This window comes from Streptomyces sp. NPDC101118 (assembly GCF_044759445.1).
In the GTDB taxonomy this organism is placed as follows: domain Bacteria; phylum Actinomycetota; class Actinomycetes; order Streptomycetales; family Streptomycetaceae; genus Streptomyces.
Genome location: NZ_JBIVZG010000009.1, coordinates 228,301 through 269,127 on the forward strand (window position 1 = coordinate 228,301; position 40,827 = coordinate 269,127).

At 73.9% G+C, this 40,827-nt stretch carries 33 protein-coding genes and 1 tRNA gene (1 of these 34 only partly in view); 14 read left to right on the forward strand and 20 right to left on the reverse strand.

Going from position 1 to position 40,827, the window contains the following annotated elements; genetic code table 11:
* Both ACIQUQ_RS17600 and ACIQUQ_RS17605 read right to left on the reverse strand, forming a co-directional pair.
* Nucleotides 1-631 carry the 5' portion of a DUF4097 family beta strand repeat-containing protein gene (locus ACIQUQ_RS17600; protein WP_403976580.1) on the reverse strand. Its footprint begins 80 nt before the window's first position, so the window shows 631 of its 711 coding nt (coding positions 1-631); the start codon lies at nt 629-631; its stop codon lies off the left edge, out of view.
* Nucleotides 632-739: 108 nt separating this feature from the next.
* The gene (locus ACIQUQ_RS17605; RefSeq protein ID WP_403976582.1) at nt 740-2,563 is read right to left on the reverse strand and encodes a BTAD domain-containing putative transcriptional regulator; all 1,824 of its coding nucleotides are present in this window, start codon (nt 2,561-2,563) and stop codon (nt 740-742) included.
* A gap of 240 nt (nt 2,564-2,803) precedes the next feature.
* Between ACIQUQ_RS17605 and ACIQUQ_RS17610 the strand changes: the two genes are divergently transcribed.
* Together ACIQUQ_RS17610 and ACIQUQ_RS17615 are read left to right on the forward strand one after the other, a co-directional pair.
* Complete coding sequence (locus ACIQUQ_RS17610; RefSeq protein ID WP_403976584.1) at nt 2,804-3,586, forward strand: ABC transporter ATP-binding protein; 783 nt, start codon at nt 2,804-2,806, stop codon at nt 3,584-3,586.
* A gap of 168 nt (nt 3,587-3,754) precedes the next feature.
* Nucleotides 3,755-3,982: a hypothetical protein gene (locus ACIQUQ_RS17615; protein ID WP_403976586.1), complete on the forward strand. Its 228-nt coding sequence runs from the start codon at nt 3,755-3,757 to the stop codon at nt 3,980-3,982.
* A gap of 98 nt (nt 3,983-4,080) precedes the next feature.
* Here ACIQUQ_RS17615 and ACIQUQ_RS17620 read toward each other — a convergent pair whose 3' ends face one another.
* On the reverse strand, nt 4,081-7,128 hold the full coding sequence (locus ACIQUQ_RS17620) for a BTAD domain-containing putative transcriptional regulator (protein ID WP_403976649.1): 3,048 nt from the start codon (nt 7,126-7,128) through the stop codon (nt 4,081-4,083).
* 208 nt (nt 7,129-7,336) lie between these two features.
* On the opposite strand from ACIQUQ_RS17620, the gene ACIQUQ_RS17625 reads away from it, so the two are divergent.
* Together ACIQUQ_RS17625 and ACIQUQ_RS17630 are read left to right on the forward strand one after the other, a co-directional pair.
* The gene (locus tag ACIQUQ_RS17625) at nt 7,337-7,816 is read left to right on the forward strand and encodes a phospholipase (RefSeq protein ID WP_403976588.1); all 480 of its coding nucleotides are present in this window, start codon (nt 7,337-7,339) and stop codon (nt 7,814-7,816) included.
* Nucleotides 7,817-7,878: 62 nt separating this feature from the next.
* Nucleotides 7,879-8,199 (forward strand): hypothetical protein, encoded by a 321-nt coding sequence (locus tag ACIQUQ_RS17630; protein ID WP_403976590.1) that lies wholly within the window; start codon nt 7,879-7,881, stop codon nt 8,197-8,199.
* 43 nt (nt 8,200-8,242) lie between these two features.
* Here ACIQUQ_RS17630 and ACIQUQ_RS17635 read toward each other — a convergent pair.
* Nucleotides 8,243-8,315, reverse strand: a tRNA-Arg gene (locus ACIQUQ_RS17635).
* Between the two features lie 332 nt (nt 8,316-8,647).
* On the opposite strand from ACIQUQ_RS17635, the gene ACIQUQ_RS17640 reads away from it, so the two are divergent.
* The 7 genes from ACIQUQ_RS17640 to ACIQUQ_RS17670 all read left to right on the forward strand — a co-directional run bounded on the left by ACIQUQ_RS17640 (nt 8,648) and on the right by ACIQUQ_RS17670 (nt 16,897).
* Nucleotides 8,648-10,267, forward strand: a complete 1,620-nt coding sequence (locus tag ACIQUQ_RS17640; protein ID WP_403976592.1) for a dynamin family protein — start codon at nt 8,648-8,650, stop codon at nt 10,265-10,267.
* A 13-nt stretch (nt 10,268-10,280) separates the two neighbouring features.
* Nucleotides 10,281-12,068, forward strand: a complete 1,788-nt coding sequence (locus tag ACIQUQ_RS17645; protein WP_403976652.1) for a GTPase — start codon at nt 10,281-10,283, stop codon at nt 12,066-12,068.
* A gap of 118 nt (nt 12,069-12,186) precedes the next feature.
* Nucleotides 12,187-12,591 (forward strand): single-stranded DNA-binding protein, encoded by a 405-nt coding sequence (locus ACIQUQ_RS17650; protein WP_403976594.1) that lies wholly within the window; start codon nt 12,187-12,189, stop codon nt 12,589-12,591.
* A 200-nt stretch (nt 12,592-12,791) separates the two neighbouring features.
* The gene (locus ACIQUQ_RS17655; RefSeq protein WP_403976654.1) at nt 12,792-13,982 is read left to right on the forward strand and encodes a TQXA domain-containing protein; all 1,191 of its coding nucleotides are present in this window, start codon (nt 12,792-12,794) and stop codon (nt 13,980-13,982) included.
* Nucleotides 13,983-14,103: 121 nt separating this feature from the next.
* Nucleotides 14,104-15,768, forward strand: coding sequence for an energy-dependent translational throttle protein EttA (ettA, locus tag ACIQUQ_RS17660; protein WP_403976596.1), 1,665 nt, complete (start codon nt 14,104-14,106; stop codon nt 15,766-15,768).
* A 2-nt stretch (nt 15,769-15,770) separates the two neighbouring features.
* Nucleotides 15,771-16,202 (forward strand): acyl-CoA thioesterase, encoded by a 432-nt coding sequence (locus ACIQUQ_RS17665; RefSeq protein ID WP_399950550.1) that lies wholly within the window; start codon nt 15,771-15,773, stop codon nt 16,200-16,202.
* Nucleotides 16,199-16,897, forward strand: coding sequence for a hypothetical protein (locus ACIQUQ_RS17670; RefSeq protein ID WP_403976598.1), 699 nt, complete (start codon nt 16,199-16,201; stop codon nt 16,895-16,897). Before ACIQUQ_RS17665 ends, ACIQUQ_RS17670 begins: the two co-directional genes overlap by 4 nt.
* 39 nt (nt 16,898-16,936) lie before the next feature.
* On the opposite strand, the gene ACIQUQ_RS17675 is transcribed toward ACIQUQ_RS17670, so the two are convergent.
* Nucleotides 16,937-17,338: a globin gene (locus ACIQUQ_RS17675; RefSeq protein WP_399950555.1), complete on the reverse strand. Its 402-nt coding sequence runs from the start codon at nt 17,336-17,338 to the stop codon at nt 16,937-16,939.
* A 90-nt stretch (nt 17,339-17,428) separates the two neighbouring features.
* Here ACIQUQ_RS17675 and ACIQUQ_RS17680 point away from each other — a divergent pair, with 90 nt between their 5' ends.
* On the forward strand, nt 17,429-18,448 hold the full coding sequence (locus ACIQUQ_RS17680) for a methyltransferase domain-containing protein (RefSeq protein WP_403976600.1): 1,020 nt from the start codon (nt 17,429-17,431) through the stop codon (nt 18,446-18,448).
* A 153-nt stretch (nt 18,449-18,601) separates the two neighbouring features.
* Nucleotides 18,602-19,366 (forward strand): cytochrome c biogenesis CcdA family protein, encoded by a 765-nt coding sequence (locus ACIQUQ_RS17685; RefSeq protein ID WP_403976656.1) that lies wholly within the window; start codon nt 18,602-18,604, stop codon nt 19,364-19,366.
* 81 nt (nt 19,367-19,447) lie between these two features.
* Here the strand turns inward: ACIQUQ_RS17685 and ACIQUQ_RS17690 are convergent, their stop codons facing one another.
* The 15 genes from ACIQUQ_RS17690 to ACIQUQ_RS17760 form a co-directional block, all read right to left on the reverse strand.
* A complete protein-coding gene (locus tag ACIQUQ_RS17690; protein ID WP_403976602.1) occupies nt 19,448-19,900 on the reverse strand; it encodes an RICIN domain-containing protein in 453 nt (150 codons plus the stop codon).
* Between the two features lie 251 nt (nt 19,901-20,151).
* The gene (locus ACIQUQ_RS17695; protein ID WP_403976604.1) at nt 20,152-21,420 is read right to left on the reverse strand and encodes an FHA domain-containing protein; all 1,269 of its coding nucleotides are present in this window, start codon (nt 21,418-21,420) and stop codon (nt 20,152-20,154) included.
* A 47-nt stretch (nt 21,421-21,467) separates the two neighbouring features.
* Nucleotides 21,468-22,832 (reverse strand): VWA domain-containing protein, encoded by a 1,365-nt coding sequence (locus ACIQUQ_RS17700; RefSeq protein ID WP_403976606.1) that lies wholly within the window; start codon nt 22,830-22,832, stop codon nt 21,468-21,470.
* 12 nt (nt 22,833-22,844) lie between these two features.
* Nucleotides 22,845-24,614, reverse strand: a complete 1,770-nt coding sequence (locus tag ACIQUQ_RS17705) for a protein phosphatase 2C domain-containing protein (protein WP_403976608.1) — start codon at nt 24,612-24,614, stop codon at nt 22,845-22,847.
* Between the two features lie 3 nt (nt 24,615-24,617).
* The gene (locus ACIQUQ_RS17710; RefSeq protein ID WP_403976610.1) at nt 24,618-27,653 is read right to left on the reverse strand and encodes a tetratricopeptide repeat protein; all 3,036 of its coding nucleotides are present in this window, start codon (nt 27,651-27,653) and stop codon (nt 24,618-24,620) included.
* Nucleotides 27,650-28,954: a hypothetical protein gene (locus ACIQUQ_RS17715; RefSeq protein ID WP_403976612.1), complete on the reverse strand. Its 1,305-nt coding sequence runs from the start codon at nt 28,952-28,954 to the stop codon at nt 27,650-27,652. Before ACIQUQ_RS17715 ends, ACIQUQ_RS17710 begins: the two co-directional genes overlap by 4 nt.
* 51 nt (nt 28,955-29,005) lie before the next feature.
* On the reverse strand, nt 29,006-30,031 hold the full coding sequence (locus tag ACIQUQ_RS17720) for a glutamate ABC transporter substrate-binding protein (protein WP_403976614.1): 1,026 nt from the start codon (nt 30,029-30,031) through the stop codon (nt 29,006-29,008).
* 7 nt (nt 30,032-30,038) lie between these two features.
* Entirely contained in the window at nt 30,039-31,409 is a 1,371-nt protein-coding gene (locus tag ACIQUQ_RS17725) for a hypothetical protein (protein ID WP_403976616.1), read from the reverse strand.
* A 199-nt stretch (nt 31,410-31,608) separates the two neighbouring features.
* Entirely contained in the window at nt 31,609-32,595 is a 987-nt protein-coding gene (locus ACIQUQ_RS17730; RefSeq protein WP_403976618.1) for an N-acetylglucosamine kinase, read from the reverse strand.
* Nucleotides 32,586-33,851, reverse strand: coding sequence for a 6-phospho-beta-glucosidase (locus tag ACIQUQ_RS17735; RefSeq protein ID WP_403976620.1), 1,266 nt, complete (start codon nt 33,849-33,851; stop codon nt 32,586-32,588). Before ACIQUQ_RS17735 ends, ACIQUQ_RS17730 begins: the two co-directional genes overlap by 10 nt.
* Nucleotides 33,852-33,858: 7 nt before the next feature.
* Entirely contained in the window at nt 33,859-34,761 is a 903-nt protein-coding gene (locus ACIQUQ_RS17740; RefSeq protein WP_403976622.1) for a carbohydrate ABC transporter permease, read from the reverse strand.
* 2 nt (nt 34,762-34,763) lie between these two features.
* Complete coding sequence (locus tag ACIQUQ_RS17745; protein WP_403976624.1) at nt 34,764-35,705, reverse strand: carbohydrate ABC transporter permease; 942 nt, start codon at nt 35,703-35,705, stop codon at nt 34,764-34,766.
* A gap of 5 nt (nt 35,706-35,710) precedes the next feature.
* On the reverse strand, nt 35,711-37,045 hold the full coding sequence (locus tag ACIQUQ_RS17750) for an ABC transporter substrate-binding protein (RefSeq protein WP_403976626.1): 1,335 nt from the start codon (nt 37,043-37,045) through the stop codon (nt 35,711-35,713).
* A 141-nt stretch (nt 37,046-37,186) separates the two neighbouring features.
* Nucleotides 37,187-38,419, reverse strand: a complete 1,233-nt coding sequence (locus ACIQUQ_RS17755; protein ID WP_403976628.1) for an ROK family protein — start codon at nt 38,417-38,419, stop codon at nt 37,187-37,189.
* 169 nt (nt 38,420-38,588) lie between these two features.
* Nucleotides 38,589-39,659, reverse strand: a complete 1,071-nt coding sequence (locus ACIQUQ_RS17760) for a mechanosensitive ion channel family protein (RefSeq protein ID WP_403976630.1) — start codon at nt 39,657-39,659, stop codon at nt 38,589-38,591.
* Between the two features lie 258 nt (nt 39,660-39,917).
* Between ACIQUQ_RS17760 and ACIQUQ_RS17765 the strand changes: the two genes are divergently transcribed.
* Nucleotides 39,918-40,448 (forward strand): HNH endonuclease, encoded by a 531-nt coding sequence (locus ACIQUQ_RS17765; protein ID WP_399950604.1) that lies wholly within the window; start codon nt 39,918-39,920, stop codon nt 40,446-40,448.
* Nucleotides 40,449-40,827 lie beyond the last annotated feature (379 nt).

The window sequence follows — 40,827 nt, forward strand, 5'->3', positions numbered from 1 at the left end:
CCTTCTCGCTGCCGCCGATGGCACTGGCGTCCACCGCGTAGGCGGCGCTGTTCGGCACCTTCACCGTCACGTCGCCGCCGTCGGTGCCGGCCTCCACGCTCTTCGGGGCCGACGCGAACGTGGCGGACACGTCCCCGCCGCTGACCTTGGCCAGCAGCTTGGTGCCGGCCAGGCCCTCGGCGTGGACCGAGCCGCCGGTGGTGCGGGCCTCGACGTCACCGGTGAGCTTGCGCACGGTGATGTCGCCGGCGAAGCCGACCAGCTTCACCGAAAGGCCGCTGGGCACCTCGACCTTGTAGCTGATGACGCAGTCCGAATCGTCCTCGGGTCCGCAGTCCGGGCCCGCGTTCAGGCTCAGCTCGCCGCCCGAGACGGTCTGGCCGGTGCGCGGGCGCTTGCCGCTGTAGGTGACGGTCTCGGTCACCTTGACCACGCTGCCGGAGCCGCCGGTCACCTCGATGTCGCCGCCGGGCGACTCCACCGAGAGCGCGGTCACCTTGTCGGTCACCGTGTACGAGCGGGTGGCGGTCTCGTCGCCGAGGCCCACGGAGGAACAGGCGGTCAGTAAAGAGCCGCAGAGGGCGGCCGCCACGACGGCGGCGCAGGCGGTGGCGGTGCGGGTGAGCTTCACGGGTACTCCTTGGTTCGGTGCGAGGGGTGTGATCGGTCGGGTCGTCGGGGTCGGGGTCGGGGTCGGAGACGGGCGGCGGCAGGCGGAGGCCGGGCCGCGCCGCGCCGGTCAGAGGGCGTGCACCGGCGCGGTGTCCAGGGCGCCGGACTCCGTGGCGGCGAACAGCCAGACCAGCTCGTGGCAGCGGTACTGCGGCCGGCCCTCCCGGTCGACGCCGCTGATGTCCAGCAGCGCGGCGTCCACCAGGCTCTCCAGGCCGCGTTCCGCCAGGTCCTCGGGTACGCCCAGCACCTCGGCCATGGCCTGCGCGGAGAACGGCTCGGGACCCAGGTCGGCCAGGCCGGCCAGCGCCGTCTGCGCGCGCGGGTCCAGCAGCCGTACGGAGGGCAGCAGCGCGTCCCGGACGCGCAGGTCCCCGTACCCCAGCTCGGCCAGCCGGGTCTCCGGGTCGGCGAGCCGCCGGGCCAGCCGGGCCGTCGGCCAGTGGGGCCGGGCGGCGAGCCGGGCGCCGGTGATCCGCAGCGCGAGCGGCAGCCCCGCGCAGTAGGCGACCAGGTCGTCCGAGGCGTCCGGGTCGGCGGTGATCCGCGAGCGGCCGGCGGCGGACGCCAGCAGCTCCAGCGCGGAGTCGTCGTCCAGCGGGCCCAGCGCCACCGTGTACGCGCCGGCCACCCGGGCCAGCTGGGTGCGGCAGGTGACCAGCACGGTGATGTCCGGGTTGCCCGGCAGGAGGGGGCCCAGCTGGAGGTCCCCGACCGCGTTGTCGAGCAGGATCAGCAGCCGCCGGCCCGCGGTGCGGGTGCGGTAGCGGCGTACCAGCTCCTCCAGGTCGTCCTGGTCGCCCGGCTCGTCGAGGTCGTCCTCGCCCAGTGCGCGCAGCAGCCGTACCAGCACGGCGCAGGGGTCGCGGGGGGTGCCGTCGGGCTCGCACAGGTCGGCGTACAGCTGGCCGTCCGGGAAGAGGGCCGAGGAGACGTGGGCGGCGCGGACCGCGAGCGCCGTCTTGCCGATGCCGGCCATGCCGGTGATCAGGAACCGCCGGGGACGCCAGGTGCCGTCCTCCGGGACGGGGCCGATCATCGTGGTGAGCGTGGCGAGTTCCGCGTCCCGGCCGGTGAAGTCGTCCGTGTCGGGCGGCAGCATCGCCGGCGTCACCACCGGGCGCCGGGCGCCCGTGGTGATGGGCGCGGGGGACTCGAGCCCCAGCTCGCCGGTGAGCACCGCCTTGTACGTGTCCCCGAGCGCCGTGCCCGGGTCGACGCCGAGCTGCTCCGCCAGCACCTTGCGCCCCTCGTGGTAGGCGTGCAGGGCGTCCGCCTGGCGGCCGCAGCGGTAGAGGGCCGTCATGAGCTGGGCCCGCAGCCGCTCCCGGGTGGGGAACCGGGCCACCAGGCCGGTGAGTTCACCGGTGATCCGCTCGTGCCGGCCCAGGGCCAGATCGGCCTCGATCCGGCACTCCAGGGCCCGGTTGCGGGCTTCCTCCAGCGGCTCGCGCTCCACCTCCAGCATGTACTCGGTGACGTTGGCGAGTGCCGGCCCGCGCCACAGCTCCAGGGCCCGGCACAGCAGCTCACCGGCCTTCTCGTACTCGCCCCGCTCCAGGCAGGACCGGCCCTCGCGCTCCAGCCGCTCGAAGCGGTCGAGGTCGATGCGGCTGCCGTGGGCGGCGAAGAGGTAGCCCGGCGGCTGCCGGATGATCTCCACGTCCTCGCCGAGGTGCTTGCGCAGCCGTGACATGTACGTGTAGATCTGCGCGCCGGCCGTGGCGGGAGGGTCCCAGCCCCACAGCAGGGTGCTCAGCCGTGCGTCGGAGACCACGCGGCCGCGGGCCAGGAGCAGCGCCGCGAGCACGGTGTGCACCTTGGAACCGGACAGCGCGATCCGGGTGTTGCCGCGTCGTGCCTCGACCGGGCCGAGGATTCGGAAGTCCATACGTCACCCCGTTGATCTGGTTAATGTGCTGCGAGCTCAGTCAACGAAGCTAGAAGTCGAGGCTATTGGCGGGATTTCGCTTCGATTTCGGCCCAGGCCGGGGGTGATCCGGCCGAACTGCGGCCCGGGGGGCGGCGCGGAATAGCTCCAGCAGAGTCGTGGAAGGCACTCTGGGGAGGCCGTTCCGGCTGCGGGCGGAACCGGCAGTTCACGCCCCCACAGTGAGAGGACCCCTCGCCGATGAGGACCGAGACCAGCGGCCGAGCGCCCCAGACAGGCGAAGAGACGAGGGGGCACGCGCTGCGCCTGGACGCGGTGACCAAGGTGTACGGCAAGGGCGGCAGCGAGGTGCGGGCCCTGGACGGGGTCTCCCTGGCGGTGGACCGCGGCTCGTTCACCGCGGTGATGGGACCGTCCGGCTCCGGCAAGTCCACCTTCCTGCACTGCGCCGCCGGCCTCGACATGCCGACCACCGGGTCCGCGTACATCGGCGGCACCGAGCTGAACGGCCTCAACGAGACGCAGCTGACCAAGCTGCGCCGCAAGCGCATCGGCTTCGTCTTCCAGGCCTTCAACCTGGTGGCCTCGCTGACCGTGCGGCAGAACATCGAGCTGCCGATGCGGCTGGCGAAGGAGAAGCTGGACCCGGCGTGGCTGGACGAGGTGCTCACCCGGGTCGGGCTGGCGGGCCGCGCCTCGCACCGGCCGGGCGAGCTGTCCGGCGGCCAGCAGCAGCGCGTGGCCATCGCGCGGGCGCTGATCACCCGCCCGGACGTGATCTTCGGCGACGAGCCGACCGGCGCGCTGGACACCGTCACGGCCAAGGAGATCCTCGCGCTGCTGCGCACCAGCGTGGACGAGACCGGGCAGACGGTGGTGATGGTGACCCACGACCCCGTGGCCGCCTCGTACGCCGACACCGTGGTCTTCCTGGCGGACGGGCGGATCGCCGACCGGATGGAGGCTCCGACTCCGGACCGGGTCGCGGAGCGGATGACGCACCTGGGCGCCTGGGGGAGCTGAGGAGACCCCTGCTGACCTGCGGTTTCACTGGGGAACATGACACACGCACCTGCCAAAACTTGACAGAAATCGAAGCAACATCGCCTCAATAGCGCTCCTTCCTAACGTTCTTCTCGTCGCAGAACGACGGCGGCAGTCACGCAGACCGGAATCGACGAGGAGTTCACGATGCGCAGCACCCGCACCGCTTTCGCAGCCGCTCTTGCCACCGTTGTCGCGGGCTTCGCCCTGACGGTGGGCACGGCGGGTCAGGCGGCGGCGAGCGAGCGCCCGTCCACCGCCGTGGTGTCGGCCACGCAGGACGAGGTGCCCTGGACGGGCCCGATCCACGGGGTGATCGGCGAGGCCGTCGGCGTGATCGACGCGATCACCGACGGCGAGGTCCCCTGGACCTGATCGCACCGAGCACGACCTGCCTCACACGACGCGAAGGGATCCCGGCCCCCCAGGGGGCGCCGGGATCCCTTCGCGTTGCGGGCAGGTGGGAGCCGGGCCTACCGGCTCTCGAGGATCTCCACCAGCACGGCGGGGGCTAAGGCACGGCCCTGCCCGGCGGCCACGGAATCCTGCGCCCGCTGCGCGCGGTCGAGCCACACCTTCGCCCCCAGCTCCCGGAAGGCGTCCCCGGCGGCCGAGAGGGGCGCCTCCGCGCCGGCGGAGCCGCGTACGGCCGCCGCGCAGCCGAGGTCCAGCTCGATCCGCGCGTACAGGAAGCGGTCCCCGACCTCCTTCGCCGCCTCCAGCGCCTGCTCCAGCACGATGTCGGCCTCCGCCCACTCGCCCTGCCGCCAGCGCGCCTCGCCGATGCCGCGCAGCGCGTGCGCCTCCCCGAGCCGGTCGCCGTCCTCGCGGGTCAGCTCCAGCACCGTGAAACAGGCCTCCTCCGCCCCCGCGGGATCGCCCCGCCGCAGCAGCGCCTCGGCCAGCCGGTAGGTGTTCTGGGTCTCGCCCCGCACGGATCCGGCCTCGCGGCTCTTCGCTATGGCCTCCGTGCACAGGGCGATCCCCGCCGAGATGTCGCCGCGCTCGAGCTCCAGCTGGGCGAGCAGCCCCAGTACGTGCGACTCGCCCGCGACGTCCTCGGCCGTGCGGAAGCCCTCCAGCGCCTCCCGGGCCATCCGCAGGGCCAGCTCCAGCTCCCCGGAGAAGCGCGCGCACAGGGCCAGGTTCCGCAGGGTGACCGCCCGGCCGTGCACCTCGCCCGAGCCGTCGAAGAGCGTCAGGGCGCGGTCGAGCCAGCCCTGTGCCTCCTCGTACTGGCGCTGGTAGATGGCGAGCGTGCCGAGGGAGCGGAGCATCGTGGCCTCGCCGAGCCGGTCGCCCACCCGCTGCGCGGCGGCCAGGGCGTGCTCGGCACAGGAGCGCCAGTCCTCCAGGTAGTTGTGCGCCTCGAAGAGGGTGGTGCTGTTGACGGTCAGGCCCCAGGCGTACGCGGAGTCGTCCGCCGCGGCCGCCTGGTCGATCACGTCGGCCAGCGCCGTCCGCTCGGACTCGAACCACTCCATCGGGTCGGCCAGCAGCTCCTCCACCAGCTCGTCCGGCAGGGTCAGGCGCTCGACGCCCTCGCCGTAACCGACCGCGTGGGAGCCGCCGTACGTACGCCTGCGCGCGCAGTCGGCGAGGGTGAGCCAGCCGCTGTACGCGCGCTTGAGCGCCGTACCGCGCGCCTCGGGACTCTCCTCCGCCTGCGCGCACTCCCACGCGAAGAGCCGCAGCAGGTCCTGGAAGCGGTAGCGGGTGACCGGTCCCGAGCCCGGGGCGACCTCCAGCAGCTGCGCGTCGACCAGCTGCTCGATGAGGTTCTCGGCGTCCAGGATGTCGGTGCCGACCAGCGCCGCCCCCACCCAGGCCGCGAAGTCCGGCACGGTCAGCAGCCCGAGGCGCCGGTACAGCTCGCGGGCGCCGGACGACAGGTCGCGGTAGCTGAGCCGGAAGCCGGCCCGCACCCCGCCCTCGCCCGGGCTCAGCTCGTCGAGCCGGCGGCGCTGGTCCTCCAGCCGGGACACCAGGTTGCGCACCGACCAGTGCGGCTTCGCGGCCAGCCGGGCGCCCGCGATGCGCAGGGCCAGCGGCAGACGGTCGCACAGCATGCCGAGGCGCTCGGTGGCGATCGGGTTGGCGCCGATGCGGTCCGCACCGGCGATCTCGGCGAGCAGGGCGGTGGCCTCCTCCGGGGCCATGGTGTTGAGGCCGATCTGGAGCACGGCGTAGTCGCCGATCAGGTCGTCCATCAGGTCGCGGCCGGTGATGACCACGCAGCAGCGGCCGTTGCCCGGCAGCAGGGGCCGGATCTGCTGGAAGGACCGGGCGTTGTCCAGCACGATCAGCACCCGCTTGCCGCCCAGCACGCTGCGGTAGAGCGCGGCCCGCTCGTGCGGGTCGGACGGGATCTGCGGGGCCGGCACGCCGAGGGCGCGCAGGAAGCGGTCGAGGGTGGTCGCCGGCGTGACCGGCTCGTCCTTCTCGTCGTACCCGCGCAGGTCGGCGAAGAGCTGGCCGTCCGGGAAGCGCGCGGCGATCTGGTTGGCCCAGTGGACCGCCAGCGCCGTCTTGCCCACGCCGCCGATGCCGCTGATCGCGGCCATGGCCAGCGGTGACTGGCCCAGGCGCTCGTCCAGCATCCGGTCGAGCTGTCTGAGCTCCTTGTGCCGGCCGGTGAAGGAGGCCGACTCGACCGGGAGTTGGGCCGGCACGTTGGTGGCGGGCGCCGGCGCCGGGTCGCTGGGCGGCTGGGACAGCTCGGGCGAGTCGCGCAGCACGAGGTCGTGCAGGCCCTGGAGCACCGGGCCCGGCTCGATGCCGAGTTCGTCGACGAGCAGGTTGCGGCCCTCCCGGAAGACGGCGAGCGCGTCCGCGCGGCGGCCGGACCGGTACTGCGCCAGGATCAGGTGCGCCCGGGCCTGTTCGCGCAGCGGGTGCTGGGCGACGAGCGCGGTGAGCTCCGGGATCAGCGCCTGGTGGCGGCCGAGCTGGAGGCGCAGCCCGGCGCTCTCCTCGTGCACGTCGAGCCGGAGTTCGTCCAGCCGCGCGGCCTCCTGTTCCACGGGCGGTCCGGTGACCCCGTCGAGCGCGCGCCCCCGCCAGAGGGAGAGCGCCTCGGAGAAGACGGCGCAGGCCTCGGCGGTCTGCCCGCCGCGGGCCACCTCCCGGGCCCGGCCGACGAGTTCGTCGAACTCCACGATGTCGATGCGGTGTTCGCCGGGGTGCAGGGTGTAGCCCGGGTGGGAGGTGACGATCAGGTCACTCACCCCGGCCTCGTCCTTGAAGACCTTCCTGAGTCCGGCGACGCAGATGGCGATCTGGTTGCGGGCCGTGGTCGGCGCTCCGCCGGGCCACACCGCGTGGATCAACGTGTCCACCGAGACCACCCGGCCCGGTGACAGAAGAAGCATGGTCAGAACGGTGCGCTGCCTGGCTCCCCCCAGTTTGCGCAGGCTGTTCCCGCCAATCTGGACGTCCAGCGGCCCCAATAGTCTGAATACGACCTGATGCATTCGGCTCCATCCCCCTGTTGCAGCCAGCACCTCACGGTGCGCGTACATTCTGATCACTTACTGATGGGTAGATCCACCGCCGTCCAGCCGCGAACCCTGCTGAAATTCGGTCAAAGAGGCTCATAGCCTTTTCCGTTGAGCGGTCCCTCGTGGTATAGACCCAGGCAAGCGCGGCGATAGTTCCTCCGAGAAACCTGGAGTCCGCCGCCGGGAAGTCCGGCCGGCTCGACCGGATCCACTTCCCGGAGGTACTCCGATGCGCACCCGTCTCGCCACCGTGCTCGCCGCCGCAGCCATGACCGGCATCGTCGCCTTCGCGGGTCCCGCCGCGGCGGCGCCCGCCGACAAGCCGCAGGTGCTGAGCAGCTGGACCCAGACGAGCGCCGCCAGCTACAACGCCTGGGTGTCCGCCCGTGGCAACCAGGGCGCCTGGTCCGCGTACGGCTTCGACTGGTCGACGGACTACTGCACCACCTCGCCGGACAACCCGTTCGGCTTCCCGTTCCAGACCGCCTGCGCGCGCCACGACTTCGGCTACCGCAACTACAAGGCGGCCGGCAGCTTCGACGCCAACAAGCCCCGCCTGGACGACGCCTTCTACGCCGACCTGAAGCGCGTCTGCGCCCAGTACGGCACCGTCAAGAAGGCGTCCTGCGACTCCACCGCCTGGACCTACTACCAGGCCGTCAAGGCCTTCGGCTTCTCCGCCGCGGTCGACGGCACGGCCGTGGCCTGAACCCGCCCGGTCCCGCGCGCCGCCGGGGCGCGCGGGACGGACCGGTACCTAGGCTCGACCCCATGACCGAGAACGAGATCAAGCTCAAGGCCATCGCGGCGCTGACGGCGCTGCGCGGCGGCGTGGACGAGGGCCTCGTCTCCGAACTGCTGGGCGAGGTGATCCCGACGCAGTTCACCGTCCCGGCCGAAGCGGGCGCGGAAGCGGTCGGCATGGCGGTCCTGGAGCAGCTGTCCGGCCCCCTCAGCGCCCTGGTGACCGGCTTCATCCTGGCCTTCGAGTCCCTGGCGGAGGCGCACGACGCCTCGGGCGCCGAACCGGGCACCGACCAGATCCTCCAGGAAGTGGCCCTCACCCTGGCCCGCGACAACCCGGAGGAATGACGAAAGCCCCCCACGAGCAGCGCTCGCAAAGGGCAGAGAAGAGCGCCCCCGGCAGGACTCGAACCTGCGGCCAAGCGCTTAGAAGGCGCCTGCTCTATCCACTGAGCTACGGGGGCCGGAAAGGTGGCCTTGGTGGCCAGGAGCCCCGGGGTGGGGGTGGGACCGCGTCCGGGCCGGGTCAAGGATAGGGCTCCGGTTGCCTTGTCCCGGTTGCTTCACTCGCGTGCCACGATGTGGAGGTTCGGTGAAGCGGTCCCGATAATCGCAGGCAGGTGCGATTCTCGCACCGCTTTTGCGCGGTCGCGCCCCGGGTGTTGTGCACTCGTTATGCCTGCGCCCCAGTCATCCCATCTGTCCATCGTGTCCGCCCGGAGTCGCGATCGGCGCGCGCAGGGCGTATAAGCTTCAAAAAGACATCAAAAACGGGCATTCTTCGCATGTGGTGACCTTGGATGTTCGGCCTCAGCTGCTCGATGCCCTCTCCGCCCTGCGCGACCGGGTCGCCTCCGTGCGTCTGCCGCTGCCCCTCCCCGGCGCCCCCCGCGCCCGCCAGACCAGAGCCGAGCTGCTCGCGCAGCTCGACGACTACCTCGTACCGCGGCTGAAGGCCCCGGAGGCCCCGCTGCTCGCGGTCGTCGGCGGCTCGACCGGCGCCGGGAAGTCCACCCTCGTCAACTCCCTGGTCGGCCGCCAGGTCAGCGAGGCCGGCGTGCTGCGCCCCACCACCCGCACCCCCGTGCTGGTCTGCCACCCCGACGACCACCACTGGTTCGCCGGCATGCGCGTGCTGCCCGACCTCATGCGCGTCTGGCAGCCGCAGGACGAGGTGGAACTCGTCCCCCTCTCCGAGAAGCCCAAGGCCCTCCGGGCCCCCAAGCCCGCCCCGCGGACCGGCCGCGAACTGCGCATCGAGACCGTCAGCAGCCTGCCCCGCGGCCTGGCCCTCCTCGACGCGCCCGACATCGACTCCCTCGTCGTCGAGAACCGCACCCTCGCGGCCGAACTCATCTGCGCCGCCGACGTCTGGGTCATGGTCACCACCGCCTCCCGGTACGCCGACGCCATCCCCTGGTACCTGCTGCGCACCGCCAAGGAGTACCGCGCGACCCTGATCACCGTCCTCGACCGGGTACCCCACCAGGTCCTCGCCGAGGTCTCCCGCCAGTACGGCGCCCTGCTCACCCGCGCCGGCCTCGGCGACGTGCCCCGCTTCACCGTCCCCGAACTGCCCGAGTCCGCGGGCGGCGGCGGACTCCTGCCCGCCAGCGCCGTCGCCCCCCTGTACGACTGGCTCAGCCACCGCGCCCTGGACCCCGCCGCCCGCCAGCAGGCCGTGGGCCGCACCGCCATCGGCGTACTCGACTCCCTCGGCCGCCGGATGCCCGAACTCGCCTCCGCCGTCGCCGCCCAGCACGCCGCCGCCGTCCGCCTCACCACCGCCGTCGAGGACGCCTTCCAGCGCGAGGGCAAGCGCGTCCGCGCCCGGCTGCAGAACGGTGCCGTCCTCGCCGGGGACGCCCTGACCCGCTGGCGCGGCTACCCCCTCGACACCACGGCCGACGAACTCCTCGACTCCCTCGCCGAGAGCCTGACCGCCCTCCTCCAGTGCGCCGTCGCCGCCGCCGACGAACGGATCACCGGGGCCTGGCGCCGCGAACCCGCCTCCGGGGCCGTCACCCTGCCCTCCCCGGACCACGAGGCGGGCGAGCGGATCGGCATGGCGGTACGCCGCTGGCGCCGCGTGCTCGAAGAACTCGCCGAGGAGGAGGTGGGCCTCATGGACAAGCAGTCCGCCCCCGCCCCCGACGCCGTGGCCGCCCTCCTCGTGGCCGCGCTGCTCGGCGGCAAGCGGGCCCGGGCCGCCGGCGACCGGCTGGCCGAGCGGATCGGCGTACACGCCGCGGTCCGCCTGCGCGACCGGGGCAACGAACTCGTCAGCAGCCACCTCGACAAGGTCCTGCAGGCCGAACGCGACCGCCGGCTGGCCCTCCTCGACGCCCTCGAAGTGACCCCGGAACCCCAGGCCGAGCTGATCGCGGCGCTGTCCGTACTGCAGAAGGAGAGGTGACGCGTTGACCGCCATGACCGACCGCACCGACGACCGCTGGGACGACGGGCTGATCGCCCGCCGCGCCGCCACGGGCGCGGACGGGAACGCGGACGGCGCCCCCGGCGCGGACCTCGACGGCGACCCCGACGAGACCGGCGCCCTGGCCCGCGCCGTCTCCGGGGCCGGCAGCCCGGCCCCCGCGCCCGTCCCCGCCCCCAGCCCCGAGAACCAGGCCCTGCGGGTACGCCTCGACGCCCTCCGGCAGCTCGTCGGCCTCTCCCGCACCCGCCTCGACGGCAAGACCCTCGCCGAGGCCGGCCGGGTCCTCGACGAGGCCGCCGCCCGCCGCGGGCTCTCCCCGCGGCACACCGTCGTCGCCATCGCCGGCGCCACCGGCAGCGGCAAGTCCACCCTCTTCAACGCCCTCGCCGGCGTGCAGATCTCCGAGACCGGGCTGCGCCGCCCCACCACCTCCGCGCCCATCGCGTGCAGCTGGACCGACGGCGCGGCCGGGCTGCTCGACCGCCTGGAGATCCCCGGCCGGCTCCGCCGCAGGCCGCGCGACGGCGGCGACCGCGACGACGCCATGAACGGCCTGGTCCTCATCGACCTCCCGGACCACGACTCGGCCCTCACCACCCACCGCGAGCACGTCGAGCGGGTCCTCGCCCTGGTCGACGCGGTCATCTGGGTGGTCGACCCCGAGAAGTACGCCGACGCCGTGCTCCACGAGCGCTACCTGCGGCCCCTGTCGGGCCACGCCGAGATCACCTTCGTCGTCCTCAACCAGATCGACCGGCTGCCCGGCGAGGCCGCCGACCTGGTGCTCGACGACCTGCGCCGGCTCCTCGACGAGGACGGCATGGCGCTCGGCGAGCACGGCGAGCCCGGCGCCACCGTCCTCGGCCTGTCCGCCCTCACCGGCGAGGGCGTGCCCGAGCTGCGGGAACTGCTGGGCCAGTTCACCCAGGAGCGCGGCGCCGCCACCCGCCGGATCTCCGCCGACGTCGACCGCGCCGCCCTCCGCCTGCGGCCGCTGTACGTGGCCGACGGGCACCCCGAGATCAGCGAGCGCAGCCGCGCCGAGTTCGAGGACCGGCTCGCCGAGGCCGTCGGCGCGCACGCCGCCGGCCTCGCCGCCGAGCGCGCCTGGCGGCGCAACGCCGGCCGCGCCTGCGGCACGCCCTGGCTGCGGCTGTGGCGCTGGTACGACGACAAGCGCACCCCGCAGCTGCTGCGCCGCTCCGCCCCCGAACCGGAACAGCCCGCGGAGGACGAGGTCACCGCCCGGCAGCGGGTGGAACAGGCCGTCCGCACCGTCGCGGACGACGCGGCGTCCGGACTGCCCGAGCCGTGGGCGCTGGCGGTGCGCGAGACCGCGGTGCGCGGCGCCGAGCAGCTGCCCGAGGCCCTGGACGAGCTGGCGGTCACCGCAGGGGTGCCCGCGGGCAAGCCGCCGCGGCCCGCCTGGTGGCCGGCGGCCGTCCTCGCCCAGGCGTCCATGACGCTGCTGCAGATCTACGGCGGGCTCTGGCTGGTGGGGCAGATCGCCGGCGTGCTCGAACCCCGGCTGATGCCGCCCGTCCTGCTGATGGTCGCCGGCATCGTCGGGGGTCCCCTGGTCGAGTGGATGTGCACCGTCGCCGCGCGCGGCCCCGCGCGCCGGTACGGGCAGGAGGCCGAGCGGCGGCTGCGGCAGGCGGCCGCCGGCTGCGGCCGGGCCCGGGTGCTGGAGCCCGTCGCGGCGGAGCTGCTGCGGTACCAGGAGGTGCGCGAGCAGTTCGCGACGGTGGCGCGGTTGTCCACAACCGGCCGGTAGTCCACAGGCTCCGGCGGGTTCCCGGGCGCCGGTCCAGCATGGGACCGGACGAGGGAACCGGCCGGAGTGCCGGACGGACTTCCGGACGGAGAGCCGGACCAGGAAGGGGGCGGCCGGGATGAACGACACCCTGGTGACGCTGGTGGGCAACGTGGCGACGCGGATCGACTACCGCGAGGCGCCGACCGGCGCCGTGGCGCGGTTCCGCTTCGCGGTGACCTCGCGGTTCTGGGACCGGCAGAAAGAACTCTGGGCCGACGGGCCCACGAGTTTCTACACGGTGTGGGCGCGCCGGGCGCTCGCCGCGAATCTGGCCGGTTCCGTCTCGGTCGGAGAACCGCTGGTGGTGCACGGAAGACTGCGCGTGAAGGACGAAGAGGAAGAGGACGGCAAGCGCTGGTTCTCGGCGGACGTGGACGCCCTGGCCGTCGGGCACGACCTCAGTCGGGGCACCTCCGCCTTCCGCCGTGTGGTCAAGGGCGAGGGCACGCTGACGGCACCTCAGAAGGCGGCGGTGGTCTGAGTGTTCGAGACCGCTAGGATTCCCCGGTACTCGTGGGCACTTGGGGCTCCGGCCCGAAGGGGAAAACCGTGTCTTTCGCCGTTTCCGCTTCACTTCTTTCAGCATTTACATCTCGTCCGGCAGTTCAGCCTGCTCTGGCGCCTGCGCGGCGGCCGCTCGCCGTGGTGCTGCTCACGGCCGCGCTCGCCGGTTCCGCTTCCATGGCCGGGGCGGGAGCGGCGCACGCCGCCGGAGCGCCCCGCGCCGCGGGTGCCGCGGGTGCCGCCGGCGCCGCGGGTGCGGCCGGCGGGCTGGGTGCGGCCGGCGCGCCGGGAGCGCCCCGGGCCGCGGGTGCCGCCGGCACCCCGCGCCTGGCGCCCACGCCCGCGGCCGGCACGAGCGCCGTGCTGGCCGGGCCCGCAGCCTCCGGCGAGGCCCTCCTGCACACCCCCGACGGGCCGCGCACCGTCCCGGCCGGGCTCAACGAGATGCGGGTCGACGGCGGGGGCACGCTCCAGACGTACGGCGTGGGCATCGCGATCCAGTCCCAGCAGGAGGCGCGGTACGCGGAGACCGCCTGGAGCGGCAGCCCCCTCGACGCCAACAAGGACGCCGGCCGGATCCGCTGGATCCTCCAGCACTCCTATCCCCAGCTGAACGACCTGGCGGGACTCGCCCGGCGGGCCGGGGCCGGCGCGCTGACCGCCGAGACCGCGGCGGCCGGCACCCAGGTCGCCATCTGGCGCCTCTCGGACCACGTGCAGGTGGAGGCGGTGGACCCGGCGGCCGAGAAGCTGGCCGACTACCTCCAGAAGGCCGCCCGCACGCTCGCCGAGCCGCCCGCCTCGCTCAGCCTGACCCCCGTCACCGTCACCGGGACCTCCGGCAGCCGGATCGGGCCCGTCACCGTCCACACAGGCGCCCAGAGCGTCGCCGTCGCCCCGGACGCGGCGGCCCGGGCCGCCGGCGTGCGGATCGTCGGCGCGGACGGCGCCCCGGTCGCCACGGCCGTCCCCGGCGCCCTGCTCTGGTTCGACGTGCCCAAGGGCGCCACGGACGGTGCCGGCGCGGTCACCGTGCAGGGCTCCACCAAGGTCCCGGTCGGCCGGGTGCTGATCAGCGACGGCAGCAGCCAGGCGCAGATCGTGGCCGGCTCCAGCGAATCCGCGGCCACCGCCACGGCCACCGGGGTCTGGGCCCCCACCCGCCTGGCGGCCCGCACCTACGCCGACGCGCTCCCGCTCCCCGCGGCCGAGGAGAGCGCCGACGCCTCCGACACCCGCCTCGCGGCCAGCGGCAGCTCCAGCGCCACCCCCGTGATCGCCTCGCTCGCCGTGGGCCTGGTGGTCCTGGGCGCCGGAGTCGTGTTCCTGCTGCGCAAGCGCCCCACGGACACCGAGTCCCACGAATGATCCACCGGCGCCGGGCACGCCCCGCGGGGGGTGACCGGCGCCATACGGGTTTCCGCCCTGGGATGGACGTACGGCAAGATGGGGTGTATCTGCCCATCATCGATCTGCCGGACGGTTTCTCTTGGCTGAGTTCATCTACACCATGCGCAAGGCGCGCAAGGCGCACGGCGACAAGGTGATCCTCGACGACGTCTTCCTGAACTTCCTGCCGGGAGCGAAGATCGGCGTGGTCGGCCCGAACGGCGCCGGCAAGTCGACCGTCCTGAAGATCATGGCGGGCATCGAGCAGCCGTCCAACGGTGACGCCTTCCTCACGCCCGGTTACAGCGTCGGCATCCTCATGCAGGAGCCCAAGCTCGACGAGTCCAAGACGGTCCTGGAGAACGTCCAGGACGGCGTCGCGGAGATCAAGGGCAAGCTCGACCGGTTCAACGCCATCGCCGAGGAGATGGCCACGAACTACACGGACGAGCTCATGGAGGAGATGGGCAAGCTCCAGGAGGACCTGGACCACGCCAACGCCTGGGACCTCGACGCCCAGCTGGAGCAGGCCATGGACGCGCTGGGCTGCCCGCCCGCCGACTGGCCGGTCACCACCCTCTCCGGTGGTGAGAAGCGCCGCGTCGCCCTCTGCAAGCTGCTGCTCGAGGCCCCCGACCTGCTGCTCCTCGACGAGCCCACCAACCACCTCGACGCCGAGTCGGTGAACTGGCTGGAGCAGCACCTGGCCCAGTACAAGGGCTGTGTCGTGGCCGTCACCCACGACCGGTACTTCCTGGACAACGTCGCCGAGTGGATCCTCGAGCTCGACCGCGGCCGCGCCCACCCGTACGAGGGCAACTACTCCACGTACCTCGAGAAGAAGGCCGAGCGCCTCAAGGTCGAGGGCAAGAAGGACGAGAAGCGCCAGAAGCGCCTCAAGGAAGAGCTGGAGTGGGTCCGCTCCAACGCCAAGGGCCGCCAGGCCAAGTCCAAGGCCCGCCTCGCCCGGTACGAGGAGATGGCCGCCGAGGCCGAGAAGATGCGGAAGCTGGACTTCGAGGAGATCCAGATCCCGCCGGGCCCGCGCCTGGGCTCGATCGTCGTCGAGGTCAACAACCTCTCCAAGGCCTTCGGTGAGAAGGTCCTGATCGACGACCTGTCCTTCACCCTGCCGCGCAACGGCATCGTCGGCATCATCGGTCCGAACGGCGCGGGCAAGACCACGCTGTTCAAGATGATCCAGGGCCTGGAGACCCCGGACGCCGGCGAGATCAAGGTCGGCGAGACCGTCAAGATCTCGTACGTCGACCAGGGCCGCGCCAACATCGACCCCAAGAAGACGCTGTGGGCCGTCGTCTCCGACGAGCTGGACTACATCAACGTCGGCCAGGTCGAGATGCCGTCCCGCGCCTACGTCTCCGCGTTCGGCTTCAAGGGCCCGGACCAGCAGAAGCCGGCCGGCGTGCTCTCCGGTGGTGAGCGCAACCGCCTGAACCTGGCGCTCACCCTGAAGCAGGGCGGCAACCTGCTGCTCCTCGACGAGCCGACCAACGACCTCGACGTCGAGACCCTGTCGTCCCTGGAGAACGCGCTGCTGGACTTCCCCGGCTGCGCCGTGGTCGTCTCCCACGACCGCTGGTTCCTGGACCGGGTGGCCACGCACATCCTCGCCTACGAGGGCGAGTCGAAGTGGTTCTGGTTCGAGGGCAACTTCGAGTCGTACGAGAAGAACAAGGTCGAGCGGCTCGGCCCGGACGCCACCCGTCCGCACCGCGCCACCTACAAGAAGCTGACCCGAGGCTGAGCATGGCCCGTCACCTCTACAGCTGCCCCCTCCGCTGGTCGGACATGGACGCCTTCGGGCACGTCAACAACGTGGTCTTCCTCCGCTACCTGGAGGAGGCCCGGATCGACTTCATGTTCCGGCTGGCACCGGGGAACGGCTCGCAGTCGTTCCAGGGCGGGTCGGTCGTGGCCCGCCACGAGATCGACTACGTCCGGCCGCTGGTCCACCGGCACGCGCCGGTGACCGTCGAGTCCTGGGTGAAGAAGATAGGCGCGGCCTCGCTGGTCATCGCCTACGAGATCAAGGACCCCGAGCAGGTCTACGTACGGGCCGAGACCGTGGTCGTGCCCTTCGACCTGGAGGCCCAGCGGCCCCGCCGCATCACCGAGGAGGAGCGCTCGTTCCTCCAGGAGTACGTCGACGACAGCGCCGAAGGGCGCGCCGCCGCATGACGCTCCGCCTGCGGCTGGCCGACTCGGGGGAGGCGGCGGACCTCGCCGCCTTCCTCGGCCGCCTCGTGCACTACGACCGCGCCGCCGCCGTCCGCCTCCAGGGCGGCGGCGGGGCGCTGGCCGTGTTCGGCCGCCCGCCGTCCTTCGAGGTCCTCGCGATCCGTACGGCCCGGCTCGCCGAGCCCGTGACGCTGGACCTCACCGTCTCCGCCGGCGAGCTGCTCGAATCGGTCGACGAGGCCGCCGGCACCGCCGTGGTGCCCGCGCCCGTCACCGGTCCGCCGTGGGCCGGCGTGCTGCCGCCGCGCGGCGGCTGGCAGCGCATCGCCGGGCTGCCGACGGCCGACGAGATGCGGACCGCCGTCGGCGTGGCCGTGGCGGAGTTCCGGGCCCGGGACGAGGCCCTGCCGGCCGGGTCCAGGACCCGCGCCGAGCGCGACCGGATCGGCCGCGAGATCTGGTCCCGCACCCTGGGCGGGACCGAACTTCCGCTGCGTGCCGTGCACGCCGCGCAGTCCCTGGGCTTCCTGCGCCCGGTACGGGCGGCCGCGGGCGCCGGCACCGGCTCGCCCGAGCCCGGTCCCGTCGCCCTGCTCGCCTCGGGCGGCTGGCTGCGCCTGAGCACGCCGTACGGCTCCGTGGCCCTGCGCCGCCCCGGCGGCGGCCTGGGCGCCCTCCAGGTCCGCCCGGTCTGACGCCCGCCGCCCCCGTACGCCCCCCGTTGCCCGGCCCCGCTACGCGGTGTTGATCATCGAGGCGGCGGCGTAGGTCAGGTACCGCCAGAGCTGCTCCTCGTGCTCGGGCGCCAGGCCCAGCTCGTCCACCGCGTCCCGCATGTGCCCCAGCCACGCGTCGTGCGCCGCCTTGTCCACGACGAAGGGCGCGTGCCGCATCCGCAGGCGCGGGTGCCCCCGGTGTTGGCTGTACGTCGTGGGGCCGCCCCAGTACTGCATCAGGAACAGCGCGAACCGCTCCTCGGCCGGGCCGAGGTCCTCCTCCGGGTACATGGGACGCAGCAGCGGGTCGCCGGCGACCCCTTCGTAGAACCGGCGCACCAGGCGCCGGAAGGTCTCCTCGCCGCCCACCTGCTCGTAGAACGTCTGCTCCGGAAGCGTGCCCTGGGGATTCTCATTCACCCGACCATCGTCTCAGACGCCCGGACGGAGGACCCCCGTCCCAGGACCGCCCCGTTGGCCGGGAACCGCCGGCGGCAGGACAGTGGAGTCATGGGCGCACGGAGCGCGCACCGGACACACAGGGCGCACGAGGCACCGCACGCGGTGGAACGGGAGACGGCGCACGCGGCGCAGGTCCGCGAGCTGGTCGCGGCCGGGGACCTCCGGGACCCCGCCTGGCGCGCGGCCTTCTCCGCGGTGCCGCGGCACGTGTTCGTCCCGTACTACTACACGGGCCGCGGCGCGGGGTACGAGCGGCTGTGGGGCGAGGACCCGGACCCCGAGCGGCGGGCCCGCTGGCTGCGCGGGGTCTACACGGACACCCCGCTGGCCACTCGGCTGCGCGACGGGGAGCTGGTCTCCTCCAGCAGCCAGCCCTCGCTGATGGCCCGGATGCTGACCGCCCTCGACGTCCGCGAGGGGCAGCGGGTCCTGGAGATCGGCGCCGGCACCGGCTACAACGCGGCCCTGCTCTGCCACCGGCTGGGCGACGAGCACGTGACCACCGTCGACCTCGACGAGGAGATCACCGAGTCGGCCCGCGCGCACCTCGCCCTGCTCGGCTACCACCCCGTGGTGGTGACCGGTGACGGGGCGCGCGGCTGTCCCGCCCGCGCCCCGTACGACCGGATCATCGCGACCTGCACGCTGCCTCTGGTGCCGCACGCCTGGCTGGGCCAGTGCGTGCCCGGGGCGCGGATCCTGGCCCCGCTCTCGACCGGGCTGCTGGCGCTGGCGGTGCTCGGCGCGGGCTTCGCGGAGGGGCGGTTCCTGCACACGCCGGTGTACTTCGTGCCGCTGCGCGGCGGGATACGGGGCGTGGCCGCGCCGGAGGTGTCCAGGCCCCCGTACGACCTCCCGTACGACCTGCACGAGGACGACCGGTTCCGGTTCATGCTCGGGCTGACCGGTGCGGCGCTGCACCCGCGCGAGGCGCTGGACCTGTGGCGCGGCGAGGGGCGCCCGGGGCGCGAGCGCTTCGGCGTGACCGTGAACGCCGAGGGGGAGTGGTCCTGGCTGGACGACCCGCAGGGGCCCTACGTGTGGCCGCTCGGGAGCGGGGCCCGCTGAGCCCCGCGGTGCGCCCCGGGGCCCGCACGAAAGGCCCTGAAAGCCCCGTGCCACACTTGTGGGCGAAATGTGCCTGGGAGCCGTGGCCGGGCAGAACGCGGCGGGAAAGAAGGAGGCCCTGTGGTCCTGGCGGCAACCGCCGACTCGGTGGTGATGAACGGTGCCCTGGTGCTGGCCGTACCCGTCGCCCTGCTGGCAGGTCTCATTTCCTTCTTCTCGCCCTGCGTGCTGCCGCTCGTCCCGGGATACCTCGGCTACGTCACCGGCCTGTCCGCCGCGGAGGCGGGCCCCGGCGGCGGCGCGGCCGGTGGAGCCGGCGGGGACGGTGGGGCCAAGCGCGGACGCATGCTTCTCGGGGCGTTCCTCTTCGTCCTCGGATTCTCGGCCCCGTTCATTTCGCAGGGCGCTTTCTTCGGGTATTTCGGCAACACCCTGTCGCAGTACAAGGGGACCCTGGAAATCGTTCTGGGTTCGCTGACCGTGCTGTTCGGCCTGGCGTTCATGGGATTCCTGCCGGGGCTGATGCAGCGCGACATCAGGATCCACCGGAAGCCGGCCGCGGGCCTGCTGGGCGCCCCGGTCCTCGGCTTCACGTTCGGCCTGGGGTGGACGCCGTGCATGGGTCCGACGCTCGGCGCGGTGATGGGGCTCTCCATGGGGCAGGACAGCCCGGGGCGCGGGGCGCTGCTGATGGTGTTCTTCTGCCTGGGACTCGGGGTGCCGTTCATCCTCACCGCACTCGCCTTCCGCCGGTCGATGGGGGCGTTCGGCTGGGTCAAGAGGCACTACAAGTGGGTGCTGAGGATCGGCGGGGGGTTCCTGGTCGCGGTCGGCGTGATGCTGATCACCGGCGCGTGGAGCCAGCTGGTCCTCCAGCTGCAGTCCTGGCTGCCGACGACGAACGCGGTCGGCATCTGAACCGTCCGAGGCACACGCGCAGGGGCCCCGCCGACCTTCCGGTCGGCGGGGCCCCGCGTTTTCACCCGGCTGCCGGAGGCATCAGTTCCAGCGCTGGTTCGCGCCGCCGTTGTCCGGAAGCGTGTAGACCTGACCGCGGGCGTTGCTGTCCAGAACGCGGCCGGTCGCCTTGTTCTTGATGCGCCAGCCGGTGGGGGTCTTCTCCTCCCACCACTTCTGGTAGTTGTTGCCGTCCTTGCAGGGCAGCAGGTAGACGCGGCCCTCGGCGTTGCTGTCGAGACAGGCGTTGCCGGAGCCCTTGTGCGCCTTGAGCTGCCAGGAGCCGTCGCCCTGCTTCACCTCGCGCCAGGCGGGCTCGCTGTAGGACCCGGTGAGCACCATCCCGAACGTGCCCTGGGCCACCATCAGGTACTTGCCCGTCGCGGCGTTCCGCCAGGAGACGTTGCCGTCGGCGAACGCGCTGGTGGCGACGCCGACGGCCAGGGCGGAGGTGGCCGCACCGATGGTGAGGGCGCGGGCCATGGACCTCTTCATGTTCAATTTTCCATTCCCCTCGTTACCGATTCGGGGCAGGGGTCGCTGCTGAGGGTGGTCAGCCCTCAGGCAGGTTTGCATCGAATCGTCCCGCCCCGAAAATGATCATACAGATCTCAGGGATCTGATTGTCTTATTTACGGGAGATGTAGGGGGAATTGGGCATTCCGGCCGGCCCGGGCGGGCGGTCGTGGTGACCGCCCCAGGTGCGGGCCGACCGGGCGCGAAAGCCGGCGCGGCGGCGGTGCCGGCTAGCCGCGCCGGATGGTGATCGTGGTCCAGGCGCCCACGTGCACGCGGTCGCCGTCGCCCAGCGGCACGGGCACGTACGGCTGGATCGGGTCGTCGCCGCCGTTGACCGTGGTGCCGTTGGTGGAGTTCTGGTCCACCACCGCCCAACTGCCGTCCGGCTGCTGCACCAGCACGGCGTGCTGGTGCGAGACGCCCGGGTCCTCCGGCGGCACCGACAGGTCGATGTCAGGGGACTCGCCCGTGGACTGGCGGCGGCGGCCGATGGTGATCTGGCCGCCGGTCAGCGGCAGGTGCTGCTCGGGGGAGTACGCGGGCAGGTTCAGGCCCGCGGCCTCCGGGCCGCTGCGCTGCATCATCGCCATGAAGTACGAGCGGTCCGGCCCGATGGTCGCCGACCAGGCGCCGCCCTGCGCGGGGAACGGTGCCTGCTGGCCGGGGTGCATGCCCTGACCCGGGTGACCCTGCTGTCCCGGGTGGCCCTGCTGGCCGGGGTGTCCGCCCTGGCCCGGGTGGCCCTGCTGGCCCGGGTGTCCGCCCTGGCCCGGGTGGCCCCCCTGGGGGTGCATGCCGGGGCCGGGCGGGGGCACGGTCGCGCCCGGGTGCTGGTGCTGCTGCGGCGGACCCTGCTGGTACGGGGGCTGCTGCGACTGCTGCTGGCCGGGCGGCGGGAGCATCCAGTCGTCGCCGCCGGTCTGGTGCGGGGCGGGCGCGGGGGCCGGCGGGCCCTGGTGGCGCTGCTGGAACGCCCCCGGCGGCGGGCCGGGCTGCTGGTAGCCGCCGTTGGGGTCGCCGTGCAGCGGCTCGGCCGGCCGGTTCACCTGGGAGGGCCGGGAGCCCTGGTAGTCGAAGTGGTCCTGCTGCGGCTGGTAGCCGGGCGGCAGGTTCATGCCGGGACCCGGGCGTCCGCCGGGACCGGGCGGGGGCACGGGGACCCCCGCGCCCGTGCCGTGCGGCGGTACGGGCGAACCGGGGCCGGGACCGCGGCCGCCACCGGGCTGCTGCGGGCTGTACCCGGTGGGCTGGCGGGTCAGGAAGTTGTAGCGGCACTCCTCGCAGAACGGCGCCATGGCCTCGCGGGGGGTGCGGCACTGCGGGCAGAGCTCGGCCTGCATGGTGGCGTCGCCCCCGGGACCCGGGTAGCCGTAGCCGCCGTAGGAGGGCCCCGGCGCGGGAGCCCCCGCGGGCGCACCCGGTCCGGCCATGCGGTGGCCGCAGACCTCGCACCAGTCTTCGGAGACCGATTGGTGTCCGTTCGGGCAGGTCGGCATGTCGGCCCTTCCCCCTCTCCCTGTCCAGCCCCCGTCAGGGCCGCAATTCAGGACTTCTTCACTCGAACGGTCTGCGTCGAACGCGTTTCGAGAGTCATCTCGTCCGCATCCGTGACCTTCGCCTTCAGCCGCACAGTACCGGTCGCGGCGTCGACGACGTCGACCACCTTCGCAAGCAGTTTCGCAGTGTCCTCGTTCCCGGACGCACTCGCCAGTTGTACGGCCCGTCCCAGCTTGGCCGTCGCACCATCGAAATCTCCCGATTTACGGGCTTCCAGGCCCTGCTGGATGGCCCGGGCCAGCTCCGCCTGGCCTGTGTAATGCGCCACTTGCGGGTTCATCGCGGTCGACGCGGCCAGGTCGTCCGTCCACACCGCCCGTACCAGCCCCTGGGACAGCACGACCGGTCCCGCGCCCTCCCCCGCGGGGGCGGGGGCCACCAACGAGGCCCGCGCCGCGAGCATTTCCTGCCCGATCCCGGCGCCGGGTACGCGTACGCCGACGTGGTAGTCGCGGGATTCGTCGCCCCAGGAACCCGTCGGGTAGTCCCCGGCGCGCGGGCCCGCCTCGGTGCGCCGGTCCGTGAGATCGACCACGCTCGGCGCGACCTGCTTCACGAAGAGGACCTCGGCGCCGACCGGCGTCCACAGCCGGAGGGCGACGTCGCCGACCTCCTTGTCCATGGCCCGCGCCATCATCGCGGTGAAGTCGGCCCGCAGGCCCGCCGGGTCGGCGACGATGTCGGCCCGGCCCAGGAGGGCCTCGGCGATGCCGGTGACCTCCTTGACCTCCCAGTCCGTCCCGACGCCGCGGGCGTCACAGGTGAACCTCCCCGCGCAGTGCTCCAGCGCGGCGGCCAGCGCCTCCGGGGTCTCGTGTTCGTTCCGGCCGTCGGTCAGCAGGATCCCGTGCCGGATCGCCGTCCCGTCCGTACCCGCGAACAGGCTCTCGGCCAGCCGCAGCCAGGTGCCGATGGCGGTGCCGCCGCCCGCGCTCAGCCGGCGCAGGGCCTCCTTGGCCGCGGCGCGGGTCTCCGGGCCGGCCACCGCGAGGCGGCCGCCGCCCGGGTAGACGTCCCTGGCCACGTGCGTACCGGCGACCACGGCGAAGGAGGTGCCGTCCCGGAGGGTGTCGACGGCGGCGGCCGTCGCCTCGCGGGCGTTGCGCATCTTCTCCGGCGGGTAGTCCATGGACCCCGAGCAGTCGACCATGATCACGACGGCCGAACCGCCGGCCGGGCCGGCCGTGCCGGCGGCACCCGCGCCGCCGGCGCCGGTCCGGGTGACGCTGCCGCCGCCGGTCGAGGTCACGGTGACGATGGCGCTGACGTCGCGGCCGCCCTCGGGCAGGTACTCGTTCTGGTACACCTCGACGTCGAAGCGCGGAGCGCTCGGCTTGGCGAAGTTGGCCATCGGTTCTGCTCCTCAGGAATGCGGACGCGGGGCCACGGGGAACGGCACGACGGCCACGGTCACGTTGTCGTGCCCGCCGCCGTCGAGGGCGTGGCCGACGAGCACCTGCGCGCTGTGCAGGGGCCGGGCCGCGGCGTCGGCGGGCAGCACCCGCGCCATCTCCTCGGCGCTCTCCGCGTAGTTCCACAGGCCGTCGGTGCAGACGACGACCACGCCGGGCCGGTCGGGCTTGAAGGCGGCGGTGTGCGGTTCGAGTTCGTACGCGTCGGCGCCGAGCCAGCCGGTGATCGCGTGGGCGCGCACGTCGGCGTACGCCTCGGCCTCGCCCATCAGCCCCGCGGCGACCATCTGGGCGGCCCAGGAGTCGTCCTCGGTGAGCCGGGCGGGCGGGGCGGAGCGGTCGTCGGGCACCCAGTAGGCGCGGGAGTCCCCGACCCAGCCGATCACCAGGATGCCGTGGGTGACCACGGCGCCGACCAGGGTGCAGGCGGGGGCGTTCTGGTGGCCGGGGGCGGCGGCGAGCGCGTTGACGGCGTCCGCCGCCGACACGATCGCCTCGTGCATGGCCTGCTGGGGGTGCGCGCCGCGGGGGAGCGCGGACAGCAGCGACTCGTTGGCGGCCGCGGCGGCCGCGGCGGAGGCGTCGTCCGGCCTGCTGGCCGAGGAGACGCCGTCGCAGACCACGGCGACGGTGGCGGTCGTGCCGTCCGGCAGCGCGGTGGCGGCCACGGCGAAGGAGTCCTCGTTGCGGTGGTGCCGCAGGCCGCGGTCGCTCACGGCCGCGACGCTCTCCAGCGACTCCTCCTGGTGGTCCCGCTCGCGCGGCTGGGCGTGCCCGCAGTTCTCGCAGTACCCGTCGGTGTCCACCTGCCCGCTGCGGCAGGCGACGCAGACCCGTGCCCCGGCGGGGCGCGGGACCGTGGCGGGGGCGGGGGCGGGGGCGGGGGCGGGGGCGGGGACGGGCGGTGCGGGGGGCGCCGAGGGCGGCGCGGGCACCTGCACGGGCTCGTGCCCGGGCCCGTCGTACAGCGTCGGCTCGTGCCCGGGGCCGTCGTACAGCGTCGGCGGGTGGTCGGGTCCGTCGGGCAGCGTCGGCGGGTGGTCGGGGCGCGGGGGCACGCCGGGGCCGCCGGTGGCGGCGAACACCGGCCCGCCGTACTCCCCACCCGTGCCGGGCAGCCCGCCTCCGCCGCCGGGAGCGGCGGCGCCGGCCGGGCGGACACCTGCCCCGGCCCCGTGCTCGCCGAACCGGGGGGCAGGGTCACCGAAGTCGGCCCCGGGGGCCGGGGCGTCGAAGTCGTGCCGCGGCTCGCCGGGCACCGGCACTCCGGCCCCGGGGGTCTGGCCGGCGGGGCCGTCGCGGTACGCCGCCGTGCCCTGGCCGGCGGCCTCCCCGTACGCGGTGGAGCCCGCGCCCGGTGCCGGGTGGGCCGGCCAGGACGGATCGCCGAACCCGTGTGCCGTCGGAGCGGCACCGGGGGCCGGTACGCCGGAGCCCGGCACGGGCGGCACGGGCCTGCCGGGGAAGCCGCCCGCGGCCGGTGCGGGCCCGCCGGGGAAGCCCCCGGCAGCCGGTACGGGCCCGCCCGGGTGGCCGCCCGCGGCCGGCGCCCGGCCGCCGTACGTGCCCGGGGCCGTGCCCGGCGCCAGTGGGACCGTCGGACGGTCGGTCGACGGCGCCGCCGCCGTCACGGCACAGCCGCACCGGCCGCAGAAGCGGTCACCCTCCTCCACCGGCTCCTCGCAGCTGGGGCATCCCGACAGCCATGGCATCCGCGACATCACTCACACCCACGTCCGGGGACGGAAACGGTTTGCCCGCTCCACCAGTTCGATCCTCTCCTCGCCACGCTGCGCGAGCCGCGCGAGGACGCGGAACGAGCGCTCAAGGCCGAACCGCAGCCCCCGCTCGTCCAGTTGACTGCCCAGCAGCGAGGCGTGCCCAGGGGCAGCCCCCTGGCTACCCGACAGTACCCAGTCCAGGGCGGAGCCCAGAACTTCGGTGGTCAGGTGCTCCAGCCGCACCGCGTCCAGCCCGAACTGCCGCAGCACCTCGACCTGTCCGGCCGCGGCCGTCAGGTCGTCCAGCAGCGCCTCCCGCGCCACGCGCTCGCGCAGCCGGGCCCGCACGGCCGCCACCCGGGCCGCCGTGTAGTGGATGGACGCCTCCGGTACGGACTCCAGCGCGCGCACGGCACCGGCCCGGTCGCCGGTCGCCAGCCGCACCCGGGCCAGTCCGAACGCGGCGCTCACGAAGCCCGGGTCGGTGACCCACACCAGCCGGTAGTACTCGGCCGCGTTGTCCAGCTGCCCCAGGATCTCCGCGCACAGGCCCAGCGCCAGCTTCGGCGCCGGCTCGCCCGGGAAGGCGTCGTACACGGCGTCGAAGGACAGGGCCGCGGCGGCGTCGTCCCCGGTGGCCAGCGAGGAGACCCCGCGCGCCCACACCACCCGCCAGTCGTCCGGGTGGGCCGCCTCCAGCTCGTCCAGCAGCCGCGCGGCCGCCCGCGCCTCGCCCAGTTCGAGCCGGGCCCGCAGCTCCCGCAGCCGCAGCTCCGCCGATTCGGCCGGTGCGGCCCCGAGCGCGCCCAGCAGCTCCGCCGCGCCCGAGCCCATCAGACCGGCCAGGAAACCGGCGTTCGGGTCCGTCGGGTCCACCAGGGGCAGCGGCAGGGCCAGTGCGTGGCGCACGGCGTCCAGCCGGGCCAGCCCGGGCACCCCGGGAGCGAAGCCCACGGGTTCCGCGGGCTCGGGTGCCCGGGGACCCGGCACGAGGGCGGCGCCGGTCGCGGCCGGCCCGGCAGCGGGTGCCCCCACCGCGTGCGTGGCCGCCGTTCCGATGGACGCCACGGGACCGGCCCCGGGTGCGGCGGCCGCCGGCACCACCGGCACCGCAGCGGGCCGCCCGGCCGGGCCGCCCGTACCCGCGGCCGGCACCTCGCCCGAGCCGGAGCCGGAGCCGAAGCCGGACTTCATACCCGCCCCCGAACCCGCCCCCGAACCGGACTTCGAACCGGAACCCGAACCGGAACCGGCCCCGAGAACGGCACCGAGCACGGACCCCAGAAGCCCGGCACGCCCGCCGCCCTCCCGCGCACCCAGCAGCGACACCTCGGCGGCCCGCTCCGCGAACAGCTCCGTGTCCGGCACCCGCAGTTCGGGGCCGAAGAGCGTGGACAGCTGCGGCCTGGGTTTCCCCGTCTGGAGGGCGACCACCTCCCGCAGCACGCCCGTCAGCTGCTCGGCCATCTCCTGCGCGGAGGCGAACCGGCGCGCCGGATCGGGGTCGGTCGCCCGGACCAGCAGCCGGTAGAAGGACTCGTACCGCCGGAAGACCTCGATGTGCCCGGGATCGGGCAGCGAGTCCACGAAGACGTTGGTGTAGCCCTGGAAGTCGAAGGTCAGCACGGCCAGCGTGCGCGCCACGGTGTACAGGTCCGAGGCCACCGACGGGCCGACCTCCGCCACCTCCGGCGCCTGGTAGCCCACGGTGCCGTAGATCGCCGACTCGTCGTCGTCCATCCGCCGGACCGCGCCCATGTCGATCAGCTTCAGCTGGTCCTGCTGCTGGATGGCGTTGTCGACCTTGAAGTCGCAGTACAGCAGGTTCCGGCTGTGCAGGTGGCCCAGGGCCTCCAGCGCCTCGATCCCGTACGCGCAGGCCTGCTCGACCGGCAGCGGGTCGCGCCGCCCGTCCGGCCGCCGCCGCTCGTTGGCGATCTCCTTCAGGGACTTGCCGCCGACGTACTCCATGACGATGTACCCGTCCAGCGAGCCGGAGCGCTGGTCGAGGTGCTCGACGAAGTTGTAGATCCGGACGATGTTCGAGTGCTCGATCTCCGCGAGGAAGCGCCGCTCGGATATCGCGGCGGCCATCGCGTCCTGGTCCCCGGTGTCCAGCAGGCCCTTGAGCACCACCCACCGGTCCGAGACCGCACGGTCCACCGCCAGGTACACCCAGCCCAGGCCGCCGTGTGCGAGGCAGCCCGCCACCTCGTACTGGCCGTGCACCACATCGCCCGCGCGCAGCTTCGGCACGAAGGAGTACGGGTGCCCGCACTTGGTGCAGAAGCCCTCCGTACGCCCGGGCCGCTCCCCGCGCGCCCGCCCGACCGGAGCCCCGCAGTCCGACCGCGAGCAGAAACGCTTCCGCTCCGGTACCTCGGGGTTCTCCAGCACCGCCGCCGACGGATCGGGCCGCGCCACCTCCGGTACGGACACCAGCCCGGCGCCCAGCCGGCCGCGCGCCGAGGCACCCGAGGCGGAACCCGAACTGCGCACCGACACCGAGCGCGTGGAGCCGCCGGTGCCGGACATGGCGCGCGACAGGCGCCCCGACACCGAACGGCGCGAGCCGGACGACCGGGAGGACCGCGAGGACCGCGCCGAGGCGGAACCGCGACCGGACCCCCGCGACCCGGACGAGCCGTGCGACCCCTGGGAGCCGTGCGAGCCCTGGGAGCCGTGCGAGCCCTGGGACCCCCGGGCCCCGCGCGCCGCGCTGGTCATCCCGGTGGGCATCGTCTCGACCTCGCCGGCACCGGGACCCGGCCCCCGGCCGCCCGACGCACCCGACCGCGCCGAGCCGACCGAGGCACCCGACCGCGCCGAGCCGCCCGACCCGGCGGACCCGGCCGGGCCGACCGCCCCGGCCCCAGGGCCGACCGCCCCGGCCCCCGGGCCACCCGCGGGCGCCAGCCCGCAGGTGTCGCAGTACAGCCCGCCGCCGCCCATGTCCTCGTACGCCCCGGGGCACCCGGGACGCTGACACGCGCCCCCGGCCGCCGCCGCGCCCGACCCGGTCACACCCACCTCGTTCATCGCCCGTCCTCAGGGCCGTACTGCCGGGGCACCAGCACCTCGGCCGCCGCCCGCTGGTACCGCAGCACCGCCTCCTCCGCCGCGCGCAGGTCGCACGGCGCGCTCCACAGCATCCGCCGGGCCGCGTCGTACCGCTCGATCAGCAGCGGGTCCTCGGCCATCCCGTGCCGGGCCACCTTCGCCCGGTACGCGTCCAGCCTGCCCCGCAGCTCCGCCCGCACCGCCAGCGGGGCGGTCACCGCGGTCAGCGAGGCGCGGGCCCGCTCCAGTTCGTCCTCCGCCCGCCGCTCCAGCGACTCCAGCAGCGGCGAGAGCCGGTGCCACTGCGCGTGCCGGCGGTACTCGGCGGCCGCGGCCAGCTGTTCCTGGAGCGCGGTCGGCGGCCCGCTCACCGCGGGCACCTCCGAAGCGGCGATCTTCGCGAGCACCTCCCCGCGCGCCGTGCGCGCCTCGGCCAGCGTCCGGTCGGCCCGCGACAGCAGGTCGCGCAGGCCGATCAGCCGCCGCTCGGCGTCCTGCCGGACCAGCAGCACCGCCTCGATCTCCCGGCGCACGTCCTCCAGGGCACGCGCAGCCCGGTCGTACCGCACGGTGTCGGGACGGCCGCCGCCCGGCGCCGAACTGCCCGGCGCCGGCTGCCAGAAGGCCAGCGGGTCCGTGATCACCTCGGCCCGCAGCGAGGTCAGCTCCTCGGTGATCGCCTCCAGGTCGTCCCCCGAGGGGTGCTCGCCCGGCCGTACGCCCACCGAGTGCGCCAGCGAGCGGGTCCTGCGCAGCTCGGCCGCGAGCAGGTCGATGCGGGCCGGCAGCGCCGACCACACCGCGTCCGCCGCGACCACCGTGTCCAGCGACTCCGCGTACAGCTCGTTCATCCGCGCCACCAGCCCGGCGAGGCTGAACCGCTCGGCCAGCGCCGAGCCCTCCACGCCCGCGCCCGGCACCGTCACGCTCCGCCCGCGCAGCCGCTCCGTCAGCTCCGCCAGGTCCTCGCGCGAGGCCCAGCGGCGGCGCGCCCGCGCGTCCCTGGCCGCGGTCAGGGCCGCCGTGTACGCGTCGAAGTGGTTCCACAGCAGCGAGATCCGGGCGTCGGTGACCGCCCACCGCTCCTTGGTGTGACCGGTCAGCTCGGCGCCCTCCAGGAGCCGGCGGCCCGCGTGGTCCTGGAGCGCCAGCAGCGAGGTCTCGACGGCCTCGTGCTCGGCGCCCAGCCGGGCCAGCGCACGGTCCACCTCGTCACGGTCCATCACCGGACCGCCCGGCCCGTCATCGGAGCCGGGGAAGCCGGCAGCCGTGCCGCCCATCGATGCCCTCTCTGCCGTCGCCTCGCCCCATGAGCCGTCCCATGAGACCGGTCAGCCCCGGTACTTCGGCGCCGGGGGCGCCGTGATGTCGGGGAGGTCGGCCGCCAGCCACTTGCGGTAGGCCGCCATCCAGGGGCTGTTCGCACCGCCCTGGCGGTACCCGTCGAGGACCTTGTTGACCCTCCGTACCAAGTCACTCGCGTCCTTGTTCATCGCCACGCCGTAGAACTCCGTGGCGAACGGCTGTCCTACCAGCTTCACCGAGGGGTCCTGCGCGGCCAGGCCGGCCGCCAGCGCGTTGTCCGTGACCATGCCGTCCACCTCGCCCAGCTGCAGCCTGACCAGGCAGTCCAGCTGGTTCGGCACGGTCCGCGAGATGTCCGCGCCGAAGGACTTGGCCTTCAGCTGCGTCTCCGCCGTCGAGCCGCTCGCCGAGCAGATCCGGCGGCCCTTGAGCGAGGCGTCGTACCCGGTGATCGGGGAGCCCTTCGGGACCAGCACCTGGGGGCCGGTCTCGAAGTACGCGGTGGAGAAGGCGACCTCCTCCAGCCGCTTGCAGTTGATCGTCATGGTCCTGACGACCACGTCGACCCGGCCCTCCTTCAGCGCGGGGATCCGCTGGCTGGTCGGGATCGCCCGGTAGATCACCGCGTCCTCGTCGCCCAGGATCTCCCGGGCGATGGCCTTCACCAGGTCGATGTCGAAGCCCTCCAGCTGCCCGGTGGCGGGGTTGCGGTAGCCCCAGCGGTAGCTGTTCTGGTCCACGCCGGCGACCAGCTTGCCCGCCGCCTTGATCCGCGCGATCGTCGGGCCGTCCGCCCCGGACGGGGTCAGGCTGGCCTCCGGCTCCCGGCAGGTGTCGGCGGCCGGCGCGGCCGGCCGCCCGGCCGTGCCCTGTGCCACCGAGGCGGCCGGCGCGCCGTGCGCGTCCGGGTGCCGGGACAGCGGTACGAGCACCGCCGCGGCCGTCAGCGCGCAGGCGACGGCCATGCCGGTCACCCCGCCCCAGCCGCGCAGCCGTCCGGCCCGCACCTTCTCGCGCCCGTCCGCCGCGCGCCCGCCCCGCCCTATCGGCATCCGCATCTCACCTGTACTCCGAAAGCCTGCGCCCGATACCGAGCAACGCCGCCACCGCGCCCAGCACCGCCAGCGCCGCCGCGCCCTGGGCGAGGCCGCCGAACGCGCCGAGACCGTTCCGGGCGGCCGTGGTGAACTCCCGCTGCTCGTGCGCCACGGCCTCCTGGAGCGAGGCGTCCACCTTGTCGAAGGAGGCGCCCGTGCTGTTCCCGCCGCCGATCACCTGCGTCAGGGCGCCCTCGTAGTCGCCGCTGACGTCCGTGGCCCGGGCGGCGGCGTGCCGCGCCCGCCACTCGCGGAAGCCCGCCAGCGCCCGCGCCACCGGCTCGGCGCCCGCCGGGTCGTCCGCGAGCCGGCCGGCCCGCTCCAGACCCTCCTGCAGCGCCGTCATGTCCGAGGCGAAGTCCACGTCGTACTTGTCGGACTTCTTGTCCGCGGCCAGCACCGCGCCGCGCGACACCAGCGTGAGGTTCTCGTTCGCCCGCGCCTGGAGCGAGGCGATCCGGGCGTCGTTGAGCACCTTCAGCGACTCCTGGCCGCGCGCCCGGGACTCCTGCAGGTCCGCCCGCGCGACCAGGTGACCCACGCCCAGCCACAGCAGCACCACCAGGGAGGCGGCCGAGGCGGCCAGCAACCCGTGGTTGAGCACCCGGTTGGTCCGCCGGAAGTTGCGGTACTGCGCCCAGCCGAGCACCGCCAGCGCTGCGAGCCCGGCGGCGAGGGCGGCCAGCGGCCACGACCCCGCCCGGGAGTAGTCCGCGTACAGCCGGCCGGTCTCCGCCTCGTACAGCCGCTGCGCGGCCGGCAGCAGCTGCGTGCTCATCCGCTCGTTCGCGTACCGCAGGTAGGCGCCGCCCAGCGGCAGGCCCTGCCGGTTGTTGGCGCGGGCCTGCTCGATCAGGCCGGTGTAGCGGGGGAGCTGCTCGTTCAGCAGGGCGATCTGCCGGGCCGACTCCGCGGAGCCGCCGGTGTTCGCCGCCGCCTTCACCAGCAGCCGTGAGGCGTTGGCGATGTCCCGCTCGTACCGCTCCCGCACGGCCCGCGACTCGCCGCTGCCCGCGAGGAAGCCGCTGGAGGAGGCCGTGTCGGCGTCCGCGAGGGAACGGTAGATGCTCGCCGCGTCCGCGCTCAGCGGCTGGCTGCGGCTCACCACGTCCTCCGCGGCGGCCGAGCGGTCGGCGATCTGCCAGGCGGTCACGGCACCGAACAGCACCACGAGCGCCGCCAGCACCGCCCCGATGATCCGCAGCCGGCCGGGCTCGGTCGTCGCGGCGGCACGCAGCCGGTCCACGCCCTCCGACCAGGCGGTACGCCGCCGGGGCGGCGGCACCGTGCCCGGCTCCGGCGCAGCCGTCGGCGCGATCGACGCGTATGTCACCCGGCCTCTCCCCCCTCAGGTCCTGGCCAGAAGTATGGACGCAGTGGCCGACGAGCACAGCATCAACGGCTGGATCTTGACCGAACCACCCGTGCCGCCGTTACCCGCGCCCCGGCCCCGCCCCACGTTCCGCTCCCCTCCGGCAGACGGCCCCGCGCCCCGCCCCGGTTCCAGTCCTCCCCAGCGGCGGGCCGCCGAATCACCCGAACCGGAGCCGGAGTTCCCCGTACGCCGGTTCGCGCGCCCCCACCGCGTCGAGCCCCAGCAGCCCCGCCCCCAGCACCGGGGCGGCGGTGACCACCGTCACCCGCGCCAGGGGCGCGCGGACGGCCAGCCGGGCCGCCAGCCGGTCGTGCAGCCGGGGGTGCCCGGCCGCCAGCACGCTCCCGCCGAGCACGACCGGCACCTCCTCGGCCAGCAGCCCGAGCCGCTCCAGCGCGACCGAGGCCATCGCGACGACCTCGTCGGCCTGCCGGTCGACCAGGGCCTGTGCCACCGCGTCGCCCCGGTCCGCCACCGCGAAGAGCACCGGGGTCATCTCGTGCCGCCGCACGCGCGGGATCCGCCCCAGGTGCAGGGCCTCGACCAGCTCGTACACCGAGCCCAGCCCGAAGTGCGCCGGCAGCGCCTTGGCCAGCTCGGTGGGCGCGCCCCGGCCGTCCTCGGCCCGGGCCGCGAACCACATGGCCTCGTCGGCCAGTCCGCCCCCGCCGCCCCAGTCGCCGGAGATCTGGCCCACCGCGGGGAAGCGGGCCGTCCGCCCGTCCGGGGTCATCCCCACGCAGTTGATGCCAGCCCCGCACACCACCGCCACCCCGCGCGGCTCGGCGCCCGCCGGCAGCCCGGCGCGCAGCAGCGCGAAGGTGTCGTTGTACACGGCGGTGCTGCGGCCCCAGCCGCGCCGCTCGATCTCCCGGGCCAGCTCCCGCTCCTCCTGCGGGAAGTCGGCGTTGGCCAGACAGGCCGACACGTGGCCGGCGAGCGGGCCGCCGCCGTCCGCCGCGGCCCCGCAGGAGGCCAGCGCCTCGGCGATCACGTCCACCGCCGCGGCCACTCCGGTCACCGCGGGCTGGAAGCCGCCGGCCCGTCCCCGGGCGGACACGGACCCGTCCGGGGCGATCAGCGCGACGTCGGTCTTGCTGTTGCCGGCGTCCACCGCCAGGACGGCGTACGGGGTCACAGCCATGGGAGGTGCTCCTCGTTGTGCGCGAGCAGCCGGTCGGTGAGGCCCTCGGCCCGGTCGTACTGGCCGACCAGCGGGTGGGCCAGGAGGGCCCGGAAGACCCGGTCCCGGCCGCCGCGCAGGGCGGCGTCCAGGGCCAGTTCCTCGTACGCCGTGACCTGCGCGACCAGACCCGCGTACAGGGGGTCGAGGCGCGGCACGGGCAGCGGGACGGCGCCGGAGGCGTCCACCCGGGCCGGCACCTCGATCACCGCGTCGTCGGGGAGGAAAGGCAGCGTGCCGCGGTTGAGGGTGTTGACCACCTGCACCGGGCTGCCGCCGTCGCCCAGCAGCGCCGCCGCCAGGTCCACGGCGGCCTCGGAGTAGAAGGCGCCGCCGCGCTTCGCGAGCAGCTCCGGCTTCTCGTCCAGGGCCGGGTCGGCGTACAGCGCCAGCAGTTCGCGCTCCATCGCGGCCACCTCGGCGGCCCGCGAGGGCTTCTCGCGCATCTCCCGCACCACCTCGTCGTGCGCGTAGAAGTAGCGCAGGTAGTACGAGGGGACGACGCCGAGCCGCTCCAGCACCTCCGGCGGCAGCTTCAGGTCCGCGGCCACCGCGGCGCCGTGCCGGGCCAGCAGCTCCGGCAGCAGGTCGGGCCCGTCGGGGCCGCCCTTGCGCACGCCGAGTTCCCAGGTCAGGTGGTTGAGCCCGACGTGGTCCAGGTGGAGTTCGGCGGGCGCGAGTCCCAGCAGGGCGGCGAACTTCCGCTGGAGCCCGATGGCCACGTTGCACAGGCCGACGGCCTTGTGGCCGGCGGTGAGCAGGGCCCGGGTGACGATGCCGACCGGGTTGGTGAAGTCGATGATCCAGGCGTCGGGGTTGGTACGGCGCACCCGCTCGGCGATGTCGAGCACCACCGGCACCGTGCGGAGCGCCTTGGCGAGCCCGCCCGCGCCGGTGGTCTCCTGGCCGACGCAGCCGCACTCCAGCGGCCAGGTCTCGTCCTTCTCGCGGGCCGCCTGGCCGCCCACGCGCAGCTGGAGCAGGACGGCGTCGGCGTCCGCGACGCCGGCGTCGAGGTCGGCGGTGGTGGTGATGCGTCCGGGGTGGCCCTGGCGGGCGAAGATCCGCCGGGCCAGGCCGCCGACGAGCTCCAGCCGCTCGGCGGCCGGGTCCACCAGGACGAGTTCGCTGATGGGCAGGGTCTCGCGGAGCCGCGCGAACCCGTCGATCAGTTCGGGGGTGTAGGTGGACCCGCCACCCACGACGGTCAGCTTCATCGTGCTGTCAGCCCTTCACTCCGGTCAGGGTGACGCCCTCGACGAACGCCTTCTGGGCGAAGAAGAAGAGGACGATCACGGGGGCCATGACCAGCGCCGTCGCGGCCATGGTGAGGTTCCAGTCGGTGTGGTGCGCGCCCTTGAAGGACTCCAGCCCGTAGCTGAGGGTCCAGGCGGCGGGGTTCTCCGAGGCGTAGATCTGCGGGCCGAAGTAGTCGTTCCAGCAGGCGAAGAACTGGAAGAGGGCCACCGCGGCGAGGCCGGGCTTCGCCATCGGCAGGACCACCCGCAGCAGGGTGCGCAGTTCGCCGCAGCCGTCGACCTTCGCGGAGTCGAGGTACTCGCGGGGGATGGTCAGCAGGAACTGGCGCAGCAGGAAGACCGAGAAGGCGTCGCCGAAGGCGAGCGGCAGGACGAGCGGCCACAGGGTGCCGGACAGGCCCAGCTGCTTGGCCCAGAACAGGTACATGGGGATGACCACGACCTGCGGCGGCAGCATCATCATCGAGACCACGAGCAGCAGCGACAGGTTCCGGCCCCGGAAGCGGAACCGGGCGAGCGCGTACGCCACCGGCACCGAGGAGACCAGTGTCAGCAGGGTGCCGAGGCCCGCGTACAGCAGGGTGTTGCGCCACCAGGTGAGGAAGCCCGGGGTGCGCCAGACCTCCGCGTAGTTCCCCCACTCCCAGGTGCGCGGCCACAGGTCCCGGGTGAGGGCCTGCTGGTCGCTCATCAGGGAGGTGAGGACGAGGAAGACGAAGGGGAGCACGAAGAACAGGGCGGCCGCGACGGCCAGCGCGTGGACGCCGATCCAGTGCAGCACGGCCGTGCGGCGGGCGGCGGCCCGGGCGGCGGGGCCGGCGGTGGTGGTCCGGCCGGTGGCCGGGGGAGCGGTCAGGGAGGTCGTCATCGTCAGTCACCCGTTCCCACGAGTCCGCCGCGGCGTCGCATCAGCAGCGCCGTGAACGCCATGGCCAGTGCGAAGAGCACGAGCGCGACCACGCAGGCCGAGCCGTAGTCGAAGCGCTGGAATCCGAGGTTGTAGACCAGCTGGGGCAGGGTCAGCGTGGACTTGTCGGGGTAGCCGGGCTCGAACTGCTGGCCCGAGCCGCCGATCACCCCGGCCGCCACCTTTCCCGCCACCAGCGGCTGCGTGTAGGCCTGCATGGCCTGGATCACGCCGGTGACCACCGCGAACAGCACGATGGGCGAGATGTTGGGCAGCGTGATGTGGCGGAACCGCTGCCAGGCACCGGCGCCGTCCAGCTGGGCCGCCTCGTACTGTTCCTTCGGCACATCGAGCAGCGCCGCCATGAAGATCACCATCAGGTCGCCGATGCCCCACAGGGCGAGCAGCGTCAGCGCCGGCTTGGACCAGGACGGGTCGGTGAACCAGCCCGGCGCCGGCAGGCCCAGTCCCTCCAGGACCGTGTTGGCGGGCCCGGTGCCGGGGTTGAGCAGGAAGACGAAACCGAGGGTGGCCGCGACGGGCGGGGCCAGGTACGGCAGGTAGAAGAGCGTCCTGAAGAGCCCGGACCCGGTCTTGATCCGGGTCACCAGCAGGCCGATGCCGAGTCCGAACACGACCCGGCAGGTGACCATCACCAGCACCAGCCAGAGCGTGTTGCGGACCGCCGGCCAGAAGAGCGGGTAGTCGGTGAGGACGTACGACCAGTTGGCGGCGCCGTCGAAGGCCGGGGGCCGGATCCCGTCGTAGTCCATGAGGGAGAAGTAGACGGTCGACAGGAGCGGGTACGCGAAGAACACGCTGAAGCCGACCAGCCAGGGCGACATGAAGGCCGCGGCGGTGAGCGCGGCCCGCCGCTGCTTCGCCCGCAGGGTGTGCGTGGCCATGGGGGCTACTTCGCCTTCGCGATGTCGGTGTCGACCTGCGCGGCCGTCTTCGCCAGGCCCGCGGCCAGGTCGGGCACGGCGCCCTTCTCCACCTGGTACGCGAAGTCCGTGAAGGTCAGCTGGTAGGTGCCGCCGTCGGCCTGGGCGGGGGTGGTGTTGGACTTCGGGTGCCGCGCGATGTCGAGGAAGGTGCGGAAGCCGGGCTCGGTGACGAGCTTCGGCGACTCCAGCGCGGCCTTGGTCGAGGGCACGTTGTGGATGGCGTTGGCGAAGGCCACCACCGCCTCGGTGTCCGTGGTCAGGTACCGCACCAGCTCCCAGGCGGCGTTCTGCTTGGCGCTGGTGGCCGCGATGCCGACGATGGTGCCGGAGAGGTAGCCCTTGCCGTAGTCGGCGAGGCGGTCGTCCGGGACGGGCAGCGGGGCGGTGCCGATCTCGAACTTCACCCCGGCCTCCCGGGCCATGGCCAGCCGCCACTCGCCGTCGATCTGCATGGCGACCCTGCCCTGGTGGAAGGGGTGTTCGGCGCCCCACTCGTCGCCGAAGGTGCTGCGGAACCGCTCCAGCTTCGCGTACCCGCCGAGCGCCTCGACCAGGCCCTTCTGGTAGGTCAGCATCTGCGCGAAGGCCGGGTCCTTCGCGAGGTTCGACTTCCCGTCGGCGCCGAAGTACGCGGGGCTCCACTGGGCCGCCAGCCGCATCGGGGTGGTCTCGTAGCCGTGGAAGGTGGGCATGACGCCGACCCGCTCGTAGCCGTCGCCCTTCGCCTTGGTGAGCTTCTTCGCCACCTCGGTGAACTGGCTCCAGGTCTTCGGCGGTCCGGTGATGCCGGCCGCCTCGAAGGCGTCCTTGTCGTAGTAGAGCCCGTACGCGTCGTTCAGCAGCGGCAGGGCGCACTGATTGCCGCGGAACTGGGTGTAGTCCAGCAGCGGCTGGGGGAAGACGGCCCGCTTGTCGACCTTCGACTTGGCGAGGAAGGGGTTGAGGTCCACGAAGGCGCCCGAGGTGCAGAACTTGCCCACGCTGTCGGTGGTGAACGAGGACACCACGTCGGGGGCCGCGTCGCCGCCCGCGCGCAGGGCCTGGTTGACCTTGTCGTCGGTCATGTTGCCGGTGACCTTGACGTGGATGTCGGGGTGGGCGTCCTCGAACCGGGCGATGTTCTCCTGGATGGCCTTGACCTCGCCCGGGGCGCTCCAGCCGTGCCAGAAGGTGAGGGTGACCTCCTTCCCCGGGTCGTCCTGGGCCTGGCCGCCGGACTGTCCGGTGCACGCGGTGGCGAGCGCGGATATCGCGGCGGCGACGGCGACAGCCGCGGTCAGACTGCGGGTCCTGGGCATGGCTGTGTCTCCCTGAGGGGTGGGGCGGGCAGGGGCGGGGGCGGGTGGCGCCGGGGTGCGGGTGCGCCGGGTGCGTGCGGGTGTACGTGTGCGGGCGGGGGCGTGGGGGGCTTGCGTACGCGGGCGGGGGCGGGCGGTGGGTCAGCGCGAGGTGTCGAAGACCTCGTCACGGGTGGCGGAGAGGGCGCTCTCCAGCGCGCCGCGCAGCACGGGCTGGTCCTGGACCTCGCCGGTCACCAGCCGGGGCCGGGCCGCGGCGAGTTCGGCGAGCTCGGTCCCGACCAGTTCGCGCAGCGCCTCCCCGCCGGCGGTGACGGCCGCGCCGGACAGCACGACGACCTCCGGGTCCAGTACGGCGACCACCGCGGCCAGACCGGTGGCGAGCGCCGTCGCGTACCGCTCCAGAAGCTGCCGGTACGGCCCCCCGGTCTCCTGCGCGGCCCGGCCGAGCAGGGCCAGCGCGGGCCCGAGGTGCGGATCGCGGCCGGGTGCCGGCTCGTCGTGCGGGGGGAGGTCGGTGATGCCCAGTTCCCGGGCGAGCGCGGGCAGCGCCTGTACGCCGGCCAGCTCCTGGTAGCCACCGGAGCCGACCCGGGCCACCTGACGGACCAGCGGGGCGCCGGGCACCGGCAGGAAGCCGACCTCGCCGGCGCCGCCGGTCCAGCCGCGGTGCAGCCGGCCGCCGATGACCAGGGCGGCGCCGATGCCCTCCTGGTTCCACAGCAGCACGAAGTCCTCGTGGCCCCGGGCGGCGCCGAGCCGCTGCTCGGCGACGGCGGCGAGGTTCACGTCGTTCTCGTACTCGACCGGCATCGGCAGCACCGCGGCCAGCTCGTCCAGCAGGGTGGGGGAGTGCCAGCCCGGCAGGTGGCTGGCGTACCGCAGGCGTCCGGTGTGCGGGTCGAAGGCGCCGGGCGTGCCGATGACCACGCGGTGGAGCGCCGAGCGGGTCAGTCCCGCGGCCGCGACCGCGCCGTCGAGCGCGGCCACCACCCGCTCGACCGCGCCGGGCGCGCCCGGACCCCGGCGGGCGGGGGAGGGCAGCTCGAAGGTGCCCACCGTCTCGCCGGCCAGGTCCGCGACGGCCGCGACGATCCGCTCGGGGGTCACGTCCAGGGCCCCGACGTGTGCGGCGCCCGCGTTGAGCGCGTACAGCTGGGCGCTGGGTCCCGGCCGCCCGCCGTCGGTGCCGGTGGCGACGACCAGCCCGGCGGCCTCCAGCCGGGCCAGCAGCTGGGAGGCGGTGGGCTTGGACAGGCCGGTCAGGCGGCCGATGCGGGTACGGGAGAGAGGGCCGTGTTCCAGCAGCAGGTCCAGGGCGGCCCGGTCGTTCATGGCCCGCAGCACGCGGGGGGTTCCTGGGGTACCTGCCATGGTGCGCTCTCTCCCGAAACTGTTAGGAAACTTTCCTATCGGCTGCGGAGCAACGTAGTGCGCAGCTCAGGGGCGCGTCAACGGTCCGCGCGCAGGCCGCGGAAAACGCCTTCGCCCCCGTCGGCGGGACCGACGGGGGCGAAGGCGTGCAGCGGGGGACGGGTCCCGGCTACTTGGTCATCCGGGGGCCCTGCGGCTGCGGTATCGGCGCGGTGGCCAGGGACTGCGGCGAGGCCGGGTTCGCCAGCGCCGACGGCGGCGCCACCGTGGCGGCCGGGTCGGGGGCCGGTGCCGCGTCCTCCTCGGCCGGTCCCACACCGCCGACGATCCGGATGCCCGCGTCGTCGAACGCCTGCTTGATCCGCCAGCGCAGCTCGCGCTCCACGGAGAACTGCTGGCCGGGCATGGTCTTGGCGGAGACCTTGACGGTCATCGAGGCGAGCAGCACCTCGTCCAGGCCCAGGACCTCGATCGGGCCCCACAGCCGCTCGTCCCAGGGGGACTCCTTGGACATCGCGTCCGCCACGTCGGTGATCACCCGGCGCACCTTGGCCAGGTCCTCGGTCGGCTTGACCTGCACGTCCACCCCGGCGGTGGCCCAGCCCTGGCTCAGGTTCCCGATCCGCTTGACCTCGCCGTTGCGCACGTACCAGATCTCACCGTTGTCGCCGCGCAGCTTCGTGACGCGCAGGCCGACCTCGATCACCTCGCCGGAGGCGACGCCCGCGTCGATCTTGTCGCCGACGCCGTACTGGTCCTCCAGGATCATGAAGACGCCGGACAGGAAGTCCGTGACCAGGTTCCGCGCGCCGAAACCGATGGCCACACCGGCCACACCGGCGCTCGCCAGCAGCGGGCCGAGGTTGATCTCCAGCGCGCCGAGCACCATCAGCCCGGCCGTGCCCAGGATCAGGAACGACGCCACCGAGCGCAGCACCGAGCCGATCGCCTCGGAGCGCTGGCGCCGCCGCTCGGCGTTGACCAGCAGTCCGCCGAGCGCCGTGCCCTCCACGGCCTCGGCACTGCGGTTCATCCGCGTTATGAACTTGGTGATCGCCTTGCGGATCACCGACCGGAGCACTCCCGCGATCACCAGGATCAGCAGGATCTTCAGTCCCGTGTTGAGCCAGTCGGCCCAGTTCTCCTCCACGAATCCCGCGGCGTTCGTCGCGGTCTCGTGGGCCTCTTGCAGCGTGGTCGGCGCATCGGGGGCCGTCAGGGCCAGCACGGGCCAGGACACGACAGGAACCTCCAGGTGTAGCGGTCCGCCCGCGGGGTGTGGCGGGACAGGCCCTCCACACTAACGGCGCATTCCGCCTTACCCCGTCGCCTTGTTCGAGGGAGAGACCAGTCTCACCGGGGGATGACACCGGTGTGGTCGAAAACACCTCCGGCCCGTTACAGCCTCGTGGTGGCGCTTCGACCAGCAGTGAGGAGAGACTGAAAGCAGATCGTCCCGGCGCGAGCCACGCGCCGCCGGCGTACAAGGAGGCAGTCCGTGCCGCACGTCCTGGTCCTCAACGCGTCGTACGAGCCCCTCGGCGTCGTACCGCTCCGCCGCGCGCTCGTCCTCGTCCTGGAGAACAAGGCCATCTCCCTCGAGGAATCCGGCGCCTTCATGCACAGCGCGACCAGAGTCGTCCCCGCGCCCAGCGTGGTACGCCTGAAGCGGTTCGTGCGGGTCCCCTACCGGGGGCCCGTTCCTCTCACCCGTCGCGCCCTGTTCGCCCGGGACGGCGGCCGCTGCATGTACTGCGGCGGCGTCGCCACCAGCGTCGACCACGTGATCCCCCGCAGCCGCGGCGGCCAGCACGTGTGGGACAACGTCGTGGCGGCCTGCCGCCGCTGCAACCACGTCAAGGCCGACCGGCACCTGGTCGACCTCGGCTGGCGGCTGCGCCACCAGCCGGCTCCGCCGTCGGGTCTGGCCTGGCGGATCATCGGCACGGGTCACCGGGACCCACGCTGGATGCCGTACCTCCAGCCGTACGGGGCCGAAGACGCCCTGGCCCGCACGGCGGCGTCCTGACCCCTCCCGTACCGGGTGTCGCCAGGTTCGGGTCCCGTGCCGGGTGCGGTGCGGTGCGTTGCCGGGGGTGCGGGTTCCGTGCCGGGTGGGGTGCGTTGCCGGTGGTGCGGGTCCCGTGCCGGGTGGGGTGCGTTGCCGGGGGCGCCCGGTCCCGTGCCGGGTGCGGTGCGTTGCCGGTGGTTCGGGTCCCGTGCCGGGTGCGGTTGCGTGCCGGGGGCGCGGGTCCCGTGCCGGGTGCGGTGCGTTACCGGGGGTGCGGTGCCGATGTTGGGTGCGGCGCCGTTGTGGTGCGGGCCGTTGCCGCTGCGCGGAGCCGTTTCCCCACCCCGCCCCTTCCCGAACCGGGGCTCCGCCCCGGACCCCGCGCCTCAAACGCCGG

Excerpts from the sequence above, each read along its gene's own strand:
- ACIQUQ_RS17605 (WP_403976582.1), bottom strand. The coding sequence starts at position 2,563 with ATGGACTTCCGAATCCTCGGCCCGGTCGAGGCACGACGCGGCAACACC.
- ACIQUQ_RS17610 (WP_403976584.1), top strand. The coding sequence starts at position 2,804 with ATGAGGACCGAGACCAGCGGCCGAGCGCCCCAGACAGGCGAAGAGACG.
- ACIQUQ_RS17615 (WP_403976586.1), top strand. The coding sequence starts at position 3,755 with ATGCGCAGCACCCGCACCGCTTTCGCAGCCGCTCTTGCCACCGTTGTC.
- ACIQUQ_RS17620 (WP_403976649.1), bottom strand. The coding sequence starts at position 7,128 with ATGTACGCGCACCGTGAGGTGCTGGCTGCAACAGGGGGATGGAGCCGA.
- ACIQUQ_RS17625 (WP_403976588.1), top strand. The coding sequence starts at position 7,337 with ATGCGCACCCGTCTCGCCACCGTGCTCGCCGCCGCAGCCATGACCGGC.
- ACIQUQ_RS17630 (WP_403976590.1), top strand. The coding sequence starts at position 7,879 with ATGACCGAGAACGAGATCAAGCTCAAGGCCATCGCGGCGCTGACGGCG.
- ACIQUQ_RS17645 (WP_403976652.1), top strand. The coding sequence starts at position 10,281 with ATGACCGACCGCACCGACGACCGCTGGGACGACGGGCTGATCGCCCGC.
- ACIQUQ_RS17650 (WP_403976594.1), top strand. The coding sequence starts at position 12,187 with ATGAACGACACCCTGGTGACGCTGGTGGGCAACGTGGCGACGCGGATC.
- ACIQUQ_RS17655 (WP_403976654.1), top strand. The coding sequence starts at position 12,792 with ATGGCCGGGGCGGGAGCGGCGCACGCCGCCGGAGCGCCCCGCGCCGCG.
- ACIQUQ_RS17665 (WP_399950550.1), top strand. The coding sequence starts at position 15,771 with ATGGCCCGTCACCTCTACAGCTGCCCCCTCCGCTGGTCGGACATGGAC.
- ACIQUQ_RS17670 (WP_403976598.1), top strand. The coding sequence starts at position 16,199 with ATGACGCTCCGCCTGCGGCTGGCCGACTCGGGGGAGGCGGCGGACCTC.
- ACIQUQ_RS17680 (WP_403976600.1), top strand. The coding sequence starts at position 17,429 with ATGGGCGCACGGAGCGCGCACCGGACACACAGGGCGCACGAGGCACCG.
- ACIQUQ_RS17685 (WP_403976656.1), top strand. The coding sequence starts at position 18,602 with ATGAACGGTGCCCTGGTGCTGGCCGTACCCGTCGCCCTGCTGGCAGGT.
- ACIQUQ_RS17690 (WP_403976602.1), bottom strand. The coding sequence starts at position 19,900 with ATGAAGAGGTCCATGGCCCGCGCCCTCACCATCGGTGCGGCCACCTCC.
- ACIQUQ_RS17695 (WP_403976604.1), bottom strand. The coding sequence starts at position 21,420 with ATGCCGACCTGCCCGAACGGACACCAATCGGTCTCCGAAGACTGGTGC.
- ACIQUQ_RS17700 (WP_403976606.1), bottom strand. The coding sequence starts at position 22,832 with ATGGCCAACTTCGCCAAGCCGAGCGCTCCGCGCTTCGACGTCGAGGTG.
- ACIQUQ_RS17705 (WP_403976608.1), bottom strand. The coding sequence starts at position 24,614 with ATGTCGCGGATGCCATGGCTGTCGGGATGCCCCAGCTGCGAGGAGCCG.
- ACIQUQ_RS17710 (WP_403976610.1), bottom strand. The coding sequence starts at position 27,653 with ATGAACGAGGTGGGTGTGACCGGGTCGGGCGCGGCGGCGGCCGGGGGC.
- ACIQUQ_RS17715 (WP_403976612.1), bottom strand. The coding sequence starts at position 28,954 with ATGGGCGGCACGGCTGCCGGCTTCCCCGGCTCCGATGACGGGCCGGGC.
- ACIQUQ_RS17720 (WP_403976614.1), bottom strand. The coding sequence starts at position 30,031 with ATGCCGATAGGGCGGGGCGGGCGCGCGGCGGACGGGCGCGAGAAGGTG.
- ACIQUQ_RS17730 (WP_403976618.1), bottom strand. The coding sequence starts at position 32,595 with ATGGCTGTGACCCCGTACGCCGTCCTGGCGGTGGACGCCGGCAACAGC.
- ACIQUQ_RS17735 (WP_403976620.1), bottom strand. The coding sequence starts at position 33,851 with ATGAAGCTGACCGTCGTGGGTGGCGGGTCCACCTACACCCCCGAACTG.
- ACIQUQ_RS17740 (WP_403976622.1), bottom strand. The coding sequence starts at position 34,761 with ATGACGACCTCCCTGACCGCTCCCCCGGCCACCGGCCGGACCACCACC.
- ACIQUQ_RS17745 (WP_403976624.1), bottom strand. The coding sequence starts at position 35,705 with ATGGCCACGCACACCCTGCGGGCGAAGCAGCGGCGGGCCGCGCTCACC.
- ACIQUQ_RS17750 (WP_403976626.1), bottom strand. The coding sequence starts at position 37,045 with ATGCCCAGGACCCGCAGTCTGACCGCGGCTGTCGCCGTCGCCGCCGCG.
- ACIQUQ_RS17755 (WP_403976628.1), bottom strand. The coding sequence starts at position 38,419 with ATGGCAGGTACCCCAGGAACCCCCCGCGTGCTGCGGGCCATGAACGAC.